The organism is Streptomyces sp. NPDC002144, from assembly GCF_053593695.1.
Map to the genome: position 1 here is coordinate 296,625 of NZ_JBSFDB010000006.1, position 55,316 is coordinate 351,940.

At 72.8% G+C, this 55,316-nt stretch carries 51 protein-coding genes (1 of these 51 only partly in view); 16 read left to right on the plus strand and 35 right to left on the minus strand.

All coding sequences use genetic code 11. The features are described 5' to 3' along the window. Positions 1 to 39: 39 nt before the first annotated feature. From ACWCQ1_RS12040 to ACWCQ1_RS12055, 4 genes are all read left to right on the plus strand, one after another. Positions 40 to 1,248 carry a pyridoxal phosphate-dependent aminotransferase gene (locus ACWCQ1_RS12040; RefSeq protein ID WP_358596584.1) on the plus strand — a complete coding sequence of 403 codons (1,209 nt, stop codon included), beginning with the start codon at positions 40 to 42 and terminating at the stop codon, positions 1,246 to 1,248. Positions 1,249 to 1,323: 75 nt separating this feature from the next. Then, positions 1,324 to 1,923 carry a histidine phosphatase family protein gene (locus ACWCQ1_RS12045; protein WP_451026379.1) on the plus strand — a complete coding sequence of 200 codons (600 nt, stop codon included), beginning with the start codon at positions 1,324 to 1,326 and terminating at the stop codon, positions 1,921 to 1,923. A 120-nt stretch (positions 1,924 to 2,043) separates the two neighbouring features. Then, entirely contained in the window at positions 2,044 to 2,667 is a 624-nt protein-coding gene (locus tag ACWCQ1_RS12050; protein WP_451026380.1) for a hypothetical protein, read from the plus strand. A gap of 65 nt (positions 2,668 to 2,732) precedes the next feature. Continuing rightward, positions 2,733 to 3,155 (plus strand): acyl-CoA thioesterase, encoded by a 423-nt coding sequence (locus ACWCQ1_RS12055; RefSeq protein WP_133041752.1) that lies wholly within the window; start codon positions 2,733 to 2,735, stop codon positions 3,153 to 3,155. A 6-nt stretch (positions 3,156 to 3,161) separates the two neighbouring features. Here ACWCQ1_RS12055 and ACWCQ1_RS12060 read toward each other — a convergent pair whose 3' ends face one another. Together ACWCQ1_RS12060 and ACWCQ1_RS12065 are read right to left on the minus strand one after the other, a co-directional pair. Beyond that, entirely contained in the window at positions 3,162 to 3,740 is a 579-nt protein-coding gene (locus ACWCQ1_RS12060) for a GNAT family N-acetyltransferase (RefSeq protein ID WP_358596590.1), read from the minus strand. Positions 3,741 to 3,806: 66 nt separating this feature from the next. After that, the gene (locus ACWCQ1_RS12065; protein WP_451026381.1) at positions 3,807 to 4,208 is read right to left on the minus strand and encodes a winged helix-turn-helix transcriptional regulator; all 402 of its coding nucleotides are present in this window, start codon (positions 4,206 to 4,208) and stop codon (positions 3,807 to 3,809) included. Between the two features lie 110 nt (positions 4,209 to 4,318). On the opposite strand from ACWCQ1_RS12065, the gene ACWCQ1_RS12070 reads away from it, so the two are divergent. After that, entirely contained in the window at positions 4,319 to 5,746 is a 1,428-nt protein-coding gene (locus ACWCQ1_RS12070; protein ID WP_451026382.1) for an MFS transporter, read from the plus strand. Positions 5,747 to 5,923: 177 nt separating this feature from the next. Here ACWCQ1_RS12070 and ACWCQ1_RS12075 read toward each other — a convergent pair whose 3' ends face one another. From ACWCQ1_RS12075 to polX, 9 genes are all read right to left on the minus strand, one after another. After that, the gene (locus ACWCQ1_RS12075) at positions 5,924 to 6,544 is read right to left on the minus strand and encodes a TMEM175 family protein (protein WP_358596599.1); all 621 of its coding nucleotides are present in this window, start codon (positions 6,542 to 6,544) and stop codon (positions 5,924 to 5,926) included. Beyond that, positions 6,537 to 7,922 (minus strand): nucleobase:cation symporter-2 family protein, encoded by a 1,386-nt coding sequence (locus ACWCQ1_RS12080; protein ID WP_451026383.1) that lies wholly within the window; start codon positions 7,920 to 7,922, stop codon positions 6,537 to 6,539. Before ACWCQ1_RS12080 ends, ACWCQ1_RS12075 begins: the two co-directional genes overlap by 8 nt. Before the next feature lie 284 nt (positions 7,923 to 8,206). Further along, a complete protein-coding gene (locus ACWCQ1_RS12085; RefSeq protein WP_133041748.1) occupies positions 8,207 to 9,586 on the minus strand; it encodes an 8-oxoguanine deaminase in 1,380 nt (459 codons plus the stop codon). A 10-nt stretch (positions 9,587 to 9,596) separates the two neighbouring features. Further along, positions 9,597 to 10,493, minus strand: a complete 897-nt coding sequence (gene pucL / locus ACWCQ1_RS12090; protein ID WP_133041747.1) for a factor-independent urate hydroxylase — start codon at positions 10,491 to 10,493, stop codon at positions 9,597 to 9,599. Positions 10,494 to 10,499: 6 nt separating this feature from the next. Then, complete coding sequence (uraH, locus tag ACWCQ1_RS12095; RefSeq protein ID WP_358596606.1) at positions 10,500 to 10,895, minus strand: hydroxyisourate hydrolase; 396 nt, start codon at positions 10,893 to 10,895, stop codon at positions 10,500 to 10,502. A 3-nt stretch (positions 10,896 to 10,898) separates the two neighbouring features. Then, complete coding sequence (uraD, locus tag ACWCQ1_RS12100; protein ID WP_358596609.1) at positions 10,899 to 11,411, minus strand: 2-oxo-4-hydroxy-4-carboxy-5-ureidoimidazoline decarboxylase; 513 nt, start codon at positions 11,409 to 11,411, stop codon at positions 10,899 to 10,901. Between the two features lie 128 nt (positions 11,412 to 11,539). After that, positions 11,540 to 11,908, minus strand: a complete 369-nt coding sequence (locus ACWCQ1_RS12105) for a helix-turn-helix domain-containing protein (RefSeq protein ID WP_133041744.1) — start codon at positions 11,906 to 11,908, stop codon at positions 11,540 to 11,542. Beyond that, positions 11,905 to 12,156 carry a hypothetical protein gene (locus tag ACWCQ1_RS12110; protein ID WP_133041743.1) on the minus strand — a complete coding sequence of 84 codons (252 nt, stop codon included), beginning with the start codon at positions 12,154 to 12,156 and terminating at the stop codon, positions 11,905 to 11,907. The genes ACWCQ1_RS12105 and ACWCQ1_RS12110 overlap by 4 nt, the downstream gene beginning before the upstream one ends. A 69-nt stretch (positions 12,157 to 12,225) precedes the next feature. Then, the gene (gene polX / locus ACWCQ1_RS12115; RefSeq protein ID WP_451026384.1) at positions 12,226 to 13,968 is read right to left on the minus strand and encodes a DNA polymerase/3'-5' exonuclease PolX; all 1,743 of its coding nucleotides are present in this window, start codon (positions 13,966 to 13,968) and stop codon (positions 12,226 to 12,228) included. A gap of 132 nt (positions 13,969 to 14,100) precedes the next feature. Between polX and ACWCQ1_RS12120 the strand changes: the two genes are divergently transcribed. The 3 genes from ACWCQ1_RS12120 to ACWCQ1_RS12130 all read left to right on the plus strand — a co-directional run bounded on the left by ACWCQ1_RS12120 (position 14,101) and on the right by ACWCQ1_RS12130 (position 16,463). Continuing rightward, positions 14,101 to 14,922 carry a TIM barrel protein gene (locus ACWCQ1_RS12120; protein WP_451026385.1) on the plus strand — a complete coding sequence of 274 codons (822 nt, stop codon included), beginning with the start codon at positions 14,101 to 14,103 and terminating at the stop codon, positions 14,920 to 14,922. A 51-nt stretch (positions 14,923 to 14,973) separates the two neighbouring features. Next, a complete protein-coding gene (locus tag ACWCQ1_RS12125) occupies positions 14,974 to 15,864 on the plus strand; it encodes a 2-hydroxy-3-oxopropionate reductase (protein WP_358596618.1) in 891 nt (296 codons plus the stop codon). Between the two features lie 359 nt (positions 15,865 to 16,223). Continuing rightward, positions 16,224 to 16,463, plus strand: coding sequence for a hypothetical protein (locus ACWCQ1_RS12130; protein WP_165954738.1), 240 nt, complete (start codon positions 16,224 to 16,226; stop codon positions 16,461 to 16,463). 207 nt (positions 16,464 to 16,670) lie between these two features. Here the strand turns inward: ACWCQ1_RS12130 and gcl are convergent, their stop codons facing one another. The 3 genes from gcl to ACWCQ1_RS12145 all read right to left on the minus strand — a co-directional run bounded on the left by gcl (position 16,671) and on the right by ACWCQ1_RS12145 (position 21,915). Further along, positions 16,671 to 18,455, minus strand: a complete 1,785-nt coding sequence (gcl, locus tag ACWCQ1_RS12135; protein ID WP_451026386.1) for a glyoxylate carboligase — start codon at positions 18,453 to 18,455, stop codon at positions 16,671 to 16,673. A 197-nt stretch (positions 18,456 to 18,652) separates the two neighbouring features. After that, positions 18,653 to 20,245: an AMP-binding protein gene (locus ACWCQ1_RS12140; RefSeq protein ID WP_451026387.1), complete on the minus strand. Its 1,593-nt coding sequence runs from the start codon at positions 20,243 to 20,245 to the stop codon at positions 18,653 to 18,655. Further along, positions 20,242 to 21,915 carry an AMP-binding protein gene (locus tag ACWCQ1_RS12145; RefSeq protein ID WP_358596627.1) on the minus strand — a complete coding sequence of 558 codons (1,674 nt, stop codon included), beginning with the start codon at positions 21,913 to 21,915 and terminating at the stop codon, positions 20,242 to 20,244. Before ACWCQ1_RS12145 ends, ACWCQ1_RS12140 begins: the two co-directional genes overlap by 4 nt. 178 nt (positions 21,916 to 22,093) lie before the next feature. Here ACWCQ1_RS12145 and ACWCQ1_RS12150 point away from each other — a divergent pair, with 178 nt between their 5' ends. From ACWCQ1_RS12150 to ACWCQ1_RS12160, 3 genes are all read left to right on the plus strand, one after another. After that, positions 22,094 to 22,930: a helix-turn-helix transcriptional regulator gene (locus ACWCQ1_RS12150; RefSeq protein ID WP_358596630.1), complete on the plus strand. Its 837-nt coding sequence runs from the start codon at positions 22,094 to 22,096 to the stop codon at positions 22,928 to 22,930. A 161-nt stretch (positions 22,931 to 23,091) separates the two neighbouring features. Continuing rightward, a complete protein-coding gene (locus tag ACWCQ1_RS12155; RefSeq protein WP_207929654.1) occupies positions 23,092 to 25,893 on the plus strand; it encodes an AAA family ATPase in 2,802 nt (933 codons plus the stop codon). A 204-nt stretch (positions 25,894 to 26,097) separates the two neighbouring features. After that, entirely contained in the window at positions 26,098 to 26,889 is a 792-nt protein-coding gene (locus tag ACWCQ1_RS12160) for a S1 family peptidase (protein WP_451026388.1), read from the plus strand. Between the two features lie 94 nt (positions 26,890 to 26,983). On the opposite strand, the gene dmpI is transcribed toward ACWCQ1_RS12160, so the two are convergent. The 3 genes from dmpI to ACWCQ1_RS12175 all read right to left on the minus strand — a co-directional run bounded on the left by dmpI (position 26,984) and on the right by ACWCQ1_RS12175 (position 29,356). Beyond that, positions 26,984 to 27,166 carry a 4-oxalocrotonate tautomerase DmpI gene (dmpI, locus tag ACWCQ1_RS12165; protein WP_208784516.1) on the minus strand — a complete coding sequence of 61 codons (183 nt, stop codon included), beginning with the start codon at positions 27,164 to 27,166 and terminating at the stop codon, positions 26,984 to 26,986. Between the two features lie 93 nt (positions 27,167 to 27,259). Further along, complete coding sequence (locus tag ACWCQ1_RS12170; RefSeq protein WP_358596642.1) at positions 27,260 to 28,126, minus strand: LysR family transcriptional regulator; 867 nt, start codon at positions 28,124 to 28,126, stop codon at positions 27,260 to 27,262. Between the two features lie 126 nt (positions 28,127 to 28,252). Further along, positions 28,253 to 29,356, minus strand: coding sequence for a winged helix DNA-binding domain-containing protein (locus ACWCQ1_RS12175; RefSeq protein WP_451026389.1), 1,104 nt, complete (start codon positions 29,354 to 29,356; stop codon positions 28,253 to 28,255). 144 nt (positions 29,357 to 29,500) lie between these two features. Between ACWCQ1_RS12175 and ACWCQ1_RS12180 the strand changes: the two genes are divergently transcribed. Next, on the plus strand, positions 29,501 to 30,670 hold the full coding sequence (locus ACWCQ1_RS12180; protein WP_358596648.1) for a magnesium and cobalt transport protein CorA: 1,170 nt from the start codon (positions 29,501 to 29,503) through the stop codon (positions 30,668 to 30,670). Between the two features lie 4 nt (positions 30,671 to 30,674). Here ACWCQ1_RS12180 and ACWCQ1_RS12185 read toward each other — a convergent pair whose 3' ends face one another. Beyond that, complete coding sequence (locus tag ACWCQ1_RS12185) at positions 30,675 to 32,282, minus strand: purple acid phosphatase family protein (RefSeq protein WP_451026390.1); 1,608 nt, start codon at positions 32,280 to 32,282, stop codon at positions 30,675 to 30,677. Positions 32,283 to 32,528: 246 nt separating this feature from the next. Between ACWCQ1_RS12185 and ACWCQ1_RS12190 the strand changes: the two genes are divergently transcribed. Then, on the plus strand, positions 32,529 to 32,993 hold the full coding sequence (locus ACWCQ1_RS12190) for a MarR family winged helix-turn-helix transcriptional regulator (protein WP_358596654.1): 465 nt from the start codon (positions 32,529 to 32,531) through the stop codon (positions 32,991 to 32,993). Here the strand turns inward: ACWCQ1_RS12190 and ACWCQ1_RS12195 are convergent. Beyond that, positions 32,950 to 34,068, minus strand: coding sequence for a substrate-binding domain-containing protein (locus tag ACWCQ1_RS12195; protein WP_358596657.1), 1,119 nt, complete (start codon positions 34,066 to 34,068; stop codon positions 32,950 to 32,952). The two genes, ACWCQ1_RS12190 and ACWCQ1_RS12195, sit on opposite strands and share 44 nt — an antisense overlap. 169 nt (positions 34,069 to 34,237) lie before the next feature. On the opposite strand from ACWCQ1_RS12195, the gene ACWCQ1_RS12200 reads away from it, so the two are divergent. Further along, positions 34,238 to 34,468: a DUF3040 domain-containing protein gene (locus ACWCQ1_RS12200; RefSeq protein ID WP_451026391.1), complete on the plus strand. Its 231-nt coding sequence runs from the start codon at positions 34,238 to 34,240 to the stop codon at positions 34,466 to 34,468. A gap of 96 nt (positions 34,469 to 34,564) precedes the next feature. Here ACWCQ1_RS12200 and ACWCQ1_RS12205 read toward each other — a convergent pair whose 3' ends face one another. The 13 genes from ACWCQ1_RS12205 to ACWCQ1_RS12265 all read right to left on the minus strand — a co-directional run bounded on the left by ACWCQ1_RS12205 (position 34,565) and on the right by ACWCQ1_RS12265 (position 48,258). Then, positions 34,565 to 35,458 (minus strand): glycosyltransferase family 2 protein, encoded by an 894-nt coding sequence (locus ACWCQ1_RS12205; RefSeq protein ID WP_451026392.1) that lies wholly within the window; start codon positions 35,456 to 35,458, stop codon positions 34,565 to 34,567. Continuing rightward, positions 35,455 to 36,330: a glycosyltransferase family 2 protein gene (locus ACWCQ1_RS12210; protein ID WP_451026393.1), complete on the minus strand. Its 876-nt coding sequence runs from the start codon at positions 36,328 to 36,330 to the stop codon at positions 35,455 to 35,457. Before ACWCQ1_RS12210 ends, ACWCQ1_RS12205 begins: the two co-directional genes overlap by 4 nt. Before the next feature lie 8 nt (positions 36,331 to 36,338). Next, entirely contained in the window at positions 36,339 to 37,331 is a 993-nt protein-coding gene (locus tag ACWCQ1_RS12215) for a glycosyltransferase family 9 protein (RefSeq protein ID WP_451026406.1), read from the minus strand. A gap of 85 nt (positions 37,332 to 37,416) precedes the next feature. Next, complete coding sequence (gene rfaE2 / locus ACWCQ1_RS12220; RefSeq protein ID WP_358596669.1) at positions 37,417 to 38,781, minus strand: D-glycero-beta-D-manno-heptose 1-phosphate adenylyltransferase; 1,365 nt, start codon at positions 38,779 to 38,781, stop codon at positions 37,417 to 37,419. Continuing rightward, positions 38,778 to 39,359, minus strand: coding sequence for a D-sedoheptulose-7-phosphate isomerase (locus tag ACWCQ1_RS12225; RefSeq protein WP_358596672.1), 582 nt, complete (start codon positions 39,357 to 39,359; stop codon positions 38,778 to 38,780). Before ACWCQ1_RS12225 ends, rfaE2 begins: the two co-directional genes overlap by 4 nt. After that, a complete protein-coding gene (locus ACWCQ1_RS12230) occupies positions 39,359 to 40,576 on the minus strand; it encodes a glycosyltransferase (protein WP_451026394.1) in 1,218 nt (405 codons plus the stop codon). Before ACWCQ1_RS12230 ends, ACWCQ1_RS12225 begins: the two co-directional genes overlap by 1 nt. Continuing rightward, entirely contained in the window at positions 40,573 to 41,505 is a 933-nt protein-coding gene (locus ACWCQ1_RS12235; protein WP_451026395.1) for a glycosyltransferase, read from the minus strand. Before ACWCQ1_RS12235 ends, ACWCQ1_RS12230 begins: the two co-directional genes overlap by 4 nt. Next, positions 41,502 to 42,491, minus strand: a complete 990-nt coding sequence (locus ACWCQ1_RS12240; RefSeq protein ID WP_451026396.1) for a glycosyltransferase family 9 protein — start codon at positions 42,489 to 42,491, stop codon at positions 41,502 to 41,504. The genes ACWCQ1_RS12235 and ACWCQ1_RS12240 overlap by 4 nt, the downstream gene beginning before the upstream one ends. Next, complete coding sequence (locus ACWCQ1_RS12245; RefSeq protein WP_358596684.1) at positions 42,488 to 43,138, minus strand: D-glycero-alpha-D-manno-heptose-1,7-bisphosphate 7-phosphatase; 651 nt, start codon at positions 43,136 to 43,138, stop codon at positions 42,488 to 42,490. The genes ACWCQ1_RS12240 and ACWCQ1_RS12245 overlap by 4 nt, the downstream gene beginning before the upstream one ends. Continuing rightward, entirely contained in the window at positions 43,135 to 44,133 is a 999-nt protein-coding gene (locus ACWCQ1_RS12250; RefSeq protein WP_451026397.1) for a glycosyltransferase family 2 protein, read from the minus strand. The genes ACWCQ1_RS12245 and ACWCQ1_RS12250 overlap by 4 nt, the downstream gene beginning before the upstream one ends. After that, a complete protein-coding gene (locus ACWCQ1_RS12255; protein ID WP_451026398.1) occupies positions 44,130 to 45,764 on the minus strand; it encodes a carbamoyltransferase family protein in 1,635 nt (544 codons plus the stop codon). The genes ACWCQ1_RS12250 and ACWCQ1_RS12255 overlap by 4 nt, the downstream gene beginning before the upstream one ends. A gap of 146 nt (positions 45,765 to 45,910) precedes the next feature. Further along, positions 45,911 to 46,873 carry a UDP-glucuronic acid decarboxylase family protein gene (locus ACWCQ1_RS12260; RefSeq protein ID WP_358596693.1) on the minus strand — a complete coding sequence of 321 codons (963 nt, stop codon included), beginning with the start codon at positions 46,871 to 46,873 and terminating at the stop codon, positions 45,911 to 45,913. 170 nt (positions 46,874 to 47,043) lie between these two features. Then, a complete protein-coding gene (locus ACWCQ1_RS12265) occupies positions 47,044 to 48,258 on the minus strand; it encodes a cytochrome P450 (RefSeq protein ID WP_358596696.1) in 1,215 nt (404 codons plus the stop codon). Between the two features lie 204 nt (positions 48,259 to 48,462). On the opposite strand from ACWCQ1_RS12265, the gene ACWCQ1_RS12270 reads away from it, so the two are divergent. Both ACWCQ1_RS12270 and ACWCQ1_RS12275 read left to right on the plus strand, forming a co-directional pair. Next, positions 48,463 to 48,903 carry an SRPBCC family protein gene (locus tag ACWCQ1_RS12270; RefSeq protein ID WP_207929653.1) on the plus strand — a complete coding sequence of 147 codons (441 nt, stop codon included), beginning with the start codon at positions 48,463 to 48,465 and terminating at the stop codon, positions 48,901 to 48,903. A gap of 156 nt (positions 48,904 to 49,059) precedes the next feature. Beyond that, the gene (locus ACWCQ1_RS12275; RefSeq protein WP_358596699.1) at positions 49,060 to 51,399 is read left to right on the plus strand and encodes a protein kinase domain-containing protein; all 2,340 of its coding nucleotides are present in this window, start codon (positions 49,060 to 49,062) and stop codon (positions 51,397 to 51,399) included. A 12-nt stretch (positions 51,400 to 51,411) separates the two neighbouring features. On the opposite strand, the gene ACWCQ1_RS12280 is transcribed toward ACWCQ1_RS12275, so the two are convergent. The 3 genes from ACWCQ1_RS12280 to ACWCQ1_RS12290 form a co-directional block, all read right to left on the minus strand. Next, positions 51,412 to 52,563 (minus strand): XdhC/CoxI family protein, encoded by a 1,152-nt coding sequence (locus ACWCQ1_RS12280; RefSeq protein ID WP_358596702.1) that lies wholly within the window; start codon positions 52,561 to 52,563, stop codon positions 51,412 to 51,414. Positions 52,564 to 52,611: 48 nt separating this feature from the next. Then, positions 52,612 to 54,069 (minus strand): NCS2 family permease, encoded by a 1,458-nt coding sequence (locus ACWCQ1_RS12285; protein ID WP_451026399.1) that lies wholly within the window; start codon positions 54,067 to 54,069, stop codon positions 52,612 to 52,614. A gap of 175 nt (positions 54,070 to 54,244) precedes the next feature. Further along, positions 54,245 to 55,316: the end of a xanthine dehydrogenase family protein molybdopterin-binding subunit gene (locus ACWCQ1_RS12290; protein ID WP_451026400.1), read on the minus strand. Its footprint extends 1,313 nt past the window's final position; the window shows 1,072 of its 2,385 coding nt (coding positions 1,314-2,385); its start codon lies off the right edge, out of view — the gene reads right to left on this strand; the stop codon is at positions 54,245 to 54,247.

Consider the following 55,316-nt stretch of genomic DNA (forward strand, 5'->3'; position numbering starts at 1 on the left):
AAAACCAAGCAACACACGAAAGCGGAGGGGCGAGCGAGCATGGAGTTCCGGCAGTCGAACAAGCTCAGCGAGGTCTGCTATGAGATCCGCGGACCGGTGATCGAGCACGCCAACGCGCTGGAGGAGGCCGGCCACAGCGTGCTGCGCCTGAACACCGGCAACCCCGCGCTCTTCGGCTTCGAGGCGCCGGAGGAGATCCTCCAGGACATGATCCGGATGCTCCCCCAGGCCCACGGCTACACCGACTCCCGCGGCATCCTCTCCGCCCGCCGCGCGGTCGCCCAGCGCTACCAGACCCTCGGCCTGGAGGTAGGCGTCGACGACGTCTTCCTCGGCAACGGCGTCTCCGAGCTGGTCTCCATGGCCGTACAGGCGCTGGTCGAGGACGGCGACGAGATCCTGATCCCCGCCCCCGACTTCCCGCTGTGGACGGCGGTGACAACGCTCGCCGGGGGCAAGGCCGTTCACTACCTCTGCGACGAACAGGCCGACTGGTACCCGGACCTGGCGGACATGGAGTCGAAGATCACGGGCCGCACCAAGGCCGTCGTGATCATCAATCCCAACAACCCCACCGGCGCGGTCTATCCGAAGGAGATCGTCGAGGGCATCCTCGACCTGGCCCGCCGCCACGGTCTGATGGTCTTCGCCGACGAGATCTACGACCAGATCCTCTACGACGACGCAGTGCACCACTCCGCCGCGGCCCTCGCCCCCGACCTGGTCGTGCTCACCTTCTGCGGGCTGTCGAAGACGTACCGGGTGGCCGGCTTCCGCTCGGGCTGGCTGGTGGTCACCGGCCCGAAGCAGCACGCCCGCGACTACCTGGAGGGCCTGACCATGCTGGCCTCCATGCGGCTGTGTGCCAACGCGCCCGCCCAGTACGCCATCCAGGCCGCGCTCGGCGGCCGCCAGTCCATCCGCGAGCTGACCACCCCGGGCGGGCGGCTGTACGAACAGCGCAACGTCGCCTGGGAGAAGCTCAACGAGATCCCCGGCGTGTCCTGCGTGAGGCCCAAGGGCGCCCTGTACGCGTTCCCGCGCATCGATCCGAAGGTGCACAAGATCCACGACGACGAGAAGTTCGTCCTGGACCTGCTGCTGCGGGAGAAGATCCAGGTGGTCCAGGGCACGGGCTTCAACTGGCCGGCCCCCGACCACTTCCGTATCCTCACCCTCCCCCACGCGGAGGACCTGGAGGCGGCGATCGGTCGGATCGGACGGTTCCTCAGCGGGTACCGGCAGTAGCCCACCGGGCGGACACCGGCTCTACCGGCCGTGGCTCACCGGGCGCCCGCGGCGCCGGGCTCCTAGCCTGGTCGCATGGGTGACGTCTTCCTCGTCCGGCACGGTGAGACCGAGTGGTCGCGGTCCGGACGGCACACCGGGTCGAGCGACGTTCCGCTGACCGAGCGGGGGCGGGAGGAGGCGCGGCGACTGCTGCCGCTGATCCGCCCGCACCGCATCGCGGCCGCCTTCGTCAGCCCCCTGCGGCGGGCCCGCGACACGGCCGAGCTGATCGGGCTGCGGGACGTGCGGGTGGACCCGGATCTGCGGGAGTGGGACTACGGCGCCTACGAGGGCGTCACGACCCCCGCCATCCAGCGCGAGCGGCCCGGGTGGTTCCTGTTCACGGACGGGGTCGCGCCCGGGCCGCCGGAGCACCCCGGGGAGACACCCGAGCAGGTCGGGGCGCGCGCGGACCGGGTGCTGGCCAGGGTGGACGCGGCCCTCGAGGACACCGAGGGCGCCGTGGTGCTCGTGGCGCACGGGCACGTCCTGCGGGTCCTGACCGCCCGGCGGCTCGGTCTGCCGCCGTCGGGCGGGGCGCTGTTCCAGCTGGCGACCGGGACACTGTGCCGGCTGGGGACGGAGCACGGGCGGCCGGTGATCGCGGGCTGGAACATCCGGCCGACGCAGTAGCGGCGCCCGGCAGGCACGCCGTTGTCAGTCCCGCGTCGTACTCTTCGAATGGGCCGATCGCACCAGGTGGGGACGGGTGCGGGGCCGTCGAGGACGTTCCGCGCCGGGAGGGAGCACGCCGTGACACGACCGCCGACCGCCGCGCAGCGGCGTGTCATCGACGCCGCCGATCCCGTCACCGGGCGGCTGAGGGGGACGGAGGCGCAGCTCGCGGCCCTGGTGAAGCGCGGGCTCGCCTTCCGGCACCCGCGGCCACCGCACGACCACTTCCTGACCCCGGCCGGCCATCGGATACGGGAGCCGGAGGAACCCCCGGCGCCGGTCGAGGCCGAGGCGCCCGCCACCGGGGTGTTCGCGGCGCGGGTCGGCGGCGAGGAGTCTCCGGCCGACGGGCCCGGCCGCACGCGGGAGGTGCACAGCGCCTGGCAGGGGCTGCTGGAGCTGCGCCGGATGACCAACCGGGACGGGTCGACGCACCGGCCGTGCGGCTGGGAACGGTCGCATCTGGTGCAGGCCGCCGCGCTAGCCCTGGAGGCGGCGGGCCACCGGCCCGCGATGGGGGACGGACCGGGATACCGGGTGCGGGCGACCCCGCAGCCGGAGGCGGTCGCCGTGCACGAGCCGGACACCGGGTCCCTGCGGGCCTGCGCGGGGACGCTGGAGCGGGCCGGCTGGCAGGTCAGCGAGCACAACGACCCACGCGCGGGGGCCCGTTATCTGCTGGCGTCGCCTCGCCGCGCTTAGGAAGGCATGCCAAGATCGGTCGGTCACGTCGTCCAACGGTGCGAGCCGTACGAGGAGAGGCAGCTGTGAGCGAACCGTTTTCCGCCCCGGTGACTGTGCGCGGGTACGAGACCGACGTACAGGGCCACCTCAACCAGGCCGTCTATCTCAACTACGCGGAACACGCACGCTGGTCGTTACTGCGGGCGGCCGGGATCAGCCAGACGGAGCTGCTCCGCAGAGGAGTCGGCCCAGTGGCCCTGGAGACGACCATCCGCTACCGGCGGGAGCTGGTCGCCGGCGACGAGGTCGAGGTGACGTGCGCGTTCGCCTGGTCCGAGGGCAAGACGTTCCGCATCGAGCAGACCATCCGCAAGGCGGACGGCACGGTGGCGGCCGAGATCACGGCGGTCGGCGGAATGATGGACCTGGAGCAGCGCCGGCTGGTCCCCGAACCCCGGAAGATCTTCGAGGAGTTGGCGACGGACCCCGGCCTGTTCGGCTTCTGACCCGGCTCAGCTCTCCCGCGTCCGCACATGCACATGTCCGTCGAGCGGGAAGACGGGCGGTGCGGCGGGCAGCACCGCGCCCAGTCCGTACCGGCACTTCTCGGCGACCCGGCAGGAGGCGGCGTTGTCGACCTGATGCCGGAGTTCGAGACGGACCAGCCCGTCCCCGCCGAACGCCTCGAACGCCCAGTCGGTCAGCGCCCGCACCGCCCGCGGCGCCACCCCGCGGCCACGGGCACGGGCGGCGGTCCAGTAACCGACCTCGGCGGAGGCGGCACCGGGGACGGGCCGCTTGAGCACCACGTGCCCGACGGGGGTGCCGGGAGCCTCGGCGTCCTCGCCGTCGGCCGCTTCCACGACGGCGAAGGCGAATCGGTCACCGGCCTCCCAGCCCCGCCGCTGGGCCCGGACCCAGCGGACGGCACCGGCCTCGTCCCCTACGTCCCAGCTCGTCCAGCGCCGCATCGCCTCGTCACCGATCAGGTCGACCAACGCAGGTACGTCGGCCATCTGCCAGGGGCGCAGCACCAGGGCCGGGGCCGAGGGCGTGGCGGGGGCGGTCAGCCGGCTCACGATCTTCTGCATGCCCCGACCCTATGCAGAGGGCGCACGTCCCATCGGCCCAGCCCGCTCCCGCTCACCGCCGGGGGCCTACGCGTCGGCCGACTCCGGCGAGTGTTCCCTGTCGTAGCTCGCGCGGGACTCGGCGATGTGGACGCGGTTGCGTTCGGCCCAGTCGGTCAGGCGCAACAGCGTCTCGTGCAACTCCCGCGCGACGGGTGTCAGTTCGTACTCGACCTTCGGCGGAACCGTCGGATGAACGGTGCGCGTGACCAGGCCGTCACGCTCCAGGTTACGCAGGGTGAGGGTGAGCATACGGCGGCTGATGCCCTCGATACCGCGCTCCAACTCGGTGAAGCGGATGGGGCCGTGGGCGGCGGCCACCAGGATCTGGACGCTCCACTTGCCGGCCACCCTGTCAAGAACTTCCCGGACCGGGCACGCGTGCGCGTTCACCACCTGGGGGGTAACACCGGTGTTCCTCCGGGACATCCGACTGCCTCCTTACGCCGACTCCCATGGTCACTCACGATGTACCCCGTTACAAGTCGTGCACCAAGGACACGTCCCATGCCCGTGGGCCAAGTGGAGGTCACACCGTCATGTCCACCCTGACCGAGTCATCGACGCGAGCGCCGGTGCGGCGGTACTCCCGCTGGTCGTCCCTGCTCGTCCTGTGCGCCGGGGCGCTGATGACGATCCTGGACGGCTCCATCGTCACCGTGGCGATGCCTGCCGTCCAGAACGACCTCGGTTTCAGCGGGGCGGGGCTGGCCTGGGTGGTGAACGCGTATCTGATCCCGTTCGGCGGGCTGCTTCTGCTCGTGGGACGGCTGGGCGATCTGCTGGGCCGCAAGCGGATGTTCGTGGCCGGGCTGGCCGTCTTCACCGGGGCCTCCGTGCTGTGCGGGACGGCGAACAGCCAGGGCCTGCTGATCGCGGCGCGGGCTGTGCAGGGTGCGGGCGGGGCGATGGCGTCGGCGGTGGTGCTCGGCATGCTGGTGGCACTCTTTCCCGAGCCGCGCGAACAGGCGCGTGCCATCGCGGTGTTCAGCGCCGTCGGCTCGGTGGGGGCGACGCTGGGCACGTTCCTCGGCGGGGCGCTCACCCAACTCCTCAGCTGGCACTGGATCTTCCTGATCAACCTGCCGATCGGCGTCGTCGCCCTGCTCGCGGCCGTGCGGGTACTGGAGCCCGAGCGCGGCTCCGGGCTCCGCGACGGCGCCGACTACCCGGGGGCGGCGCTGGTCACCGGCGCGCTGATGCTCACGGTGTACGTCATCGTGGGCTCCGTCGACCACGGCGTCACCGCGACCCTGCTCCTGGCCGCGCTCGCCCTGGCCCTCTTCGGGGCGTTCGCCGTCCGCCAGGCACGGACCGACCGTCCCCTGCTGCGGCTCCGGCTGTTCCGCTCCCGTCTGCTCACCGGCGCGAACACCGTGCAGATATTGATGATCGCGACGATGTACGGCTTCCAGTTCATCGGCGCGCTCTACATCCAACGCGTGCTGGGGTACGGCGAACTGGCCACCGGCTTCGCCTTTCTGCCGGCGCCCGTCGCGATCGGCTTCCTGATGATGAGCCTGTCCGCGCGGGTGATCAGCCGCTTCGGGGCGTACCGCGTACTGCTGGCCGGACTCGTACTGATCACGGGCGGAATGGCCCTGTTGAGCCGGGCGCCCGCGCACGGTTCGTACCTCACCGACGTGCTGCCTCCGATGCTTGTGCTGGCCGCCGGGTTCGCCGCGGCGATGCCCCCGCTCACCGGGCTCGCGATGGCGGGGGCACGCGAGGAGGACGCCGGGCTGGCATCCGGGCTGTTCAACACCACGCAGATCGTGGGCGGTTCACTGGGCCTCGCGGTTCTGAGCACCCTGGCCGCGACCCGCACCGACGGCCTGCTCGCCCGGAGAGTGGAGCTGATACCCGCCACGGCGGAGGGGTACCGGCTGGCTTTCCGGGTGGCGACGGTGATCGCCGGCGGGGCGCTGACACTGGCGGCAGCCGCCCTCCGAGGGTGCCGGGACTGACCCGCCCTGCGGGTCCCCGCCGGGTGGTCTCAACCTCGCTGCAAGGACGCCGACTTGTGGTCCTCCGCCCATCCCCGACAGGTGCGCGCAGGCCGGCCCAGCCGCCCGCCGCGCACGCCGGTACCCGGGCCGCCGACGGGCTCACCGTGATCGAGCAGGCGGAACTGGCGGCCGGCGTCATGGCGTGGCCGGGTCCTCCCGGGTCGGGACCGGGACCTGGTTGAAGGCGTAGTACAGGGCGATCAGGCCGTGGGCGGCCAGGGTCAGGGGGGCCGAGACGAAGGCCAGGCCCACCGTGACGGGGTAGGCGAGGGTGCCGAGGGCGAAGCGGGCGCGGGTCGCCCGGGCGGCCGGGACGTCGACGCGGGAGTCGAAGAGGTGCCCGGTGCGGGTGAGATGCCACCACAGGGCCTGGAAGGTCAGCGCCATCACCACCATGACCAGGCTGTAGACGGCCGCGGCGACATGCGAGGCCGCGTCCTCGCGCAGATACTCCGCGAGGACCGCCGTCGGCCAGGGCACCGCGGCCACCACCATCAGCACCAGCAGGTTCAGGAACATCAGCGTGCGGTCGACATGGGCGACGTAGCTGAACAGCTGATGGTGGTTGATCCACATGATGCCGATGACCAGGAAGCTCACCACATATGCGGCGTACGAGGGCCACTGCGCGCCCAACGCCTGCCACAGGCCGCCGTGTTCGCCGACCTCGGGGACCTTGATCTCCAGGACGAGCAGGGTGATGGCGATGGCGAACACACCGTCGCTGAAGGCCTCGACACGGCCGGACTCATTCATGGGGGACAGCGTGCACCATCGGCGGGACCACCTCCTGCGTGTCGCGGCCGCCGCCCAGGTGGTTGAAGACCAGGTTCAACGCGACCGCCGCCACGCACCCCGTGGAGATGCCGGAGTCCAGGACGATCCGCGCGGTCTCGGGGAAGGCGTGGTAGAAGCCCGGCGCGGTGATCGGGATGATGCCGACGGCGAGCGAGACGGCGACGACCAGGACGTTGGTGTCCCGGTCCAGGCCCGCCCTGACCAGGGTCTGGATGCCGCTGGCCGCGACCGAGCCGAACAGCACGACGCCCGCGCCGCCGAGCACCGGGCGCGGTACGACGGCGATGAGCGAGGCGGCCGTCGGGCACAGGCCCATCAGGACCAGGAAGCCGCCGCCGGTGGCGACGACGTAACGGCTGCGGATCCGGGTCATCGCGACCAGGCCGATGTTCTGGGCGAAGGCGCTGCACATGAAGCCGTTGAAGAGCGGGCTGAGGGCCGAACCGAGGGTGTCGGCGCGCAGGCCGGCCGTGATCGTCCGCTCGTCGGCGGGACGTTCGACGATCTCGCCCAACGCCAGCATGTCCGCGGTCGATTCGGTCATGGAGACCACCATCACCACGCAGAGGGAGAGGATCGCGGCGAGCTGGAACCGCGGGGCGCCGAAGTGGAAGGGGGTGGGGAAGCCGATCACGTCGGCGTGCGCCACCGGGCCCAGGTCCGTGAGGCCGAAGGGGATCGCGAGGAGCGTGCCGGCGACCATGCCGAGCAGCACGGCGATCTGCTTGACGAAGCCGCGGGTGAAGCGGCGGAGGAGCAGCACGATCAGGAGCGTCGCCGCGGCCAGGCCCAGGTACTTCGCCGAACCGTAGTCACCGGCGGCCGGGTCGGGGCCCTGCGCCCAGCCGAAGGCGACGGGGAGCAGGGAGACGCCGATGAGGGTGATCATCGTGCCCGTGACGACCGGCGGGAAGAAGCGGACCGCCTTGCTGAAGAAGGGGGCCGCCACGAATCCGAGCAGGCCCGCCACCATCACCGCGCCGAAGATGACCGGCAGCGCCTCGGACTTGTCCTTGGTGGAGGCGACGACGGCGGTCATGGGGGCGACGCCCGCGAAGGTGACGCCGTTGACGAAGGGCAGCCGGGCGCCGATCCGCCAGACGCCGAGGGTCTGCAGGAAGGTGGCGAGGCCCGCGGTGAACAGACAGGCACCGGTGAGGAAGGTCAGTTCGCTGCCGGACAGGCCGATGGCCGCGCCCACGATCAGCGGAGGGGCGACGACGCCCGCGTACATGGCGGCCACGTGCTGCAGACCCGTGGTGGCCATCTTCAGGGCGGGGAGTTTCTCGTCGACGGGATGGGTCCCGTCGAGGTCGAGCGGGTCGATGGCGGTCACGGCGGCTCCTCCGGGCGGGTGACACGTCGGCTCTGACGTGGGTTTCAGGGAGGTGGTGCGCGGTCGTGCGGGACCGGTGAGAGCCCCTGCGGGGGGCGGAACGGAAGCGTTCCGGGGCGCACATGGGCAGCGCCACGGAAACCGTTCCGGGGCGCGCACGTCCATGCGCGCCCCGGAGACGGCCGCCATGGACCCGGTCTGGGTCCACGGCCACCGGTCGAGGGCCGTCCCCCTCGACCGGAGATCTCGAACTGGAGGTCTCGACGCGGACAATCGCGAACTGGTCAGCCCTGCGCGGTGATCCGCGCCAGCCGCTGCGCCTCGGCCCGGGTGGAGCGGGCGATCGCGTCCTCGTCGACGTGCAACAGACGTCCCTCCTCGACGATCTGACGGCCGTTCACGAAGGACGCGGTGACCGGCGCCGCCGCGCCGAGGACCAGGGCGGTGACCGGATCGGCGATGGAGGCGTGGGCGAGGGTGTCCAGCCTCCACAGCACCAGGTCGGCCAGCTTGCCCGGCTCCAGTGAGCCGATCTCCCTTGCCCGGCCCAGCACTTGGGCACCGCCGTAGGTGCCCAGGCGCAGTGCCTGGCGGGCGTTCAGCGCAGCCTCCCGGTGGGCGCCGAGACGGTTGACGAGCAGGGCGTTGCGCAGTTCGGTGTGCAGTTCGCCGGACTCGTTGGAGGCGGTGCCGTCGACGCCGAGGCCGACCGGGACGCCGGCCGCGAGCATGTCGGGGACGCGGGCGATCCCGGCGGCGAGACGGGCGTTCGACGAGGGACAGTGGGCGACGCCGGTCCCCGTCCGGGCGAAGGCGGCGATGTCGGAGTCGTTCATGTGGACGCAGTGCGCCATCCACACGTCCTCACCGAGCCAGCCGGTGGACTCGAAGTAGTCGGTCGGGCCCATGCCGAACAACTCGTGGCAGAACTTCTCCTCCTCGACGGTCTCCGAGCCGTGGGTGTGCAGCCGCACACCCAGCCGGCGCGCCAACTCGGCGCCCTCCCGCAGGAGTTCGGTCGAGACGGAGAAGGGGGAACACGGTGCCACGGCCACCTGGGTCATGGCGTCGAAGGAGGAGTCGTGGTGCTCCTTGACGGTCTGCTCGGTCGCGGCGAGGGCGCCCTCGAGCGTCTCGACCGCGAAGTCCGGGGGCAGGCCGCCGTCCTTCTCGCTGCGGTCCATGGAGCCACGGGCGAGGGTGAAGCGGACGCCCGTCTCGCGGGCCGCGCGGACGATGGCGCCGGAGAGGTCGCCGGAGCCGTGCGGGTGGACGTAGTGGTGGTCCATGGCGGTGGTGACACCGCCGCGGGCCATCATCGCCAGGGATCCCTGTGCGGCCGCGTACACCATCGGCTCGTCGATGCGCGCCCAGGTCGGATAGAGGGCGACCAGCCAGTTGAAGAGGTTGTGGTCGGTGGCCAGGCCCCGGGTGATCCACTGGTAGAAGTGGTGGTGGGTGTTGACCAGTCCGGGCGTCACCAGATGACCGGAGGCGTCGATACGGCGTACGACGTTCTCCAGGCCCTCGGGCGCCCGGCCCGCGCCGAGCGACTCGATGCGGTTGCCGGCGATGACGAGGTGGCCGGAGGCGTACTCGGTGTCGTCGGCGTCGACCGTCGCGATCGAACAGTTCTCGATGACGGTGCGCTGGGCTGCTGCCATGGTTCGTCCTTCAGAGATTGGTGAGGTCCGCCGGGATCTTCGCCTCGCGGCCGTCGCGCAGGACGGTGGCCTCTATCAGGCCATAGGGGCGGTCGGCGGCGAAGTAGACCTCGTTGTCGTTCTTGAGCCCGAACGGCTCCAGGTCCACCAGGAAGTGGTGCTTGTTCGGGAGCGAGAAACGCACCTCGTCGATCTCGTCGCGGTGGTCGATGATCCGCGTGCCCATGGCGTACAGGGTCTGCTGCAGCGAGAGGGAGTACGTCTCGGCGAAGGCCTGCAGCATGTGCTTCCTGGCCTGCTCGTAGGACTCGTCCCAGTCGGGCGCCGGCCGGGCGTCGTCGGTCCAGTTGAACCGCCAGCGGCCGGAGACCTCGGTGGCGAGGATGCGGTCGTACGCCTCCGGCAGGGTGGTGTACTTGTCCTTGACGTAGCCCCAGAACTCGGAGTCGGTGGAGTTCAGGACGGTGAGGTCCTTGAGGCCGGAGACGACCTCCCACGCCGAGCCGTCATAGGTGATCTGCGCGAGCCGGGTCTCCTGGCCCTTGCGCACGAAGGAGTGCTTGGCCTCCCCCGGTACCTCGATCCGCTCCCAGGCGTACTCCTCGATGCGGATGCGGGCCCGGTGGATCGGCTCCTGCGAGGTGACGAAGTGCCGGGCGAGGTGGATGCCGAACTGCTCGGCGGAATCGATGCCGTGCTCCTTGGCGAACGCGTACACCGTGTTCTTGGTGGTGTCGGTCGGCAGGACGTTGGCGTTGGAGCCGGAGTAGTGGACCTCGTCCATGTCGCCGGAGAGCGACACCGAGACGTTGAGGTCCTTGATGTGGTGGGTGGCGCCGTCCCGCGTGATCTTGACGACTCGGTTCTCGGCCTTGCCGTACTGGTTCTGTCCCAGAATGGTGGGCATCTGTAGCTAGCTCCCTCGGTATACGGAGTAGCCGAACGGGTTGAGCAGCAGCGGTACGTGGTAGTGCTCGCCCGGCACGACGGCGAACGTGATCGCCACTTCCGGGAAGAACACGCCGGTACCGCTGTCCCGATTCGCGGGGGCGTCCTGCTGCGCATCGGCTTGCTTGTTCTCGAAATACGGTTCGACGGCGAAGTCGAGCCGTACGTGGGTCGTCCCCTCCGGCAGGTCCGGGAGGTCCTTGCACCGGCCGTCGCCGTCGGTCGCCGAACCGCCGAGTGCCTGCCAGTCCGCGCCCCTGTCCCTACGGACGGAGAGGTGGACGGCGACACCCCGGGCGGGGCGGCCGACGCTGGTGTCCAGGATGTGCGTGGACACGGAGGCGGTGGTGCCGGTGCTCATGGTTCAGGCTTCCTCTTCGACGAGCCGGGCGAGGCGGATACGGTTGATCTTCCCCAGCTCGGTGCGGACGATCTCGCGTTCCTGTTCCGGCGCGTTGCCGATCCGCTCCTTGAGCGCGTCGCGCATCTCCTCGGCGCTTCGGCCGGTGGCACAGATGAGGAAGACATGGCCGAACCGGTCCTGGTAGGCCAGGTTCAGTTCGAGCATCTCCGCCTTGAGCTGCTCGGAGGCGCCGGCCATGCCGCGCTGCTCCCGGGCCGAGGCCGGATCGCCCTCCTTGGGGCGGCCGATCGGCGGGTGCCCGGCCATCGCCTCCTCAAGGTCCGCCGTGCTCAGCTCCGTCATGGCTGCGTCGCTGGCGGCGTAGAGGTCCTCGGCGGTGGCGTAGGGGCGGGTGGCGAGCAGGCGCCGTACCCATGCCGTGGAGGCGCACGCCTCGTGGAGCGCGGCGTGGGCCGCCCGCTCCTCCAGGGCGTTGAACCGGGCCAGGCCCGGGGGCGTGGATGTCGACGTCACGGGAGCCTCCGTGGCCGCGAACGGCCGTCGTGCTTCAGCGGGTGCCGTCAGCTAACGCCCCCACGCGACACCACGTCAACACTTTGTTGAAAATTCTGGGTGACGAAACCCGGCGCACCCAGCCCCGCTCAGCTCTCCTTCTCACGGTTGAGGTAGTTGTAGACCGTGAACCGGCTGACGCCGAGCGCGCCGGCGACGGTCTCCACGCCGTGCCGTACGGAGAAGGCGCCGCGCGCCTCGAGCATCCGTACGACCTCCTGCTTGGCCTTGCGGTCCAGCTCGGCCAGGGGTTTGCCCTGCTTGCGCTCCATGGCGGCCAGGATGTGATCGAGGGAGTCCGCGAGCTGCGGGAGGCGTATGGCGACGACGTCGGCGCCCTCCCAGGCGAGTACGACGTCGTCGGGGCCGGCCTCGTCCGGCGGGAGCATCTCCCCGCCCATGGCGTCGACCAGCGGTTTCACGGCCGTGATGAACGGCTCGTCCCCGGTGCCGGTCACGCGCCGCCCTCCCCGATGACGTTGACCTGCAGCGTGATCCGGGTGGCGCCGGCCTCCAGGGTCTTGCGCAGCAGGGCGTCCAGGGCCGTCAGGACGGCGTCGGCACCGCCCTCCGCCGTGTTGCCGAAGGGGCCGACGTCCACCGCGTCCAGCTCGGCCCCCTCGATGACCTCACGGGCGACCAGCGCGTGCGCGGGCGCCTCGTCGAGATCGAAGGGCTCGGTCGTGAACTCCACTCTCAATCGCACGCGCTCAACCTAACGCCCGGTACGGGCCTCCGGGCACCCCTCCCACCGACGGAGACGGCCTGCTCACCGTCACCCCCGCCCCTTGCGCAGGAACGTTCGCAGGTGGCGTTCGGGCCAGGTGTTGATCACGTCGGTCGGGGTGAGCCAGCCGCGCTGGGCCGTGCCGATGCCGTAGCGCATGTTGGCGAGGTGGGGGACGGCGTGGGCGTCGCTGTTCACGGCGAACCTCACCCCGTGGCGGCGGGCCCGCAGGATGTCCTCGTCGCGCAGGTCGAGACGGTCCGGGTGGGCGTTGATCTCCAGGGCGGTGCCGGTGCGGGCGCAGGCGGCGAAGACCGCGTCGAGGTCGGCGTCGATGCCGGGGCGCTTGCCGAGGATCCGGGTCGTGGGGTGGCCGATGATGTTCACGTACGGGTTCTCGCAGGCCCGGACGAGACGCCGGGTCAGGGCGTCGCGGCCCTGGTTGAAGTGCGAGTGGACGGACGCCACGCACAGGTCGAACCCGGCGAGGAAGTCGTCCGGCCAGTCCACCTCGCCGTCGGGGCCGATGTTCAGCTCGGTGCCGTGCAGCAGGCGCAGTCCGCCGCGCCGGCCCCGGGTCGGGTAGGTGCCGTCGAGTTCGCGCACCCGGGCCCGCTGGGCCAGCATCCGCTCGTCGGTCATGCGCTGCATGGCCATGTCGGGCGCGTGGTCGGTGATCGCGTAGTAGGCGTAGCCGCGCGCGGCGGCCGCCTCGGCCATCTCCTCGAGCGGGGCGAGTCCGTCGGTGAGGTCGGTGTGGGTGTGCAGGTCGCCGCGGAGGTCGGACTCGGCGATGAGAGCGGGCAGTTCGTCGCGCAGCCCGGCCTCGATCTCGCCGCGGTCCTCGCGCAGGGTCGGCGGGATCCAGGGCAGTCCGAGGCGGGCGTACACCTCCTCCTCGGTCTCGGAGACGATCTTCTCGCCGGTCTCGACGTCGAAGAGGCCGTACTCGGAGAGCTTCAGCTTGTGGTGGACGGCCCGCTCACGGGTGCGGATGTTGTGCGCCTTGGAGCCGGTGAAGTACTGCAGCGCCGCCCCCCAGGAGTCGGGCGGGACCACGCGCAGATCGACGTTCAGGCCCTTGGTGGTGCGCACGGACGTCTTCTTCTCGCCCGTACCGATCACCTCGGTGACGTACGGCAGCCCGGTGAACGCCCGCATGAGCGGCGCCGGCTTCGTGGAGGCGGCGAGGATGTCGATGTCGCCGATGGTCTCGCGCACCCGCCGCAGCGAGCCGGCGTAGGCGCACCGTTCGCAGCCCGGCACCTCGGTGAGCGCGCCGACGACGTCCTCCGCCAGGCCCATGGCGACGTCGAGCTGGACGCGCCCGCCGGAGGACCGCAGCAGCTCGATGCCGTGCAGGATGTTCTCCTCGGTCTTCGGTCCGAAGCCCTTGAGGTCGCGCAGCCGCTCCTGGTGGATGGCCTCGGCGAGGTCCTCGACCGAGGAGATGCCGAGTTCCTCGTAGACCGTCAGGGCCTTCTTGGGGCCGAGCGTGGGGATGGCCGTCAGCCGGCGTACCCCGGCGGGGATCTTCGCCCGCAGCTCCTCCACCGCCGAGACGCCGCCGGTCTCGAAGTACTCGAGGACCTTCTGGGCGATGGACTTCCCGACGTTCGGGATCTCCTGCAGGCCCTTGAGGTCGAGGGTGGAGACGTCGGCGTGGTGGCCGCCGACCGCGCGCGCCGCCTTCTCGTAGACGCGTGCCCTGAACGCGTCTCCGCCGGTGATCGAGATGAGGTCGGCGTACTCCTGGAGCAGCGCGGCGACCTCGTCGTTGGACCGGGCCACCACCTCAGAGTACTTGACAGCCCCACACCGGCACATGCAGTCTTCCATTAAGCAGAATTACAATTCCGCAATACGGAATATAGACCGTACGGAACACAGAACCATCGCGACACGGAAGGGGCGCCGACCCGCATGGGATTCGCAGACCAGCGCTTCAACGTCAACCTGTCGGTCCTCTTCACGGAGCTCCCGCTGCTTCAGCGCCCCGCGGCCGCCGCCGCGGCCGGCTTCACCGCCGTGGAGCTGTGGTGGCCCTGGGTCGAGACCCCGACGCCCGAGCGGTCCGAGCTGGACGCCCTGCGGAAGGCGATCGAGGACGCCGGCGTCCGGCTCATCGGTCTGAACTTCTACGCCGGCCGGCTGCCCGGCCCCGACCGCGGCGCGCTGTCGGTCCCGGGCGAGGAGTCGGAGCGGTTCCGCGCCAACATCGACGTGGCCGCCGACTTCGCCCACTCACTCGGCGCCACGGCGCTCAACGCCCTCTACGGCAACCGCGTCGACGGCGTCGACCCCGCCGAGCAGGACGCGCTGGCGCTCGAGAACCTGGTCCTCGCGGCCCGGGCGGCCGACCGGATCGGCGCGATCCTGCTGATCGAGGCGCTCAACAAGCCCGAGTCGCCGCTGTATCCGCTGGTGTCTGCCCCGGCCGCGGTCGGGGTCGTCGACAAGGTGAACCGGGCGACGGGCCTGGACAACGCGCGCTTCCTGATGGACCTCTACCACCTGTCCATGAACGGCGAGGACCTGCCGGCGGTGATCGAGGAGTTCGCCGCACGGACCGGCCACGTCCAGATCGCCGACAACCCCGGCCGCGGTGCGCCCGGAACGGGTTCGCTGCCGCTGGAGGACCTCCTCGGCCGGTTGAGGAAGGCCGGCTACGACGGCTGGGTGGGCCTCGAGTACAAGCCGGGCGACCGTCCGAGCGCCGAGACCTTCGACTGGCTGCCCCGCTGATCCCCTGTCGCCGGCCCCCCGCCGCCGACCCCCGCACTGAGAGGCACCCGCATGAGCAACCTCCCCAAGATCGCCTGGATAGGCCTCGGCATCATGGGCTCCCCGATGTCCGAGAACCTGATCAAGGCGGGTTACGACGTCACCGGCTTCACCCTGGAGCAGGACAAGCTGGACCGCCTGACGGCGGCCGGCGGCACCGCGGCGCACTCCGTCGCCGAGGCCGTCCGCGGGGCCGACGTGATCATCACGATGGTGCCCGCGTCACCGCAGGTCGAGGCCGTGTCGTACGGCCCCGACGGCATCCTGGACAACGCCCGCCCCGGCGCCCTGCTGATCGACATGTCCTCGATCACCCCGCAGACCTCCGTCGACCTCGCGAAGGCCGCCCGCGACAAGGGCGTCCGCGTGCTCGACGCCCCCGTCTCCGGCGGTGAGGCCGGCGCCGTGGAGGCCGTGCTGTCCATCATGGTCGGCGGCGAACAGGCGGACTTCGACGAGGCGAAGCCGGTCTTCGAGGCGCTGGGGAAGACCATCGTGCTGTGCGGTCCGCACGGCTCGGGCCAGACGGTGAAGGCCGCCAACCAGCTGATCGTCGCCGTGAACATCCAGGCGTGCGCGGAGGCCGTGGTCTTCCTGGAGAAGTCCGGCGTGGACCTGGGGGCCGCGCTGGACGTCCTCGGCGGCGGCCTCGCCGGGTCGACCGTGCTGGCGCGGAAGAAGGACAACTTCCTCGGCCGCGACTTCAGGCCGGGCTTCCGGATCGACCTGCACCACAAGGACATGGGCATCGTCACGGACGCGGCCCGCACCGTCGGCGCCGCGCTCCCGGTCGGTGCCGTGGTCGCCCAACTCGTCGCGAGCCTGCGGGCCCAGGGCGACGGCGGCCTGGACCACTCGGCCCTGCTGCGGGGCGTGGAGCGCCTCTCCGGTCCCCAGGTCTGACCCCCCGACTTCCGGTCCGCGGCGGCGCCGACATCAGTCCTGTCGCGCCCAGGCGCCGCCGCGGACCGGAAACCCACGCACATCAGGAGAATCACGGACGGCCCGCGACCGTCGGACGGCCCGGACGAGGGGTGGCCGGCCGGCGGCGCGGGCGCGGCGAGGACCGCGGCGGTGTGCGAGCCAGTGCGGTGGTGAAGGGACCGGAACCTCCTTCTACGACCTGAGGGAAGGAGCCCCCGGCCCCGTCGCGGCCACCGCGGTCCCGGCCACCCGAGAGGCGCCGGATGCGGAACGATCCGCATCCGGCGCCTCTCGCCGTTCCGGGTGCGGAGCCCTCGCTTCCGCAGGAGTCTGAAGGCATGGCACATCCGACGGAGCATCCGCATGTCGTGGTCCACGCGCCGGCCCTGGACGGCTCACGGCGGGTCACGGAGGGCGACAGGACGCTCGGCATCGCCACGCACGTGGACGACGTGTCCGAGATCCTGCGGCTGGCCGACCTCTACGTCACGGACGTCGAGGGAAGCGAGCTCATCGAGTGGCAGGGCGGCGGCCCCGAGGACTGGCCGGGGCTGTCCGAACACCACGAACTGACGTGACCGCGCACGTACACCCGGGGACGTAGGACGTCTACGCAAACCTCAAATCCAGCTCTGAACACGGGTCAACAGGCTTCAACCGCCCGTCCCCGAGGGCATATTCACGAAGCCTGGGACCCGCCGACACGGGGGCGGCGGGCCCCGGACACCGCGAAGGGCGGCTCACCCCGCTGGGATGAGCCGCCCTTCGCCGTCTCCGCGGACGCCTCAGACCTGCAGCGTCCTGATCGAGGTCGGCGCGTGCCCCGGCTCGGTCGCGATCTCCTCGAACTCGACGACGTCGCCGATGTCGTTGGTGGTGGACATGGAGATGTTGGTGACCCGCTCCAGTATCGCCTCGACCACCACGGGGACCTGGTACTCCCGGGCGAGCTTCTTGGCCTGCTCGAAGGCCGCGCCCAGCTCCGCCGGGTCGGTCACCCGGATCGCCTTGCAGCCCAGGCCCTCGGCGACCTTGACGTGGTCGACGCCGTAGACGCCCAGTTCGGGCGAGTTGACGTTCTCGAACTCCAGCTTCACCTGGAAGTCGATGTCGAACGCCCGCTGCGCCTGACGGATCAGGCCCAGATAGGAGTTGTTCACCAGGACATGGACGTACGGGATCCGGTGCTGCGCCCCGACCGCCAGCTCCTCGATCATGAACTGGAAGTCGTAGTCGCCGGAGAGGGCCACGACGGGCGTCTCCGGGTCGGCCTTGGCCACCCCGAGCGCCGCCGGGATCGTCCAGCCCAGGGGGCCCGCCTGGCCGCAGTTGATCCAGTGGCAGGGCCTGTAGACGTGGAGCATCTGGGCGCCGGCGATCTGGGAGAGGCCGATCGTGGAGACGTACCGGGTGTCCGGGCCGAAGGCCTTGTTCATCTCCTCGTAGACGCGCTGCGGCTTGATCGGGACGTCGTCGAAGTGCGTACGGCGCTGGAGGGTCGCCTTCCTCTCCTGGGCCGCGGCGGCCCAGGCGCTCCGGTCCGGCAGCATGCCCGCCGCCCTCAACTCCCGTGCCACCTCGACGAACTTCTCCAGCGCGGCCCTGGCGTCGGAGGCGATGCCGTAGTCGGGCGCGAAGATCCTGCCGATCTGCGTCGGCTCGACGTCGACGTGCACGAAGGTGCGGCCTGCCGTGTAGACGTCCAGCCTGCCGGTGTGGCGGTTGGCCCAGCGGTTGCCGATGCCGAGGACGAAGTCGGACTCCAGGAAGGTCGCGTTGCCGTAGCGGTGCGAGGTCTGCAGGCCGACCATGCCCGCGTTCAGCTCGTGGTCGTCGGGCAGCGCGCCCCAGCCCATCAGCGTCGGCACGACCGGGGTTCCGGTCAACTCGGCGAACTCGACGAGCAGTTCGCAGGCGTCCGCGGTGATCACCCCGCCGCCTGCCACGATCAGCGGGCGCTCGGAGGCGTTCAGCAGGCCGATCGCCTTCTCGATCTGGGCGCGGGTGGCGGCCGGCCTGTAGACCGGGAGCGGCTCGTACGTCTCCGGGTCGAACTCGATCTCCGTGAGCTGCACGTCGATCGGCAGGTCGATCAGGACCGGCCCGGGGCGGCCGGAGCGCATGAGGTGGAAGGCCTGCTGGAAGACGCCCGGGACCTGCGCGGCCTCCAGCACGGTGACCGCCATCTTCGTGACCGGCCGCGCGATCGAGGCGATGTCGACGGCCTGGAAGTCCTCCTTGTGGATCACGGCGGTCGGCGCCTGGCCGGTGACGCACAGGATCGGCACGGAGTCGCCGATGGCCGAGTAGAGCCCGGTGATCATGTCGGTGCCGGCCGGACCGGACGTGCCGACGCAGACGCCGATGTTGCCCGGGCGGGTCCTCGTGTAGCCCTCGGCCATGTGGGAGGCACCCTCGACATGGCGGGCGAGGGTGTGGGTGATGCCGCCGGAGGCCTTGAGAGCCGCGTAGAAGGGGTTGATCGCCGCGCCCGGCACCCCGAACGCGTCGCTGACGCCCTCGCGCTTGAGGATCTCAACTGCCGCACGGGCAGCGGTCATACGTGCCATCGAGTACTCCTGCCTCGGCTGTCGGATTCGCACTCCCGTCGCGCCCTGCGGTGAGCTTCTTCCGTATAGCGGAAAGTAACTTCTACTATCTGGAAGCAATGTAGGTGGGTGCGGGAGGGCCGTCAAGAGAGGGCCGGGGCAGGCGAAAGGGGCGCCGCCGGGGCCCGGGTCCCGGCGGCGCCCCTCGGAAGACGTCCTCAGACGCCGTACTTCTCCCGCAGCTCCACCTTCCGCACCTTCCCCGACACCGTCATCGGGAAGGAGTCCAGGATCTGCAGCCTGCTGGGCACCTTGTAGTGCGCCAGCCGGCCCTCGCAGAAGGCGCGTACCTCCTCGAGCGTCGGCGGGTCGGCGGGGTCGCGGGGGATGACGCAGGCCAGGACCTCCTCGCCGTACGTCTCGTGCGGCACGCCGACGACCTGGACGTCCTGGATCTTCGGGTGGCCGTAGAGGAACTCCTCGATCTCGCGCGGGTAGATGTTCTCGCCGCCCCGGATGACCATGTCCTTGATGCGGCCGACGATCTCGACGTAGCCGTCCTCGCGCATCGTCGCCAGGTCGCCGGTGTGCATCCAGCGGCCGGGGTCGACGGCCTCGGCGGTCTTCTCGGGCTCGTTCCAGTAGCCGAGCATCACGCTGTAGCCGCGGGTGCACAACTCGCCCGCGGTGCCACGGGGCCTGGTCACGCCCGTCGCCGGGTCGACGATCTTCACCTCGATGTGCGGCAGGACGCGGCCGACCGTGCCCGTGCGGTGTTCCAGGTCGTCGTCCATCCTGGTCTGCAGCGAGACCGGTGACGTCTCCGTCATGCCGTAGCAGATGGAGACCTGCTCCATGTGCATCTCGGCGACCACCCGCTTCATCACCTCCACCGGGCAGGGCGAGCCCGCCATGATGCCGGTGCGCAGGGAGGTGAGGTCGTAGCCCGCGAAGTCGGGGAGGTTCAGCTCCGCGATGAACATGGTCGGGACGCCGTAGAGGGAGGTGCAGCGCTCCCGCTGAACCGCCTCCAGGGTCGCCCTCGGGTCGAAGGACGGGGCGGGGATGACCATGCAGGCGCCGTGCGAGGTGGCGGCCAGGTTGCCCATCACCATGCCGAAGCAGTGGTAGAAGGGCACCGGGATGCAGATCCGGTCCTCCTCGGTGTAGGCGATCAACTCGCCCACGAAATAGCCGTTGTTGAGGATGTTGTGGTGGGAGAGGGTGGCCCCCTTCGGGAAGCCGGTCGTCCCCGAGGTGTACTGGATGTTGATGGGGTCGTCGCAGGACAGTTCCGCGTACGCGGCCTCGCCGGCCGCCCGCCGCCGGAACGCGTCCCAGCTCGGGTCGCCGATGTAGACCGTCTCCCGCAACTGCGGGCACCTGCCCCGCACTTCCTCGACCATCGCCCGGTAGTCGCTGCTCTTGTGGCTGATCGAGGCGAACAGCAGTGAGACACCGGACTGGCCCAGGACGAACTCCACCTCGTGCGTCCGGTAGGCGGGGTTGATGTTCACCATGACCGCGCCGACGCGGGCGGTGGCGTACTGGACCAGCACCCACTCGGGGCAGTTGACCGCCCAGATGCCCACCCGGTCGCCCTTGACGACCCCGCTCGCCACCAGGGCCCGCGCCAACTCGTCCACGTCGGCGGCGAATTCGGCGTAGGTCCAGCGCCGCCCGGAGGGCACGTCCACCAGCGCCTCGCGGTCCGGCCACTTCGCCACCGCCCGGTCCAGGTTGGCCCCGATGGTGTCACCGAGCAGGGCGGTGGTTCCCGTCCCGTGCGTGTACGACAGCTGCGCGGTCACCGGAAGTCCTCCTCGCGGTACTCGGCGTCCGACCCGGCCGCGGTGGCCTCGCGCAGCTCGATGCGGCGGATCTTGCCGGAGACGGTCTTGGGCAGGGGCGCGAACTCCAGACGGCGGATGCGCTTGTAGGGGGCGAGGACCTCGCGGGAGTGCTCGAAGAGCACCTTCGCGGTGTCGGGGCCCGGCTGCCAGCCCTCGGCGAGCACGACATACGCCTTGGGCACGGCCAGGCGCAGCTCGTCGGGGGCGGGCACGACGGCCGCCTCGGCCACCGCCTCGTGCTCCAGCAGCGCGCTCTCCAGCTCGAAGGGGCTGATCTTGTAGTCGGAGGCCTTGAAGACGTCGTCGCTGCGGCCGATGTAGGTGAGGTATCCCTCCTCGTCGCGCGAGGCGACGTCACCGGTGCGGTAGTAGCCGCCGGCCATCGCCTCGGCCGTGCGGTCCGGGTCGCCGTGGTAGCCGGTCATCAGGCCGACGGGCCGGGCGGACAGGTCCAGGGCGATCTCGCCCTCCGTGGCACCGGGCGCGCCGGTCACCGGGTCCAGGAGTTCGACCTGGTAGCCCGGGCTCGGCCGGCCCATCGAACCGGTCTTCAGCCGCTGGCCGGGGCTGTTGGCGACCTGCACGGCCGTCTCGGTCTGCCCGAAGCCGTCCCGGACGGTGACGCCCCACGAGCGCCGGACCTGCTCGATGACCTCGGGGTTCAGCGGCTCCCCCGCGGCCACGACCTCGCGCGGCCGGGTGCGCAGCTGGGTGAGGTCGGCCTGGATGAGCATGCGCCACACGGTCGGCGGGGCGCAGAAGGTGGTGACGCCCGCGCGGTCCATCTCGGCCATCAGCCGGGCCGGGTCGAAGCGCGTGTAGTTGTGGATGAAGACGGTCGCCTCCGCGTTCCACGGGGCGAACAGGTTGGACCAGGCGTGCTTGGCCCAGCCGGGCGAGGAGATGTTGAGATGCACGTCCCCGGGCCTGAGGCCGATCCAGTACATGGTGGCCAGATGCCCGATCGGGTACGAGGTGTGGGTGTGCTCGACCAGCTTGGGGCGGGCGGTGGTGCCCGAGGTGAAGTACAGCATCAGCGGGTCGTCGGCGAGGGTGGGCCCGTCGGGCAGGAACCCGGCCGGGGCGGCGTACGCGTCCTCGTACGGCTCCCAGCCCTCCTCGGGCAGTCCGCCGACGGAGATGCGGGTGTAGGCGCCGGGCACGTCGTCGAACTTGGCGGTGTCCTCGGCCCGTACGATCACGTGCTTGACCCGGCCCCGGTCCACGCGGTCGCGCAGGTCGGCGGGGCCGAGCAGCGGGGTGGCCGGGATGACCACGGCCCGCAGCTTCATCGCGGCGAGGGCCGTCTCCCACAACTCGGCCTGGTTGCCGAGCATGACGAGGACGCGGTCCTCGGCGGCGACTCCGCGGTCGCGCAGCCAGGTGGCCACCCGGTCCGAGCGGTCGGACATCTCCGCGAAGGAGAGCCGGACCTCGGTGCCGTCCTCCTCGACGATGTGCAGGGCGGGCCGGTCGTTGCCGTCGGCGATGACGTCGAACCAGTCGAGCGCCCAGTTGAAGCGCTCGGGCCGGGGCCAGCCGAACCCCTCGTATGCCTTCGCGTAATCCTCACGGTGCGCGAGCAGGAAGTCCCGCGCCCTCCGGAACTCCTCCGTGGCCGTCGTCATCGTGTTCCTCTCTTTCTCCGGTCGTTCCCCTTCGGGGCGCTCCACCGATGTCGAGGCCCCTACGGCTCACTCCCTCTGACCGGACCATTGCCGGGCGGCTCTCTGCCATCGTGTAATCCGTGATGCAGGTCTCACTACCCCCGTACGGGGGTGTGCGCCGCACAGAAAGGGCGAGCGGGTGACGGCGGAGGCGGGCGGGGCGGTCGAGATACGGAACGCGCTGGTGCGGCTGCGGCGCACGACCGGACTCCCGGTCGCCTTCGGCGGGCTGGTGGAGCCCGGGCGCCGGCATGTGCGCATCAGCGAACTCAGCGGCGCCGCCACGAGCGCGCTGAGCGGCCTGCCGGTGAGTTCCGGCAACGGCCTCGGCGGCCGGGCGGTCGCCCTCGCGCGCCCCTGCGCCGTGACGGACTACTCCTCGTCGCGGCAGATCAGCCACGAGTACGACGTCCCCGTCGCCGCCGAGGGCCTGCGCTCGGTGCTGGCGGTCCCGGTGGTGGTGCGGCGCCGGGTGCGCGGTGTGCTGTACGGCGCCCTGCGCACGGCCCAGCCGCTCGGCGACCGCACGCTGGACGCGGCGATGGAGGCGGCCCGGGACGTGGAGCAGACGCTGGTCGTGCGGGAGGAGGTGCGCGAGCTCGTCGCGGCGGCCGTCGGTGCGCCGCCCGCCGCCGACCCGCCCCCGAGCGCGGCCTGGGAGCAGGTCCGGGAGGCTCACGCGGCGTTGCGCGCCCTGGCCCCGCGGATCGCGGACCCGGTGCTGCGGGAGGAGCTGCTGGAGGCGTGCGCGCTGCTGACGTCGGAGACGTCCGGGCCGGAGGTCCGGCTCGCCCCCCGTGAGCTGGACGTCCTCGCCTGTCTCGCGGCCGGGGTGACGAACGCCGTGGCGTCCGAGCGGCTGGGGCTGCGGCCGGAGACGGTGAAGAGCTATCTGCGCTCGGCGATGCGCAAGCTGGGGGCGCACACCCGGGGGGAGGCGGTCGCGGCGGCCCGCCGGGCGGGACTGCTGCCGTAGCCCGCGGCAACCGTCTCGACAAGCGGTATTCATTACGCGATGCTTTGAATTTCCGTATGCTGCACCCTTGTTATGTCCCTCACCACCAGGTCCGTCCGAATTTCAAAGAGACGTTGCCTAGAATTTGGTCCGGACACGACACCCGGAGGGGAGCGGTAACCGTGCGACGGGACTTCAAGGAGCCTGCCAGAAGCCGCCCCGACCTGGTCATCGGCAGGGAGGAGCCGTTCGGCGCGGCGCGCGAGCAGCTCGCCCGCGGCGGCAGTGTGCTGCTTCACGGCCCCGCCGGAATAGGAAAGTCGACCGTCCTGCGGGCATTGGCATCCGAATATGGGACAGCGGCCACGACCGTGTTGCGCTGCTCGGCGACCGAGTCCGAATCCCATCTCCCCTTCCTGGCCCTCGCGGACCTGCTCGGCCTGGTCCTCGACAAGGTCTCCGACGCACTGCCGCCCGCCCAGCGCACGGCGCTGGAGTCGGCGCTCACCGGCCGCGGCGAGTCCACCCTCCAGCGCGACGGCCTCGCCCTGCGGCTGGCCGTGCTCTCCGCCCTGCGCACCCTGGCCGCCGAGGGACCCGTCCTGATCGTCGCCGACGACCTGCAGTGGCTGGACTCCGCCAGCGCCGAACTCCTCGGCTTCGCCGCCCGCCGCCTCGGCGACACCCCGGTGCGGATGCTGTGCGCGGTGCGCACCGAGGGCCAGGAGTACGACCGCTTCCTGCGCGCCTCGCCGCCGGACACCCTCGCCGTGCGGCTCGGCGCCCTCTCCCGCACCCAGGTCTCCGCCCTGCTCGACCACCGCGGCTACACCGGCCTGCCCCGCTCCACGGTCCGCGACATCCACCGCACCAGCGGCGGCAACCCGCTCTTCGCGCTCGAACTGGGCCGCGCCCTGGCGGAGAACCCCACCCCGCCCCGGCCGGGCGAGCCGCTGCCGGTGCCCACCTCACTGCGCGCGCTGGTCCTCAGCCGTCTGGAGATGCTCTCCGACGACGCCCGCCGCACCCTCCTGGTGGCCAGCGCCGGCGCCCGCCCCACCCTGGCGCTGCTGCACGCGGCCGGCCGGGAGAACGCCGAGGCCGAGACCGCCCAGGCGGCCGAGCTGGGACTGCTGGCGACGGAGCCCGAGGGTCCCGCCGTACGGTTCGCGCACCCGCTGATCTCCGCCGCGCTGTACGCGGAGGCGCCGGCGCAGGAGCGGCGGGCCGCGCACGCCGCGCTGTCGACGGCGGCCTCGGACCCGATCGAGCGGGCCCGGCATCTCGCGCTCGCGACCACCGGCGCGGACCCCGAGGCGGCGGCCCGGCTCGCGGAGGCCGCCGCGCTGGCCCGGGACCGCGGCGCCCCCTCCGCGGCCGCCTCACTGGGTCTGCTGGCCGCCCGGCACACCCCGGCCGACGGCGATCCCGGCCCGGACGAGCGCAGGCTGCAGGCCGCCGAGGACGCGATCATCGCCGGCGAGGTGGATCTCGCCCGGGACATCGCGCGGGACGTGCTGACCCGGGCCACCGCGCCCGCCGACCGGGTACGGGCCTGGATGGTGGTGATCGAGTCGGCCGGGCAGGCGCTCGGCGACGTCGACACCGTCTACCCGCAGGCGCTCGCCGACGCCGGCTCCGACCCCGGGCTGCTCGCCCTGGTCCACTACCAGCTGGCCTGGCGGGGACTGGTCGTGGAGGGCGACTTCGCCACCGGCCGGGAGGAGGCGGCGCACGCGGCGGAGCTGGCCGCGCGGGCCGGGGACCGGCGCACCGAACTGCTCGCGCTCGCCTTCCAGGGCGAGACCGAGACCCTGATGGGCCATCCGGACGCGCCCGCCACCATCCAGCGCGCCATGAAGGAACCCCAGGACCCACAGGTCGCCAGCCACCACAACGGCGCGGGCTCCGCCCGCTTCCGCTGGCTGGTCATGAGCGACCAGGTGCCCGAGGCCCGCTCCACCGTCACCGCGCTGCTGCGCCGGGCACGGCAACGCGGCATGGTCGAGAGCGAGGTGCATTTCGTTCGCATGCTCGCCGAGACCGAGCTGCGCTCCGGGCACTGCGGACGCGCCCTGGACCTGGCCCGGGAGAGCATGCGGCTGGCCCGCGACTCCGGCATCGGCGAGATCCCCTCCGCGGTGCTCAACTCCCTCGCCGAGGCCTCAGGCGGCGACGCCGACCGTGCGCTGGCCCTGGCCCGCGAGGCCCTGGATCAGGCCGAGCAGGCGGGCGACCAGATGTACGTCTCCCGGGGGCTGACCGCGCTCGGGCACGCGCAGCTGGTCGCCGAGGACGCCGAGGGCGCGGTGCGTTCGCTGCGCCGGGTGCGGGAGCTGGAGCACGGGCTCGGCATCACCGACCCGGCCCGCGGCCGCTGGCACGGCGACCTCGCCGAGGCCCTGGTGCGCATCGGCGAGGTGGACGAGGCGCGCGAACTGGTCGCCGGGGCGCGCGAGCACGCGCTGCGGCTCGGCCGGGAGAGCGTCCTGGCGGTCCTGGACCGGGCCGAGGCCCTGGTGCGGGCCGCGCGCGGCGAACACGAGGCCGCGCTCGCCCAGCTGACCCAGGCTCAGGACCGGCTCGCCAAGCTGGGATACGGCCTGGAGGAGGCACGGGCCGCCTTCGCGCTGGCCTCCTTGCGCACCCGCCGCGCGGGACCCACGTCGTACGACGAGGCGGCCCGGCTCTTCCGTCGGTGCCGGGCGCTGCCGTGGCTGCGGCAGGTGGAGGCGGCGGCCGCGGCGAACCCGGTGGAACCGAATCCGCCCGTCGCCGCGTCAGAGGGCCTGGAGGGCCTCGCCTCGATGGAGCGTCAGGTCGCCGCGCTCGTCATGGAGGGCGCGACCAACCGCGAGATCGCCGCGCGTCTGTTCATCAGCGTCAAGACGGTCGAGGCGACCCTCACCCGGGTCTACCGCAAGCTCGGCATCCGCTCTCGGGTGGATATCGTCCGACTGGCGGCGGGGCGCCGTACGAAGTGAGGTTTGTCCGGGTTTACTAGGGGTCGACCGAGGGTTTTCCCTGCCCAACTCCCCTAGGGGGTTCCCTCATTGGGGTGAGGGTGCGCCGGGTCCTAGCGTAAGGGCATGCCGCTCGCCCGGGCATACGGGGGTCGGTCCCGCGACCCCCGTGCACCAACCCCCACACCCGCGCGATCCCCCACCGGCAACCCCCACAGGAGACTCATGTTCGGGCTCACCCGTGCCAGAAAGACCGCCGCGGTCCTCGCGGCGGGCGCCGCGGCGGTCACCACCGCAGTTCTCGGCGCACCTTCGGCGGCAGCCGCGCCCCAGCCGATCGTCGGGGGCACGACGACCACCACCACGGCCTACCCGTTCGTCATGCAGATCACGGACGCCTCGCAGAACCAGTTCTGCGGCGGCACCCTCGTCTCGGCCACCAAGGTCGTGACGGCCGCCCACTGCATGGTGGGCGAGACCACGAGCAGCGTCCGCGTCGTCGGCGGCCGCACCTACCTCAACGGCACCAACGGCACCGTCAGCAAGGTCAGCAAGATCTGGATCAACCCGTCCTACACCGACGCCACCAACGGCGACGACGTGGCGGTGCTGACCCTGTCGACGTCGATGCCGTACACCACGGCGAAGTACGTCTCCTCCTCGGACACGGGCGTGTACGTGGCCGGCACCACCGCGCGCATCCTGGGCTGGGGTACCACCTCGGAGAACGGCAGCTCCTCCAACCAGCTGCGGACCGCGACCGTCCCGATCGTGTCCGACTCCAGCTGCCGGAGCTCCTACGGTTCGGACTACGTCCAGTCCGACATGGTTTGCGCCGGATACACCTCCGGCGGCACAGACACCTGCCAGGGCGACAGCGGCGGTCCCCTGCTCATCGGGGGCGTCCTGGCAGGGATCACTTCTTGGGGCGAGGGCTGCGCGGAAGCGGGGTACCCGGGTGTCTACACCCGGCTGACCACCTTCTCCAGCCTGGTGACCGCACAGGTCAACTCATAGCTCCGAGAGCTTCCTGAGCACCCCTCAGGAGTAAGGCCAGGGGGCGTTGCGAGCTACCACGAGCAGCTCGCAGCGCCCCCTATCCACGTGTGCGCTACTTGTCGGCGGTGAGCTTCCCCGCGGCGCCCCAGCTGTCCGCGGGGACCTCGTGGATCCACACCTGCACGGTCTCGGCCGGGATCCGGTAGGCGTCCACGAAGGCGTCGGTGACGCGCTTGACGAGGTCCCGCTTGAGCTCGGTGTCGCGCGGGCCCTGCTGGATGGTGACGATCGGCATGGCTGAACTCCCTTGTCCCTGTGTCGTTCTCGGGTGAGTCCAGTCCATCGCCTCCGACGTCCGCGACCAAGGAGCAGACCGCGACCGCAGCGATCAGTTCTCGTGATCGCCGCAGGCCAGGAGCAGGGTGTCCAGGTGCGGGGGGCCGGCGGCGGCCCGCACGGCGAGTCCCGTCGACAGGGCGAGGCCGGGCGGGCGGAACGGTACGAAGGCCACGCGCGGGCTGTGCAGCACGCGCGCGTGGGAGGCGTACACGACCGTCCACAACGGGCGGGTGCCGATGGTGGCGAGGGTGTCCTGGAGGGAGCCGCTCGCCGGTCCGGGCAGCGGTGTGAAGCCGGCCTCGTGGCAGGCGCCGACGACCAGGTCGACCAGGGCGGGGTTGTTGCGCCGCTCGGTCAGGCTCAGGGGCAGCTCCGCCAGTTCCTCGACGCCGATCTCCTCGCGCCCGGCGAGCGGATGCGCGGCGGGGAGGGCTGCGACCAGGGGGTCGGGCCACAGCGGCAGCACACGGACGCCCTGCCGGGGCTCGGCGGCCCGGACGAACGCGGCGTCCAGCCGGCCGCGCGCGACCCGCTCCAGGCGTTCGGCGGCCGGGAGGGAGAAGAGCTCGACGGGGACGTCCGGCGCCCGGCGGGCGAAGGCGGCGAGCACGCGGTCGAGGTGCGCGCCCAGGCCCGTGCTGGTGCCGATCCGCAGGCCGGGCGGCGGGGCGACGGCGGCGCGGGCCCTCTCGGCGGCGGCCAGCACCGTGCGCGCCTCGGGCAGCAGCCGCTCCCCCGCCGCCGTGAGCCGCACCCGGCGCGGGGTCCGGTCGAACAGCTCGGCGCCCAGTTCCCGCTCCAGGCGCTGTATCTGCATGCTCACCGCCGACTGCACGATGTGCAGCCGCTCGGCCGCCCGCCCGAAATGCAGCTCCTCGGCGACGGTGACGAAGTAGGTGAGCTGCCGCAGTTCCATGGATCCGACTCTAGAGCGGAGGCCGTGGGGCTTGTTTCCACGTGCGGCGGACGGGAGTGATCTGGGGGATCTGCGCACGGTGCTGGACGGGGCGCTGGTCGGGGAACCGGGCGGGCCGACTGAGGCTCACGCGATCACGGTCCCGAACCGGATGTCGTACGGCGTGGCCGGGTACAGGACGCCGAGCATGCGCTCCGCCTCCGCCGTGAGCTCCGTCCGCTGAGCCCTGGTGAGGCTGCCGAAGGGTTCGATGACGAGGGCGTCCCGCTCCAGCTTCCACACGCCGGCCAGGAAGCCGTCGACGAGGAACGTGCAGTGCACCAGGTTCCCCACCCAGCTGCGGCCCCAGTACTCGGGCGGCACCACCCGGGTGCGGTCGGCGTGGGAGAGGAGCAGGTTGTCGAACTCGGGGAGGAAGCGGGGCGGGGCGGGGGTGTCCTCGTCGGGGCGCGGGGCGTCGGGGAGGTCGAGGAGTTCGACGCCGCTTTCGTCGCGGAAGGCGAGCAGCCGCGGGCGCAGCCGCTCGAAGGGCTCGCGCAGGCGGGTCAGGCCGGCCCAGGTCTGCATGTCCTTCACCGAGGCGGGACCGTAGGCGGCGAGGTAGCGCAGGACGACGTCCTCCGCCGCCGGGGCGGGTGCGGCGGGGCGGCCGAGCCAGTGCTCGGCGGTGGTGAGGGCGACCTGACCGCTCCGTCCCCACAGCCCGCGCGGGGTGACCTGGACCAGCGGCAGCCTGCACCGGGCGGCGATGCCGAGGGCCTGCGGGTCGGCGTCCGGCCACTCGGCGTGCAGGGCCTCGCGCAGCTGCTTCATGGTGCGCGGCGCCTCCTCGACGAGCTCCCGGGCCAGGACCGTGAGGCGGTCGAGGTCGACGCCCTGCAGCCCCTTGCGAAAGGTGGTCAGCTCACGGTCGCGGGCGGGCTGGACCAGGGGGCGCAGGGTGAGACAGTCGTCGGCGGTGTGGGTGTGGATGGTCGAACGCAGGGTGACGATGCGGACGACCTCGCGCTCGGCCATCAGCCGCGAGAGCTCCTCGGGGACGAAGCCTTCCAGGCGGGCGGCGAGGGCGAGGTAGGGCGGCTTGACGTTCTGCGCCTGGAGGCCGACGAGATGCTCGACGGCGGCCCGCGCGGACAGCGGTGAGCGGCGCAGCAGGAGCTGCCGGTCGAGGGTCGCGCGGTTCAGGGCGAGGGTGCCGAGCACGGGAGCGGCGGCTGTCGTCTTCGTCATGTACGGCACGCTCACTGGGCTCGCGGACACCTTCTGTCCGCAACTCTCACCGAATCCCGGTCGCACGGGTCACCCCGGCGTCGTTTGCCCCGTATATCCTGCTCCGGATCACGCAGCCGCAGGTTCGACCCCGGAGGCAGCCGCATGTCCGAGCGACGCGCCCGTCCGGCCGCCAGGAACGCCAGGAACTCCATGAGGTCCGTGTGGCGGCGCGCGCTGACGCCTCCGCAGCCCCCCGCGGCCGACACCACCGCCCCGCCGCCAAAAGAGAGGCCCGCCGAGCAGACGGAGGTGGCCAGCGTCGTCCAGGCCGCCCTGTACCGCGACGGGGTGCGCATCTCCTCCCCCGCCACGCTCGCCGAAACCTTTCGCGAGCTGCGTGAGGAGCCGTCCGGGATGGCCTGGATCGGCCTCGCCCGCCCGACGGACGCCGAGCTGCTCTCCCTGGCCGCCGAGTTCGATCTCCACCCGCTGTCGGTGGAGGACGCGATGGAGGCGCATCAGCGGCCCAAGCTGGAGCGCTACGGCGACACACTGTTCGTCGTGCTGCGCGCCGCCCGCTATCTGGACGCCCCGGAGGAGGTCGACTTCGGCGAGCTGCACGTCTTCGTCGGCCCCGACTTCGTGATCACCGTCCGGCACGGCGCCGCCCCCGACCTCTCGGCGGTCCGGCGCCGCATGGAGGAGACACCGGAGCTGCTGAAGCTGGGCCCGGAGGCGGTCCTGTACGCCATCCTCGACGCGGTGGTGGACGGGTACGCGCCGGTCGTCGCCGGCGTGCAGAACGACATCGACGAGATCGAGACGGAGGTCTTCCGCGGCGACCCGGAGGTCTCCCGCCGTATCTACGAACTCTCCCGGGAGATGGTCGAGTTCCAACGCGCCACCCGCCCGCTGGTGGGCATGCTGCACGGGCTGATCGCCGGCTTCTCCAAGTACGAGACCGACGAGGAGCTCCAGCGCTACCTCCGTGACGTCGCCGACCACGTCACCCACACGAGCGAGCGGGTGGACAGCTTCCGCCAGGCCCTCACCGAGATCCTCACGGTGAACGCGACCCTGGTCACCCAGCAGCAGAACGCGGAGATGCGGGCGCTGGCGGAAGCGGGCTTCGAGCAGAACGAGGAGATCAAGAAGATCTCGTCATGGGCGGCCATTCTGTTCGCCCCGACGCTGGTCGGGACGATCTACGGGATGAACTTCGCGCACATGCCGGAGCTGCACTGGCTGCTCGGCTATCCCTTCGCGATCGGGCTGATGGGAGTGGTCTGCGTCAGCCTGTACGTGATCTTCAAACACCGCGACTGGCTCTAGCGGGTCACTTGGGGCCGTCGGAGCGACGGCGGTGGAGGGTGAAGGTCTCGAAGACCGACAGCTCGCCGTGCGGCTTGTTGACGTTGTAGTACGTCACGTGCATGCGCGTGGTGTCACCGGGGTGCCGGCCGGGGTCCACGGTGAACGCGGCGAAGCCGTAGGGGTGGTCGAGGTCGCGCACGCCGACCCAGACGGCCTGCTCCTTGGTGTACGTGGCGGTGCGCTTGCCGTTGGGGCCGGGGCTCGCGGACACCGCGGTGATGACCTTGGCGGTGCCGTCCTTGAAGAAGTTCTGGTTGGTGGTGCCGGACACGCCTCCGCCGCCCAGGATCATGTGCACGGTGCCCAGGCCCGCGTCGATGTCGTCGGTGGCCTGGGAGACCGGGTCGGGGGTGAGCGTCTCGCTGCCGGAGACGACCCCGCGCACGGCCAGGGAGCGCTCGTAGTTGTGCTCGTGGCCGCACAGCACGAGGTCCACGCCGTACTTGTCGAACAGCGGGCCGTACTTCTGCCGGAGGCCGAGGTCGGCGCCGTTGGCGTCGGAGGAGCTGATCATGATCTGGTGCATGGCGACGACGACCCAGTCGATGTCGCGGGAGGACCGGGCCGCCTTCAACTCCTTTTCCAGGAAGGCGAGCTGACGACCGCCGGAGTAGCCGCTGATGTAGACGTCGCCGCCGTCCTGCAGGCAGTTGTCGTCGTTCTGCAGCACGATGACCCGCACCGAGCCGGCCGTGAAGGCGTACCACAGGCCCGCGAGTTCGGGGTCGGTCTCGGTGGACGGCAGGTCGAAGTAGGTCTGGTAGGCGCCGAGTCCGATCGGGCCGTTGGCCTTCTCGATCTCGTGGTTGCCGGCCGCCGGCATCCAGGGGCGGAAGCGCGCCGAACGGGTGTTGTTGGTGAAGAAGTTGTTCCAGGTCCGCACCCGGTCGACGTCCAGGTTGGCGTAGCACAGGTCGCCGTTGAGGAGGTGGAAGAGCGGGGCGACCTGCTCGACGCCGGTGACGATGTCCTTGGTGGCGGGAGTGGAGTTGGCGTCCAGCGCCACCGTGCCGTTCGCGGCCCAGGTGACCTGCGGCGCGGACTGGTCGCCGAAGCTGGTGAAGGTGAGGGGCCGGCGTCCGCTGGGGGCGGTGCGGAAGGTGCCGCTGTCGGGCGTGGTGCCCTCGTGGGTGGCGAGGTAGAGGTAGTCGGTGTCCGGGCGCAGCTTGGTCAGCGAGGCGTGGTGGACGTAGACGGTGCGGCTGGAGGTGCCGTCGACGTAGGTGACCGTGCGGGCCTTGGCCTTGGAGCCGAAGCCGTGCTCCAGCGTGCCGTAGTGGACCACGGGTCTGGTGACCGGTCTGTCGGTGATCCACGACACCGTCATCTGGGTGCGCGGGTCCGCTCCGAAGGTCAGGTGCAGCCCCTGGACCGGAGGCGCGCCGGCGGAGTCGGCGGTGAGGTGGAGGGACGGGGCGGCGAGCGGCGCGGCCTGGGCCGTGCCGGCCCCCAGCAACGGGGCGGCGGCCGCTCCGGCCCCCGCCGTGCCGAGCAGGCCCAGCGCGTGACGCCGGCTGACCCCCTCGGAAGACTGCGCCGACCCGTCCGGCGTGTTGGCCTCTGTGGTCATGGTCCCCTCCCTGGCGAGCGGTTGAGCTGACAACGACCGCACCCTGGCGCGCTCCGGCGGCACTTGAGTGAACGCCGTGTGGCCAGTGGGTCATCGTGCGCCGCGTGTCGCGCCGCGGGGCACGTTTCTTGCCGCCGTCTTTGCCGGTGCCCGCCCCGCAGTTGACCCGCCCGCCCCCGCGGTCCCTCCGAAGCCGCCCGGTACGCTGGCGCACGTCCCTCGCGGACCCCTGACTCGAGGAGTGCGATGGCGGTGGGCCGGCCCCAGGATCTGCTCCAGCTGCTGACCAGGGCCGAGCGGCTGTCCGCTCGCCGTACGCAGCGCGTGCTGGAGGAGTTCGGCTGCTCGGTGGAGGGGTGGCGGGTGCTGGCGCTGCTGTCCGACGGGCAGGGGCACAACATGACGGCCATCGCCGACTGCGCCTTCCTGCCGCCGCCGAGCCTGACCAAGCTGATGGACCAGCTCGTCGACCGCAACCTCGTCCACCGGCGCACCGACCCGGTCGACCGGCGCCGGATCCTGGCCCGGCTGACCGAGCGCGGGCAGCGGTTCTGGCAGGAGGTCGACGAACGGGTCCGGGCGGAGTGGGCGACGCTGCCGGTTCAGGAGGACGCCGAGCAGTTGCAGACGTTGCTGGCCCGGCTGTCCCAGGCGCTGGCGGACGGGGTCACGCCAGGTCGTGCGGCGCCGGGAGCCGGGCGAGGACGGTGAAGTCCAGCCCGTCGGCCTGCGCGAGGTAGACACGCTGGCGCACGTGCCGGCCGTCGAGTCCGACCAGGCCGCGCGGCCCCTCGTAGGAGACGTTCCGGGCGGCCGCCCCGATCGCCGAGACGTCGAGGGCGCGGGCCCGTTCGACGAGTGCGGCCAGCAGCAGCACGCCCTCGTAGCAGGACTCGCCGAGGCTGCCGGGCACGGGTGCGTCGGGGCCGTAGCGGGCGGCGTAGGCGCCGTGGAAGTCCATGCTGTTGCGGTCGGCGAGCGAGGTGAAGAAGCCGGCCGTGCTGAACAGGTCGGCGGTGGCGTCGGGGCCGCTGCCCAGCAGCATGTTCTCGTCCATGAGGGTGCTGAGCCTCAGGCACCGCTGGTCCAGTCCGGCGGCGGCGAAGGCTCGGTTGAAGCGGACCGCGTCGCTCCCCACCAGCAGCATCAGCACGGCGTCGGCGTCCGCGCGCTCGATCCGCCGCAGTACGGCGGTGAAGTCGTCGGTGCCGAGCGGGAGATACGCCTCGCCGCAGACCCGGCCGCGGCACGCGCGCGCGTACCGGCGGGCCGAACGGGCCGTGCGGCGCGGCCACACGTAGTCGTTGCCGACGACGAACCACCGGCGCACACGACGCGCGTCCGCCAACAGGCGCATGGCGGGGTGCAGTTGCGAGGCCGGGGTCTCGCTGGTGAGGTAGACGCCCTCGGTGCGCTCCCCGCCCTCGTACAGGGCGGTGTAGACGTAGGGCACCCGGTGCGCGATCCGCGGCGCGAGGGCCTGCCGTACGGAGGAGATGTGCCAGCCGGTGACGCCCTGCACCTGGCCCGCCGCCACCAGCGCGTCCACCTGTTCGGCGACCTGCCCCGGCGGCGCGCCCCCGTCCACCTCCATCAGCCGCAGCTCCCGGCCCAGCACCCCGCCCGCCCTGTTGATCTCCTCCGCGGCGAGCCGCGCACAGGCCTCGCAGGCCGGTCCGAAGATCCCGGCGGGCCCCTGCAGCGGATACACGAGCGCGACGTTCAGAGCACAGTCGTCGGCCGTGAACCAGTCGGGGACGCGGGGGCGGGGCGGCGGCCGATGCATGGGCCCATGATGACAGGCCGGTGTGTGCGGGCCGCGGTGCCGGCGTGAGCAGGACTGTCGGCGGCCGATTCGGAGGCGTGTTGGGGGTGTTGGAGGGGCGCGCGGCGGTTAGATCTCGGAAGGCTGGGGGCACTCGACGTGCAGCCCCCGCCGCCGAGGAGGGACGACCGTGTCCACCAGCCGACTCCCCGATCACGAACAGCGTGCCCTCGACGAGATGGAGCGCGCGCTCAGCCGCGACCGCCGTCTGGAGCGGCGGCTGCGCACCTTCCGTCCGGGCCGCCGCCCCGATCTCGCGCGGCTCGTCGCCTACCGCCCGCGGTTGTTGACGGTGGCCTTCCTCCTGCTGGTCTCGATCGGTCTGATGGGCGCCGGGATCGTCACCTCCGAGCCCGCCTGATCTGGGCCTTCGCCGGTGTCTGGCCGGCGGCCCTGTTCGCGTCGTTCCGGCAGCTGTGCCGGCTGACGGAAGGCTGAGCGGCGGGGGCGGGGCGGCTCAGCCGGTGTAGCGGCGCGCGGTCGAGCGGCGCTGGGCGTGTTCCAGGGCCCGCAGCCGTGACTCGACCGCCGCCGGTACCACCCGGCGTTCCCCCAGCACCCACGGCAGCGCGGCGGCCGCCTCGGCGAAGGCGCGCAGGGACGCGGTGTCCCGCGGAACCGTACGGGCCAGGTGCAGGGTGCGGCGCAGCGCGGACCCGACGGGCCGGCGCAGCCAGCTGAACCACAGCGTGTTGCGGATGCCGTGCCGCCGCCGCAGCGTGGAGTCCCGTACCACCGACGGCTGGTGATGAACCGTCAGATGCTCGGCGTACGTCAGCCACCAGCCGTCCGTCGCGAGGTCCACGGCCAGCAACTCCTCCTCCCCGCCGAGCCACAGCCGCGGATGGAAGCCGCCCGCGGCCCGGAAGGCGTCGGCGCGCAGGACGGTCGCGGCGGCCAGGAAGGATCCGAGCGCCGGGCCGGGCAGCCAACCGGGGCCGGGAACGGGCGAGTCGCGTAACTCGTCGTTGATCGGGTCGTCCGCGCCGCCGGGTTCCACGACGATCCGGGCGGTGACGGACACGAGCGCCGGATGCCGGTCCAGCAGGTCGGCGGCCCCGCTCAGCGCGCCGGGCGCCCACCAGGAGTCGTCGTCGCAGAAGGCCACGTACGGCGTGCTGAGGTGGCGCACGGCCATATTGCGGCCGACGGCGCCGAGGTTGCGGCCGGGCCGCAGCAGCCGTACGCCGGGGTGGCGGTGGGCCACCCCGGCGGCGGTGCCGTCGGTGGAGCCATTGTCCGTCACGACGACCGGCTGCTCCGGCAGCTGGGCCAACCGGTCGAGGGTGCGCAGGAGTTCGGGGCGGCGGTTGTGGGTGATGACGACGACGCCGGTGCGCGGGTCGGTCATGGGGTCGCTCCGTCGGCGGGGTCCAGGAGGCGGGCGGCACGTTCCACGTGCGCGGGCAGCGGCCTGCGGTCGCGCAGCGCGGACGGCAGCCGGACCAGGGTCTCGCGCAGGGCGCGGCGCGCGGTGCCGTCGTGGCGGGCGGCGCCGGCCAGTTCGCGGGTGCGGGCGAGGGCGTCCGGGAGGGGGCGGCGCAGCCAGGCGGTGAGGACCGCGTTGCGGCGGACGGTGACCGGGCGGCCGGGGCGGGCCGCCGGGGCGGGGTGGTGGTGGGCGACCACGTCCGGGCAGTGTGCGACGCCCCAGCCCCGGGCGGCCAGGTCGTAGGCGAGCAGGGTCTCCTCCCCGCCGAAGAACAGCACCTGGTGGTAGCCGCCCGCGTCGAGGTAGGCCTCGCGGCGGGCGACGGCGGCGCAGCCGAGGAAGCCGAGGACCTGGGTGCCGGGAAGGTCGGCCGCGGGTCCGAGGGGCGAGTGGGCGAGCACCTCGTCGAGCAGGTCGAGGGCCTCGTCGGGGCCGACGAGCGTGCGCGCGGCGAGCAGGCCGAGCCGGGGGTGCGCCTCGAAGTGGCCGACCGCGCGGTCCAGCGCGCCGGGCGCCCACCAGGAGTCGTCGTCGCTGAAGGCCACGTACGGGGTGCCGAGGGCGCGGACTCCGTGGTTGCGGGTGAGCGCTCCCCGGTTGCGCGGCAGGGCGAGCACGCGCACCTGGGGGAAGTCCCGGGCCAGCATGGCGCGGGTGCCGTCGGTGGAGGCGTTGTCGGCGACGAGGACGGGGGGTCGCTCGGGCAGGGCGAGGAGGTGGCGCAGGGTGCGGGCGAGGGAGGTGCAGCGGTCGCGGGTGACGATGACGATGCCGACGCGGGAGTCAGTCATGGGTGGGGTCACTCGTGGGCCTGTTCCAACTGCCGGTCTGACGCGGCTGGTTGCGTGGCGGGCAGGGCGGTCAGGGCGTGCAGGACGTCGTCGGGGTGGATGCGCAGCAGGGACGGGTCGGGGCGCGGGCCGTGCGGGTCGCCGTCCGGGCCGGGATGCCACAGGGCGCGGTGGCGCGGATCCGGGGGCGGACCCCAGCGGCTCGGCGGTACGGGGCCGAAGAGGGTGACGGAGGGGGTGGCGAGGGCGACGGCGAGGTGCGCGATGCCGGTGTCGCCGCTGACCACGGCACGGGCGTCGGCGACCAGCGCGCACAGGCGGTCGAAGGGGAGGCCGCCGGGGAAGAGAGCGGTGCCGGGAAGGCCTGCCCGGTCGGCGAGTTCGGCGACCAGGTCCTCCTCGCCGGCTCCCCCGGTGACGGCGACCCGCACGCCCTGCCGGCGCAGGGTGCGCGCGACCGTGGCGTAGCGCTGCACGGGCCAGCAGCGGGACGGGGCTCCCGCACCGGGGTGGAGGACGACGGCGCCGGGGGCCGGGGAGGCCTCCGGCGGTCGGGGCAGCCGGAGATCGGCGGGGTCGGCGTCGATGCCGTAGGACTCAAGCAGCCGGCACCAGCGGGCCCGTTCGTGTTCCTCCGCGTACCAGACCGGCCCGTCGATCTCGGGGGTCCCGGGGTGGGCGAAGGCCAACAGCCTGAGCGGGCGCAACTGTAGCAGGAGACGGTGGCTGGGCGGGCCGTTGCCGTGCAGGTCGACGGCGATCTCCGGGGGCGGGCCGGTCCAGTCCAGGGCGCGGGGTACGGCGCGGCCGGGCGCGGAGGCGGGCAGCAGCCGGTCGACGGCGCCGGTCGCGGCCGCGACCGGCGCCAGCTCGGCGGGCGCGGCCAGCACCAGTTCGTGCGCCGGGAACGCCCGGCGCAGCGCGCGCAGCGCGGGGACACCGGCGAGCAGGTCCCCGAGGCCCAGGGCACGCAGGACGAGGACGCGGGGCGGCGCGGTCATGAGGTCCCTGCCGTCCGGGGTGACCGGGGGTGCGGGACGGACGGTGTGCGGGACGACCCGTGCTGCGGGAGCCGGTGTGTCGTCGTCATACGGCACCTGCCGCGCGGGTCATCAGCCGGGTCGAGGAGCGGCCGTCCAGGTACGGCAGGAGGACCGCCTGGCCGCCCCACTCCTGAAGCAGCGCGGCCTCGGGGAGGTCGGCGCCGCTGTAGTCGCCGCCCTTGACCCAGATGTCGGGCCGCAGTTCGGCGAGCAGGCGTTCGGGGGTGTCCTCGTCGAAGACGGCGACGGCGTCCACGCAGCCCAGGGCGAGCAGGACCCGTACCCGGTCGTCCAGCGGGGTGACCGGCCGTCCGGCACCCTTGCGGCGCCGCACGGACGCGTCCGAGTTCACGCACACGACGAGGCAGTCGCCGAGCCGCCGGGCCGCCTCCAGGAGGCCCACGTGCCCGGCGTGCAGCAGGTCGAAGCAGCCGCCGGCGGCCACGACGGTGCCGTGCGCGGCGCGGACGCGGGCGAGGACAGCCCGTACGTCGTCCCCTGATTGCGCGGCCTCGGCGGAATCGTCGGAAAGCCCCATGAGAGCTCCCGCCCCGCCCTCGCCGACGAACGCCGTCGCCGCCGTGACGGCGCCCTCGACGGCCTCGCCGACCAGCGCGCCGTCGGCGAGCAGCCCGGCCGCGGTGGCGGCGAACCGGTCGCCCGCCCCGCACGGGTCCGCGCCGTGGACCCCGGGGGCGGGACACAGCAGCGGCTGATCGCCGTACGACAGCAGGGCGCCCCGGGCGCCGAGCGTGACCGCGACGGCACCGGCCCGCCAGTGACCCACCAGCGCGGCCGCGGCGCGCGCGGCGCTACGCAACTCCCGTACGACGGCGGGGGCCTGGCCCGCGAAGCGGTGGGCCTCCTGCTCCGCCGGCGTGACCAGGCGTGTCCCCGGCACCGGCGGTCCGCCGCGCGGGTGCGGGTCCCACACGAGGGGCGGGTGGTCGGACAGGACGTCGCGGAGGGCGTCGGCGGTGCCGCGGCCGTAGTCGGAGACCAGGACGGCCGGCGCGGAGCGGGTCGCCGCGCGGGCGGCGTCCGTCGCCTCGCGGGTCGTGCCGCTGCCCCGGTCCAGGCGGGTCACGGGACGGCCCCGCGCCAGCACCCGGGTCTTCTCCGAGAGCGGACCGGTCAGCGGGAGCGGGATCAGCTGCAGCCAGGGTTCGAGAAGTCGAGTCAGCTCGCGGCTGGCGGGGTCGTCGCCGACGCCCGCCACCAGCGTCACCTCCCGGCCGTCCCGCGCGGCGAGGTAGGCGGCGAGGGCCGCGCCGCCGGGACGCAGGCGTTCCACGCAGTCGGCGACCACGGGGACCGGCGCGTCGGGGGCGAGCCGGTCGGCGTGGCCGTCGAGATCGCGGTCGAGCAGGGCGTCGCCGACGACGAGGAGCGGGGCTCGGCCCGTCATGCCGTCCTCCTCTCCACTTCCGTGTCGAAGGCCGCGCAGACCATGTGCACCGCCACCAGGTGCAGTTCCTGCACGGTGGCGGCCGAGGTCGCCTCGACGCACAGGGCCTCGTCGCTGCCCGCGGTCAGCGGGTTGGGGGCCGGGCCGGTCAGCGCCCACACGTGCAGGCCGCTCGCGCGGGCCGCGTCGGCGGCGGACAGCAGGTTGGCGCTGGCGCCGCTGGTGGACAGCAGCATCAGGACGTCGCCGGGGCGGCCGTGCGCGCGGACCTGGCGGGCGAACACCTCGTCGACGCCGTAGTCGTTGGCGATGGCGGTGGTGGAGGAGGTGTCGGCGTGCAGGGCGATCGCGGAGAACGGCGGCCGGTCGTCGCGGTAGCGTCCGACGAGCTCGGCGGTCAGGTGCTGGGCCTGGGCCGCGCTGCCGCCGTTGCCCGCGGCCAGCAGCCGTCCGCCGGCGCACAGCACGTCGGCCAGCCGGCTCCCCCACCGTTCGGTGATGTGCGCGGAGGCGCGGAACTGGCCCAGCGCGTCCAGGAGTTCGTCGCAGTGCCCGACGGCGGGCGGGTGGACCGTCATCACGCCACCTCCTCGGACACCCGGTGTCCGCTCAGAGTCCGCTGGTAGACCTGTTCGACACCGTCGGCGACGCGCTGCCAGGTGTAGCGGGCGAGGGCGCGCTCGCGGCCGGCCGCGCCCATGCGGCGGCGCATCGGTTCGTCGGCGAGGAGTTCGCGCACGGCCCCGGCGATCGCCCACGGCTCGCCGGCCGGCACCCGGCGTCCGGTGTGCCCGTCGGCGACGGTGTCGCGGTGGCCGCCGACGTCGGTGGCGACGACGGGCACACCGCAGGCCATCGCCTCCAGCGGCACGATCCCGAACGGCTCGTAGACGGGGGTGCACAGGACGAGGTCGCAGCCGCGCATCAGCCCCGGCATGTGGTCGGGGTCGACGGCGCCGAGCAGCCGTACCCGGTCGCCGAGTCCCGCGCGCTCGGCGAGCCGGCGCAGTCGTGCCGCCTCGGGGTCGGCGTCCAGCCGCCCGGGTTCGGGGCCGCCGGCGATGAGGAGTTCGGCGTCGGGGACGCGGGTCAGGGCGCGGATCGCCTTGTCGTAGCCCTTGCGCGGGACGAGCCGGCCGCAGGCGAGCAGGCGGTGGCGCTCCCGGCGTTCGGGGACGCCGGCGCCGTGCGCGCCGGGGTGGAAGTGCTCGGCGTCCACCCCGCACGGCACCACCGACACCCGCCCCGGCGGCACGCCCATCTCGGCGAGTTCGTGGACCTCGTCGCCGCAGGTGGCCAGGACGCGGGCGCAGCTGCGGCCGATCTGCCGCTCGACGCCAAGGCGTTCGTGCGGGCTGGTGTCCCGGCGGCCCTGGTGGCGGCGCTTGACGGTACCGAGCGCGTGGAAGGTCTGCACGACTGGGACGCCCTGTTCGTGGGCGCCGATCTGCGCGGCCATCCCGGACATCCAGAAGTGCGCGTGGACGACGTCGGGCCGCTCCCGTTCCCAGGCGCGCGCGAGGATGGTGCCGAAGCCGGGCATGTAGGGGAAGAGCTCGTCCTTGGGGACGGGTTCCGCCGGTCCGGCCGACACGTGCTCGACGACGCCCCCGCCCGGCAGCGGCACCCGGTCGGGCAGCCGGGCGGAGTCCCGGCGGGTGTACACGGTCACGTCATGGCCGCGACGCGCCAGTTCCTCGGTGAGGCGGGCGACGTACACGTTCTGCCCGCCGGCGTCCGGCCCCCCGAGAGCGGCGAGCGGGCTCGCGTGCTCGGACACCATGGCGATCCTCATCGGGTGACCTCCTTCAGCAGCCGCTCCCAGTCGTCCAGGAAACGGGACAGCCCGTAGCGGGCGAGAGCCGCCGCGCGGGCCCCCTCGCCGATCAGCCGCGCGTGCAGCGGATCGGCGACGAAGTCCCGTACGGCCTCGGTCAGTACGTCGATCCGGTTGGAGACCACTCCGGCGCCGGGCGGCACGGCCTCGGTGACCTCGGTGGTGGCGAGGGCGACCACGGGCATGCCCAGGTGCATCGCCTCCAGCAGGGACAGCCCGAGGGAGGTCCAGCGGATCGGGTGGACGTAGACGCGCCGCCTGGCCATCGCCGCGTGCAGATCGCGCTGGGCGAGGTCGAAGGTGCGCGCGTTCGGCACCCGGAGCCGGTCGGTGGCCATCCCGAAGACGTCCAGCGGGGCCGCCTCGGCGAAGACGGGCAGCAGGTCGGTGCCGGTGGTGCGGCCACGCCGTACGGGCTCGTTGACGACGACGGCGGCCCGGTCCAGTTCGCCGGTCCACCGCTGGCCGGGGTCGACGATGCCGTGTTCGATCACGGCGGTCGGGGCGCGTCCGCAGTCCCACATCAGGCGGTTGAAGTGCGTGACGTGGACCAGGGTCATGTCCGGCTGGTCGGCCACGGGGTGCCGGGTGTCCGGGACGTCGCCGTGCGGGGCGTTGTGCTCGACGTACACCAGCGGCGGGCGGCGGCCCAGGCAGGCGTCGACGAGGGCGAGTTCGTGCGGGCGCTGGAGCACGACGACGTCGATCTCCTCGTCGCGCAGCCGCTCCAGCGGCACCTCGATCACCGAGTCCGGCCAGTCCCAGGTCTGCGCGCGGCCCCGTCCGTCGGGGCCCCGGTCGGGGGTGACGGGGACGACGTAGGTGTGCGGGCCCTGCACGAAGGCGGTGGTCCACGACCCGTGCACATGCCAGAGCAGGATCCTCATGTCTCCCCCAGGAGTTTCTCCACGGCGGCGGCCACGTCGTGGGCGGTGACGGTGTCAAGGCAGGGATGGCCGGGGACGGGGCACTGCCGGGCCCGGGTGCCGGCGCAGGGCGCCTGCTGGTCGCCGAGCAGCACGTACGGGACGCCGTACGGCCGCCAGCGCTCGGCCGGGACGACCGGCGCGAACAGGGAGACGACCGGGGTGCCGACGGCGGCGGCGAGATGGGCGGGGCCGGTGTTGCCGGTGACGACGGCGTCGGCGCGGGCCAGGACGCCGGCGAGTTCGGGGGCGCCGGTCCGGCCGGCGAGGTCGAGGGCGTGCTCCCCGGCGACGTACGCGGTGAGCTCGCGCTCGCCGCTGCCGCCCGTGACGATCACCCGGTGCCCGGCCTCGGCCAGTTCGCGCACCGCCTCGGCGGCCCGCTCGGGGCTCCAGGTCCGCGCGGGGACGGCGGCTCCCGGATGCATCACGACGTACGGGCCCGGACCGGTCAGCGCGGTCGTGGCGGGCGGCTCCAGCACCCGCAGCCGGCCGTCGTCGGGGCGCGGGAAGCCGGCCGCCTCGGCGAGGTCGAGCATGGCCTCGGCCTCGTGGGCGTGGGGGGCGCGCTGGTGGCGTACGTCGAGCAGCGAGCCGGGGTAGTCCTCGCTGTCCGCGGCGATGTGGGCGACTCCGGCCAGGCGCAGCACCAGGGCGGCGGGGAGCGGGGACTGGTGGAAGGAGGTCAGGATCAGCGCCGTGTCGGCGTCGACGGTGTCGATCAGCTGGTCGACCTGGCCGCGCCCCACCGGCGGGGGGTCGAAGCCGGCCCAGGGCGCGTCCCAGACCAGCACCTCGTCCACTCCGGGCAGCAGGGGAGCGGCGGGCGCGCCGCGCGGTCCGCACAGCAGGGTGACATGGTCGGCGCGGGCGGCGACGGCCCGGATCGCGGGCCCGGCGAGCAGGACGTCCCCGAAGCTGTCGAGACGCGCGACGAGGGCCTTCATCGCGGCCCCCGGCGGGTGTCGTCGGCGGGGTCGGCGCCCGGGCTTCCGTGGCGGCCGGAGTCGGTGGTCCCTGCGGTGTCGTAGGCCGCCTCGATCGGGCGCTCGTCGACCAGGACCCGGCCCCGCGGGGGTCCCGTCAGCAGCGCGCGCACCGCTGTCAGCAGGTCCGGTGCCACGTGGTCGGCGTGGGCCGTCTCCTCGGGGCGGGTCCGCTGGTTGGGGACGAGGATGCCGTGGGCGCCGGCCCGCCGGGCGGCCTCGACGTCCGCGCCGATGTCACCGATCACCACGCAGCGCTCGGGCGCCGCGCACAGGCGTCCGGCGGCCCACAGGACCAGGCCGGGTTCGGGCTTGCGGCAGCGGCAGCCGTCGTCGGGGCCGTGCGGGCAGATGCCGAACACGTCGAAGGGGCCGAGGAGTTCGTCGACGCGCTGGTTGACGTGGCGGACCTCGGTGTCGGTGAGCAGGCCGCGCGCGATGCCGGACTGGTTGGTGACGACACCGGTGCGCACACCGTGGGCGCGCAGCAGGGCGACGGCCTCACGGGCCCCGTCGACCGGGCGGACCTTGTCGGGGTCGCCGTTGTAGGGGACGTCGTGGACGAGGGTGCCGTCGCGGTCGAACAGCACCGCCCTGACCCGGGTCACGGGGCCACCTCCTGCCAGGCGGGGGCGTCGCGGTACCGCCACAGCCCGGACAGCCAGTGCCAGGTGGCAGCGGGCGGGATCAGCACACTGGTGGCGAGCATGGTGGTCACCTCGTCCCGGGTGCGCGGCCCGGGCGCGATCCGGGCCCAGGCGAACTCGCCGGTGCCCAGCGCCCATCCGGCGCCGACGGCCGCGGCGGCCCGGGGCCGTCCGGCGGCGGCGAGGGCGAGCGCGGCGGCGCCGGACGCGGTGATCGCGAGATGGGAGCGGAGCCGGCCGCGCTGGGCGACCGCCTTCTCCCACCAGTCGGGTCCGTGCAGCCGCCGCATCAGCGCGTCGTCGGCGTTGCCGCGCTGGGCGCGCAGGGACACCCAGCGGGAGGCGGGGCGCACGGGGTGGCGGGTGGTGCGGCGGCCCTGGTGGATGCGCCAGCCCGCGCCGAGGACGCGCAGTGCGAGGTCGGCGTCCTCGCGGAAGGCGTGCCGGAAGCGTTCGTCGAAGCCGCCGACCTGCTTGAGGACGTCGGTGCGGTAGGCCATGTCGGCGGTGATCCAGCGGGCGCGGGCCAGCCCCGCCGTGCCGCGTTCCCAGTCGGTCGGCCGCCGCTCGCCGGGCAGCGGTACGGCGATGACGCCCTGGACGCCCGCCGTGTCCGGGGACGCGTCGGCGAGGTCCTGGGCGAGCTGCTCGCACCAGTGCGGGCCGACCTGGACGTCGTCGTCGAGGAAGGCGACCCACGGCGAGGCGACCGCGCGCAGTCCGGTGTTGCGGGCGGCTGCGGGCCCCCGGCCCCGGCTGCGCAGCACGGTCGTACGGCCGCGCAGGTCGCCCAGGACGGCGAGCGGGTGTTCCAGCGGTTCGGAGGTGGCGTCGGGGCGGTCGTCGACCAGGACGATCTCGGCGGGTCGCGGGCCGGTCGCGGCGGCGAGGGCCGCGAGGCAGTCGGCGAGGGTGTCCCGCACGAGGGTGGGGATCACGACGGCGTACTCGGTCATCCGAAGGCCCTCCCGCGGCGGATCGCGAACGGCCCGAGCGCCAGCAGGTCCACGGGCGCCGAGCCGAAGCACTCCAGCGCGTCGCGGGGGTCGTCGACCATGGGCCGGCCGGCGGTGTTGAGGCTGGTGTTGACGACGACGGGCAGCCCGGTGCGCCGTTCGAAGGCGGCCAGCATCCGCGCGACGAGGGGTTCGTCGCGCTCGTCGACCGTCTGGATGCGCGCGGTGCCGTCGACGTGCACGACGGCCGGGATCCGCTCGCGCCACTCGGCCGCGACCTCGTGGACGAAGAGCATGTACGGGCTCGGCAGCGGCCCGGCGAACAGTTCGTGGGCGCGGCCGGCGGCGACCATGGGGGCGACCGGGCGGAACTCCTCGCGGCCCTTGACGTGGTTGAGGCGCTCCAGGTTCTCGGCGCGGCCCGGGTGGGCGAGCAGGGAGCGGTGTCCGAGGGCGCGCGGCCCGTACTCGCTGCGGCCCTGGAACCAGGCGACGACGCCGTCCCGGGCGAGTTCCTCGGCGACCGTCTCGGCGATGTCGTCGGGCCGCTCGTAGGGGACGGCGGCCCGCTCCAGCCAGGCGCGCAGTGCCTCGTCGCTCCAGCCGCGGCCGAGGGCGGGGCCGGGCATGGGCTGGGGGGCGCCCTCGTTCGCCGCGAGGTGCAGGGCGCCGCCGAGGGCGGTTCCGGCGTCACCGGCGGCGGGCTGCACCCAGACGTTCCGGTACGGGCCGCGCGCGGCGATCTTGGAGTTGGCGACGCAGTTCAGGGCGACCCCGCCCGCCATGGTGAGCGTCTCGCCGCCGGCCTCGCCGTGCAGCCAGTGGACGAGTTCGAGGAGGACCTCCTCCAGCACGGCCTGGGCGCTCGCGGCGAGGTCGGCATGGTCGCGGGTCCACGGCTCGTCCTTGGCACGGGGCGGGGCGAGCGAGCCCCAGTCGACGCCGTGGGCGCGGAAGCCGCCGTGGCCGGTGGGGTGGACGTACTGCCTGAGCTGGGGCAGGAAGCGGGGGGTGCCGTAGGAGGCGAGGGCCATCACCTTGTACTCGTCGCTGCTGCGCAGGAAGCCGAGGTGGGCGGTGAGCTCCGCGTAGACCAGGCCGAGGGAGTCGGGCAGGGCCTGGGTGGCGAGGGTGTCGAGCTTGCCGTCGCGGTAGCGGCCGGCCAGGTGGGAGGCGCACTCGCCGCGGCCGTCGAGGACCAGCACGTCATTGTCCGGGTGCGGGGAGGCGGGCCCGGCGGAGGCGGCGTGCGCGACATGGTGCGGGACGAAGACCACCCGGTCGGGGTCGAGGCCGGGCAGGGCCTCGGCGAGGAAGCCGGGGGCGCGGCGGGCGTACTCCAGCCGGAGCGGGTCCCAGGGGTCGTCGAGGCCCATCTGAGCGGCGGGGCGGGCCAGTTTCGGGTCGAAGGAGTAGGCGACGGCGTCCAGGTCCTCGGGCCGGAGGCCCGCCTGCGCCAGGCACCAGCGGGCGGACTGCTCGGGCAGTTCCCAGGCGGAGAAGGGCAGTGGCCGCTTGCCGTGCTTGCGGCGGCTGAATCGCTCCTCCTCGGCGGCGGCGACCGTGCGGCCGTCGACGACGAGGGCTGCTGCCGGGTCGTGGAACAAAGCGTTGATGCCGAGGATGCGCATGGGGAGTGCTCCGTCACGAGGTCCGGGTGGCGTCAGAGGGGGCGGGTCCCGCAGGCCAGTTGGCTCAAACAGTTGGAGCCAACTTGCCCCGTAAAAAGCTGATTTTTCACCATCTGTACGGGACGGTTGACGCTCGGTCGCCCCGGTCAGGCCGCGACGGCCCGGGTGAACCAGCCGATGGTGCGCTCCAGCCCCTCGGCCCAGCCGACCCTCGGCTGCCAGCCGAGCCGTTCCCGGGCCAGCCGGGTGTCGGGGCGGCGCCGGGCGGGGTCGTCGGCGGGGCGCTCGACGAACCGGACGCGGGAGGCGGAACCGGTGAGGTCGATGATCCGGCGGGCGAGGTCGAGCATGGTGATCTCCTCGCCGCCGCCGATGTTGACGGGCCCCCGCTCACCGGAGGCGGCCAGCGCGAGCACGCCGTCGACCGTGTCGTCGACGTAGCACAGGGAGCGGGTCTGGCTGCCGTCCCCGGCGACGGTGAGCGGAGCTCCGTCCAGCGCCTGGGAGACGAAGGCCGGGACGGCGCGGCCGTCGCCGGTGCGCATCCGGGGGCCGTAGGTGTTGAAGATCCGCACGATGGCGGTGTCGGTGCCGTGCACCTTGCGGTGGGCGGTGACCAGGGCCTCGGCGAACCGTTTGGACTCGTCGTAGACGCTGCGCGGGCCGATGGGGTTGACGTTGCCCCAGTACCCCTCGTGCTGCGGGTGCTCCAGCGGGTCGCCGTACACCTCGGAGGTGGAGGCGAGGACGAACCGGGCCCCGTCGGCGCGGGCGCGCTCCAGGGCGTTGCGGGTGCCGCTGCTGCCGACGTCGAGGGTCTCCAGCGGCAGCCGCAGGTAGTCGGCCGGCGAGGCGGGGCAGGCGAAGTGCAGGACGAGGTCGAAGCGGCCGGGCAGGGCGCGTACGGCGGCGGGGTCGGTGGCGTCGGCGCGCACGAAGCGGAAGCCGGGCCGGTGCTCGAGTTCGGCCACGTTGGAGCGTGATCCGGTGCAGAGGTTGTCCAGGCAGACGACGTCGCTGCCGGCCTCCAGCAGCCTGCCGCACAGGTGGGAGCCGACGAACCCGGCTCCACCGGTGACCAGGGCCCGGCGCCACAGGTTTCCGCTCATGGGTCGCTCCTCACTCGCGCCGTCACTTGCGTGTCGGCGCGAGTAACCCTGTGGCGGACTCGCATACCTGGTTCCGGCTGACGATCACCCACTATGCGCGACGTCTATACGCGCCGCGTATAGCCCCGGCAGGGGCGCGGCTGGTAGAGCACCGGCAGCGGCGCCCCCGCTCACCAGGTCAGGTGCAGGGCCTGGGGTGAGCGGTGGATCATCGTGGGTCGCATGACGACCGGACGGTCGGGCGCGAGCCGCAGGCCCGGCAGCCGGCGGGTCAACTCCTCCAGGGTGAGCCTGAGTTGCTCGCGGGCCAGCTGGGCGCCGGGACAGCCGTGCACGCCGAGCCCGAAGGCGAGGTGGCGCACCGGAGGGCGGGTGATGTCGAACGTGTCCGGGTCCGGATGGCGGGCGGCGTCCCGGTTGGCGGCGCCGAAGGCGACGAACAGGGCCGCCCCGGCGGGGAGTTCGGTGCCGGCGAGGGTGAGCGGGCGGGTGGTGATCCGGCGGAAGCCCTGCAGGGCGCTGTCGTGGCGGGCGGCCTCCTCGACGGCGGCGGGGATCCTCTCGGGCTCGGCGCACAGCAGTTCCCACTGGTCCGGGTGGCGGAGCAGGTGGAGGACGGTCGTGCCGATGAGCGCGGTCGTGGTCAGGTGACCGGCGAGCAGCAGGTTCTGCAGATGGGCGACGAGTTCGTGCCGGTGCTCCAGGGTCAGGTCGCCCTCCGGGACGACGGACCTGACCAGCTCCGTGCACAGGTCGTCGCGGGGCTCGGTGTGCCGGGCCCGGACATACCGCTCCAGGGTGCGCTGCATCGCGACCACGTCCTCGGCGGCCGCGATCTGCTCGTCCTCGGCCAGCGGGCGGAACAGCAGCTCCTCGGCGCGGTGTCCGCCGTGCACGACGCCGGGGACGTCGGCGGGGTCGAGACCGACGACCCGCCCTATGACCTCGCCGGGAAGCCTGCCCGCGTACGCCGACATCAGCTCGACGTGCCCCTCCTTCACGAACCCGTCGACCAGGGCGGCGGCGCGCTCGGCGGCGTACGGCAGGACGGCGGCCACCCGGGCCGGCGACAGGCCGCGCACGATCGGGGCGCGCAGTTCCTGGTGCCGGGGGCCGTCGGTGCCGACGACCACGGGCCGGCCGCCGAAGCCGCCTGCGAGGACGGCGAAGGCGGCGGGTGAGGGCATCACGTCGGGGGTGAGGGCGTTGGCCGACGAGAAGTCCTCCGGTCTGCGCAGGACTTCGCGGACGTCGGCGTCCCGGGCGACCAGCCAGGCGTCGAGTTCGGCGAGGTGGGTCAGGCCGTCGGCACGCCGGGCCCGCTCGTAGTGCGGATATGGATCGCGTTGCAACTCGTCTAGTCCTGGGCGCAGTTGACGGTCCATGGGGCGCCTTCCGGGCGGCGGCGGGACGGGCTCTCAGGGTGCCGTACGGGTGTGCGGATGCGGTAGGGGTCGTCCTGCCGGCGCCGTCGGCGGTGTCCCGCGCTCCAGCCGCGTGGGTGCCGTCCGCGCCCCTTCACTGCGCCAAGTGTGTGACGCGCCACGGAAGAGCACGCTGAGCAGCCCGGATTCCCTACGATGCGTCACGTGGTCAACATCCTCCTCGAACGCACCGCGCCGCTCCCCCTCCCCGAGGCCTGGCGCCGCCTCACGGAGTGGCCCCGGCACGGCGAGGTGGTCCCCCTGACCCGCGTCACCGTGCTCACCGCTCCGCCGACCCATGAGGGCACGGTGATCGTCGCCCGTACCGGCCTCGGTCCCCTCGCCTTCGAGGACCGCATGGAGGTCACGGTCTGGCACCCGCCGACGGACGAGGAACCCGGCCTGGTCCGCCTGGAGAAACGCGGCCGGGTGGTGAAGGGCTGGGCGGAGATCGAGGTGCGCCCGGGCCCGGGCGGCCGCAGCCGTGTCATCTGGCGCGAGGAACTCACGGTCCCGCTCCTCCCCGGCCCCGTGGACCCCCTCCTCCACCGCGCGTCCCACACCATGTTCGGCCGCGCAGCCAACCGCCTCCTACGCATGCCGTGACCCGGGCACGCCGGAAACCCCCTCCCTGTAGGCGCTGTTGCCGGTGTCGCCTCACGGGGACGGATTTACGTGGAGTGGTTGGTGGGGTGGGGGGAGCGCCTAGGGTGAGGGGGTGGTCGGGTCGGGTGGGTTCGGGGATGGGGAGGTGGCCGGGGCATGGCGGTGGGTTCCGGGGAAGCCGCGTCCATAGGCGGCTACACGCTGATCGACCGGCTCGGCAGTGGTGGGATGGGCGTCGTGCATCTGGGGCTGTCCGCCTCCGGACGGCAGGTGGCGATCAAGGTCGTGCACGCCCAGTACGCGCTGGACGAGGAGTTCCGCGCCCGCTTCCGGCAGGAGGTCGCGGCGGCGCGGCGGGTGAGCGGGGCGTTCACGGCGCCCGTGGTGGACGCCGACCCCGAGGCCGAGCAGCCGTGGATGGCCACGCTCTACGTGCCCGGCCGCACACTCTCCGACATCGTTGCCGAGGAAGGGCCCCTCACCGGACGGAAGTTGCGCACCCTGGCCCTGGGCCTCGTGGAGGCGCTGCGGGACATCCACCGCGCCGGTGTCGTGCACCGCGACCTCAAGCCGAGCAACGTCCTGATGGCCGAGGACGGCCCCCGGGTCATCGACTTCGGCATCTCCCGCGCCGCCGACAACGAGGACCTGACCGTCACCGGCCGCCTCATCGGCACCCCGCCCTTCATGTCCCCGGAGCAGTTCTCCTCGCCGAAGGACGTGACCCCCGCCTCGGACGTGTTCTCGCTCGGTTCCCTGCTGGCGTACGCGGCCACCGGCAACCGTCCCTTCGACGGCGGCAGCCCGTACCTGACGGGCTATCAGGTGATGTACGAGGCCCCGCACCTGGACGGCGTCCCGGAGCCGCTGCGCGGCATCGCGGCCCGCTGCCTGGACAAGGACCCGCTGGCCCGGCCGCAACTGGCCGAGCTGCACAGCCTGTTGCTGCATCTGCCCACGGAGGCTCCCCCGGCCTTCCCCGACCTCGCGGGCGTCCCGGCCCAGCGCTCCGCGCCCGGCGCGGACACCACCGCCGCGCCGCACGGCCGCCACAGCCGCACCGCCCGCCCGAACGCCCGCCCGGGTCGCCCCGACGGCACGACCGTCACCCCGTCGGCGCCACGCGGCCGTCGGCGCGTACGGCGTGTCCTCATCGGGATCGGCACGGCGATGGCCGTCGCCGTGGTCGGTCTCACGGCTGCCCACATGGCGGCGAGCGGCGGACCGGCCGGTGATCCGTCCGCCGCCGGCGGCGGCTCGGCGAGTGCGGCCGGCGCTCCCGTGGCGGGTCTGCCCTCGGGCTGGAGGCCGTGGCGGGCGAGCCTGCTCACCGCCAAGCAGGGCGACCCGATCGACTTCAGCGAGTCGGGCTGCGTGGCGGGCGGTTCGACGGCCGTGTACTGCGCCGGCACCGGCTTCACCGTCACCCGCCTCGACGCCGCCTCCGGCCGGGTCGACTGGCGCCGGGGTACCGACCCGGAGACCTCGCGCCCGGTCGGCGTACGCGACGGACGCGTCTACACCTACCGCAAGCCCGACCCGACCGGCACCTACCGCACCCGTCGGCTCGCCGTCCTGGACGCGAGGACCGGGGCGGAGCTGTGGGCCCGCCCCGTCGCCGACGAGGAGCCGGCCGTCCTGTTCGACCGGGGCGTCCTCGCGATGGACGAGAACAGGACCACGTTCGTCGCCTACGACGCGGCGGGCCGGCAGCTGTGGACGGCACCGGCGAAGTCGTCGAGCGGGAACGCCTGCACGCCGACCGTCTTCGACGGCGCCCCCTACGGCGTGTGCACTCCGGTGGACGATCCCGGCACGGACAAGGTGGCTCTGCTGCGGCTCGACCCGGACGACGGCACCGCCGCCGAGATCGCCACCCTGCCCACGGGCGCCCGGCCGATGGGCACCGTGGACGGCCAACTGCTGTTCCTGCTCCCGAAACTGGCGGACCAGCAGTTCGCCGCAGCCGGCGACGACCAGCCGTACTCCGCCCTGCTGCGGGTGAACCCGCGCACCGGCGCCGTCACGCGCGCCGCGCTGCCGGGCACCCCGCGCGGCACCGCCACCCTGCTCAAGGGCGTCGTCTGGTTCGTGCGGCCGAACGGCACGGTCACCGCCGTGCGCGGCTTGGACGGCAAGCGGCTGTGGCAGGTGACGACGGACGTGGAGAACCTGTCGGCGCCGGTGGTGTCCACGAAGTTCACCACCCTGTACCTCGTCAACGAGTACGGCCGTGTCCTGGCCCTGAACAGCGCGACGGGCGCGGTGCGCTGGCGCACCTCCGCCCTCGCCGATCCCGGCGAGTCGGCCGGCGAGACCACCCCGTACGTGCTCCTCGTCCAGAACGCCCTGGTGGCCGTCGCGGGCGACACGGCCTTCTCGGTGCGGCCGGACCGGCCCACCCGGCTGCCGTCCAAGAACCCGGCTCCGTCGGCCCCCGACACGGTGGCCCCGTCACTGGCCCCCACACCCTTGCCGACGAAGGCCTCGGACTGACGCCCCCGCCGCTCAGGCCACCGACCCGATCCGCCGCGCCGGCAGGGACGCCGGGTCGTGGTGGATCGGCGTGTGCGCGCCGGTGAGGGAGACGCCGCTGCCGCCGCGCCGGTCGGCGACGATCTCGGCGGCGATGGACAGGGCCGTCTCCTCGGGGGTGCGGGCGCCGAGGTCCAGCCCGATGGGCGAGCGCAGCCGCGCCAACTCCCTTTCGCTCACGCCCACTTCGCGCAGCCGCCGGTTGCGGTCCAGATGGGTGCGGCGCGAGCCCATGGCGCCGACGTACGCCACCGGCAGCCGCAGCGCCAGCCGGAGCAGCGGTACGTCGAACTTGGCGTCGTGGGTGAGGACGCACAGCACGGTACGGCCGTCCACGGCCGTCCGCTCCAGGTAGACGTGGGGCCACTCGACGACGATCTCGTCGGCCTCGGGGAAACGGGTGCGGGTGGCGAACACCGGGCGGGCGTCGCACACCGTCACGTGGTAGCCGAGGAACTTGCCGATCCGGACCAGCGCCGACGCGAAGTCGATCGCGCCGAAGACGATCATCCGGGGCGGGGGGACGGAGGACTCGATGAGGACCGTGAGCGGTGCTCCGCAACGAGAGCCCTGCTCCCCGATCTCCAGGGTGCCGGTGCGGCCGGCGTCCAGGAAGGCCGAGGCCTCGGCGACGACGGTCCGGTCCAGCTCGGGACGGGCGCCGAACCCGCCCTCGTGGGAGCCGTCGGAGCGGACGAGGAGCGCGCGGCCCAGGAGTTCGGCCGGGCCCGACACGATCCGTGCCAGCGCCGCCGCCTCCCCCCGGGCGGCGGCGGCCAGCGCGGACGCCACCACCGGACGGGCCGGGTCGTCGGCCCGTACCGGGGTGACCAGGATGTCGATGACGCCGCCGCAGGTCAGGCCGACGGCGAAGGCGTCGTCGTCGCTGTATCCGAAGCGCTCCAGGACCGTATCGCCGTCCCGCAGCGCCTGCTCGCACAGCTCGTACACGGCGCCCTCCACACAGCCGCCGGAGACCGACCCGATCGCCGTGCCGTCGGCGTCCACCGCGAGGGCGGCGCCCGGCGGACGGGGTGCGCTGCCGCCCACGGCCACCACGGTGGCCACGGCGACGTCACGTCCCTGCTCGACCCACCGGTTGAGCTCCTCGGCGATGTCCAGCATCTGTCGGTCTCCTGACGGGGTTGGTGGGAAGGGCGGTTCGGCGGGCGGCTAGCGCACGCCCAGCCAGCTCTCGACGGGGTTGAGGGCGAAGTAGAGCAGGAAGATCACCGCGAGGCCCCACATGAAGGCGCCGATCTCGCGCGCCTTGCCCTGGGCGGCCTTGATGGCGACGTAGGAGATGACGCCGGCGGAGACACCCGCGGTGATGCTGTAGGTGAACGGCATCACGACGACGGTGAGGAAGACCGGGATCGCCGTGGCGCGGTCGCCCCAGTCCACGTGCCGGGCGTTCATCAGCATCATCGAGCCGATGACGACCAGGGCGGCGGACGCCACCTCCTGCGGGACGATCGCGGTGAGCGGGGTGAAGAACAGACAGGCCGCGAAGAACAGCCCGGTGACGACCGAGGCGAGTCCGGTACGGGCGCCCTCGCCGACGCCGGTGGCCGACTCGATGAACACGGTCTGCCCGCTGCCGCCCGCGACACCGCCGATCGCGCCGCCCGCGCCGTCGATGAACAGCGCCTTGGACAGGCCCGGCATCCGGCCCTTGGCGTCGGCCAGTTCGGCCTCGGTGCCGACGCCGATGATGGTGGCCATGGCGTCGAAGAACCCGGCCAGCACGAGGGTGAAGACGATCATGCCGACCGTCATCGCGCCGACCTTGCCCCAGCCGCCGAACTCGACGTGCCCGAAGAGCGAGAAGTCGGGCATGGAGACCGCGCTGCCGTGCAGTTCGGGGGCGCCGTTCGCCCACTGCCGGGGGTCGATCACACCGGCGGCGTTGAGGACCGCGGCGACGATCGTGCCGCTGACGATGCCGATGAGGATGGCGCCGGGGATGTCGCGGGCCTGCAGCATGAAGATCAGCAGCAGGGTGCCGGCGAACAACAGCACCGGCCAGCCCGCGAGTTCGCCCGCCGGGCCGAGGGTGACCGGGGTGGCCCTGCCCTGGTGCACGAAGCCGGACTTGTAGAAGCCGATGAGGGCGATGAACAGGCCGATGCCCATGGTGATGCCGTGCTTGAGCGCGAGCGGGATGGCGTTCATGATCATCTCGCGCAGTCCGGTGACGACCAGCAGCATGATGACGACGCCGTACATCACGCACATGCCCATCGCCTGCGGCCAGGTCATCTGCGGGGCGACCTGCGAGGACAGCACGCCGGAGACGGACAGGCCGGCGGCGAGCGCGAGCAGCACCTTGCCGACGAAGCCCATCAGCAGCGTGGTGAAGGCCGCGGCGAACGCGGTCGCCGTGATCAGGGCCTTCTGGCCGAGGGTGTCCCCGGCCGCGTCCTTGCCGGACAGGATCAGGGGGTTGAGCAGCAGGATGTACGCCATCGCCATGAAGGTGGTGACGCCACCGCGGACCTCACGGGCGACGCTGGATCCCCGCCGGGATATGTGGAAGTACCGGTCGAGCCACGACCGTCCGGCGGGGACACGGGTTCCCGCGCCCGCCTCCTCGGGGACGGTCTGCGGCTGAAGGGACTGCTGGGTCATGTGGGCCTACTCCCAAGGTTCAAAGGGGCACCCGGGTGAACCGACCCTGCGGCTCACGGGATTTGGGATGGTGCTTCGGCCGCACGACCCGGGGGACGGCCCGAGACGAACGAACTTGCTGCTCCGGGCGGCACGTCGAGGTGTGACGCTCCCCGTGCCGCCCGGAGGGACATGGTTACGCCCGGCCCGTGAGGTGTTCGGGCCGTACCGGCGTCCTGTTCAGCTCCAGGCCGGTCGCGGCGCGGATCGCCGCGAGGACGGCCGGGGTCGAGGACAGGGTGGGTGCCTCGCCGACGCCCCGCAGCCCGTACGGGGCGTGGTCGTCGGCGAGTTCGAGGACGTCGACCGGCATGATCGGCGTGTCCAGGATGGTCGGCAGCAGGTAGTCCGTGAAGGAGGGGTTCCTGACCTTCGCGGTCTTGGGATCGACCATGATCTCCTCCATCACCGCGATGCCCATGCCCTGGAGCGTGCCGCCCTGGATCTGGCCGACCACGGAGAGGGGGTTGAGCGCCTTGCCGACGTCCTGGGCGCAGGCCAGCTCGATCACCTTGACCAGGCCGAGCTCGGTGTCGACCTCGACGACGGCCCGGTGGGCGGCGAAGGAGTACTGAACGTGGCCGTTGCCCTGGCCGGTGCGCAGGTCGAAGGGGACGGTGGGGCGGTGCCGCCACTCGGCCTCGACCTCGACGGCCTCGTCCTCGAGCACGTCCACCAGGTCGGCGAGGACCTCGCCGCCGTCGGTGACGACCTTGCCGCCCTCCAGCAGCAGCTCCGCCGTCGCCCAGGCGGGGTGGTACGTACCGAACTTGCGGCGGCCGATGTCCAGGACCTTCTCCCGGACCAGCTCGCAGGAGTTGCGCACCGCGCCGCCGGTGACGTAGGTCTGCCGGGAGGCCGAGGTCGAACCGGCGCTGCCCACCTGGGTGTCCGCCGGGTGGATGGTCACCTGCGCGACGCCCAGCTCGGTGCGGGCGATCTGCGCGTGGACGGTGACGCCGCCCTGGCCGACCTCCGCCATCGCGGTGTGCACGGTGGCGACGGGCTCGCCGCCCACGACCTCCATGCGCACCTTGGCGGTGGAGTAGTCGTCGAAGCCCTCGGAGAAGCCGACGTTCTTGATGCCGACCGCGTACCCGATGCCGCGTACGACCCCCTCGCCGTGCGTGGTGTTGGACAGGCCGCCCGGCAGCTGCCGTACGTCCGCGCCCTCGCTGGACTCCCACTGACGCTCGGGGGGCAGCGGC

What these genes read in the sequence shown, in the direction of transcription:
- ACWCQ1_RS12040 (WP_358596584.1), top strand. Translation starts at nt 40, where the DNA reads ATGGAGTTCCGGCAGTCGAACAAGCTCAGCGAGGTCTGCTATGAGATC.
- ACWCQ1_RS12045 (WP_451026379.1), top strand. Translation starts at nt 1,324, where the DNA reads ATGGGTGACGTCTTCCTCGTCCGGCACGGTGAGACCGAGTGGTCGCGG.
- ACWCQ1_RS12060 (WP_358596590.1), bottom strand. Translation starts at nt 3,740, where the DNA reads ATGCAGAAGATCGTGAGCCGGCTGACCGCCCCCGCCACGCCCTCGGCC.
- ACWCQ1_RS12065 (WP_451026381.1), bottom strand. Translation starts at nt 4,208, where the DNA reads ATGTCCCGGAGGAACACCGGTGTTACCCCCCAGGTGGTGAACGCGCAC.
- ACWCQ1_RS12070 (WP_451026382.1), top strand. Translation starts at nt 4,319, where the DNA reads ATGTCCACCCTGACCGAGTCATCGACGCGAGCGCCGGTGCGGCGGTAC.
- ACWCQ1_RS12075 (WP_358596599.1), bottom strand. Translation starts at nt 6,544, where the DNA reads ATGAATGAGTCCGGCCGTGTCGAGGCCTTCAGCGACGGTGTGTTCGCC.
- ACWCQ1_RS12085 (WP_133041748.1), bottom strand. Translation starts at nt 9,586, where the DNA reads ATGGCAGCAGCCCAGCGCACCGTCATCGAGAACTGTTCGATCGCGACG.
- pucL (WP_133041747.1), bottom strand. Translation starts at nt 10,493, where the DNA reads ATGCCCACCATTCTGGGACAGAACCAGTACGGCAAGGCCGAGAACCGA.
- uraH (WP_358596606.1), bottom strand. Translation starts at nt 10,895, where the DNA reads ATGAGCACCGGCACCACCGCCTCCGTGTCCACGCACATCCTGGACACC.
- ACWCQ1_RS12120 (WP_451026385.1), top strand. Translation starts at nt 14,101, where the DNA reads ATGGGATTCGCAGACCAGCGCTTCAACGTCAACCTGTCGGTCCTCTTC.
- ACWCQ1_RS12125 (WP_358596618.1), top strand. Translation starts at nt 14,974, where the DNA reads ATGAGCAACCTCCCCAAGATCGCCTGGATAGGCCTCGGCATCATGGGC.
- ACWCQ1_RS12130 (WP_165954738.1), top strand. Translation starts at nt 16,224, where the DNA reads ATGGCACATCCGACGGAGCATCCGCATGTCGTGGTCCACGCGCCGGCC.
- gcl (WP_451026386.1), bottom strand. Translation starts at nt 18,455, where the DNA reads ATGGCACGTATGACCGCTGCCCGTGCGGCAGTTGAGATCCTCAAGCGC.
- ACWCQ1_RS12145 (WP_358596627.1), bottom strand. Translation starts at nt 21,915, where the DNA reads ATGACGACGGCCACGGAGGAGTTCCGGAGGGCGCGGGACTTCCTGCTC.
- ACWCQ1_RS12160 (WP_451026388.1), top strand. Translation starts at nt 26,098, where the DNA reads ATGTTCGGGCTCACCCGTGCCAGAAAGACCGCCGCGGTCCTCGCGGCG.
- dmpI (WP_208784516.1), bottom strand. Translation starts at nt 27,166, where the DNA reads ATGCCGATCGTCACCATCCAGCAGGGCCCGCGCGACACCGAGCTCAAG.
- ACWCQ1_RS12170 (WP_358596642.1), bottom strand. Translation starts at nt 28,126, where the DNA reads ATGGAACTGCGGCAGCTCACCTACTTCGTCACCGTCGCCGAGGAGCTG.
- ACWCQ1_RS12175 (WP_451026389.1), bottom strand. Translation starts at nt 29,356, where the DNA reads ATGACGAAGACGACAGCCGCCGCTCCCGTGCTCGGCACCCTCGCCCTG.
- ACWCQ1_RS12180 (WP_358596648.1), top strand. Translation starts at nt 29,501, where the DNA reads ATGTCCGAGCGACGCGCCCGTCCGGCCGCCAGGAACGCCAGGAACTCC.
- ACWCQ1_RS12185 (WP_451026390.1), bottom strand. Translation starts at nt 32,282, where the DNA reads ATGACCACAGAGGCCAACACGCCGGACGGGTCGGCGCAGTCTTCCGAG.
- ACWCQ1_RS12190 (WP_358596654.1), top strand. Translation starts at nt 32,529, where the DNA reads ATGGCGGTGGGCCGGCCCCAGGATCTGCTCCAGCTGCTGACCAGGGCC.
- ACWCQ1_RS12195 (WP_358596657.1), bottom strand. Translation starts at nt 34,068, where the DNA reads ATGCATCGGCCGCCGCCCCGCCCCCGCGTCCCCGACTGGTTCACGGCC.
- ACWCQ1_RS12205 (WP_451026392.1), bottom strand. Translation starts at nt 35,458, where the DNA reads ATGACCGACCCGCGCACCGGCGTCGTCGTCATCACCCACAACCGCCGC.
- ACWCQ1_RS12210 (WP_451026393.1), bottom strand. Translation starts at nt 36,330, where the DNA reads ATGACTGACTCCCGCGTCGGCATCGTCATCGTCACCCGCGACCGCTGC.
- ACWCQ1_RS12215 (WP_451026406.1), bottom strand. Translation starts at nt 37,331, where the DNA reads ATGACCGCGCCGCCCCGCGTCCTCGTCCTGCGTGCCCTGGGCCTCGGG.
- rfaE2 (WP_358596669.1), bottom strand. Translation starts at nt 38,781, where the DNA reads ATGACGGGCCGAGCCCCGCTCCTCGTCGTCGGCGACGCCCTGCTCGAC.
- ACWCQ1_RS12225 (WP_358596672.1), bottom strand. Translation starts at nt 39,359, where the DNA reads ATGACGGTCCACCCGCCCGCCGTCGGGCACTGCGACGAACTCCTGGAC.
- ACWCQ1_RS12230 (WP_451026394.1), bottom strand. Translation starts at nt 40,576, where the DNA reads ATGAGGATCGCCATGGTGTCCGAGCACGCGAGCCCGCTCGCCGCTCTC.
- ACWCQ1_RS12235 (WP_451026395.1), bottom strand. Translation starts at nt 41,505, where the DNA reads ATGAGGATCCTGCTCTGGCATGTGCACGGGTCGTGGACCACCGCCTTC.
- ACWCQ1_RS12240 (WP_451026396.1), bottom strand. Translation starts at nt 42,491, where the DNA reads ATGAAGGCCCTCGTCGCGCGTCTCGACAGCTTCGGGGACGTCCTGCTC.
- ACWCQ1_RS12250 (WP_451026397.1), bottom strand. Translation starts at nt 44,133, where the DNA reads ATGACCGAGTACGCCGTCGTGATCCCCACCCTCGTGCGGGACACCCTC.
- ACWCQ1_RS12255 (WP_451026398.1), bottom strand. Translation starts at nt 45,764, where the DNA reads ATGCGCATCCTCGGCATCAACGCTTTGTTCCACGACCCGGCAGCAGCC.
- ACWCQ1_RS12260 (WP_358596693.1), bottom strand. Translation starts at nt 46,873, where the DNA reads ATGAGCGGAAACCTGTGGCGCCGGGCCCTGGTCACCGGTGGAGCCGGG.
- ACWCQ1_RS12265 (WP_358596696.1), bottom strand. Translation starts at nt 48,258, where the DNA reads ATGGACCGTCAACTGCGCCCAGGACTAGACGAGTTGCAACGCGATCCA.
- ACWCQ1_RS12275 (WP_358596699.1), top strand. Translation starts at nt 49,060, where the DNA reads ATGGCGGTGGGTTCCGGGGAAGCCGCGTCCATAGGCGGCTACACGCTG.
- ACWCQ1_RS12280 (WP_358596702.1), bottom strand. Translation starts at nt 52,563, where the DNA reads ATGCTGGACATCGCCGAGGAGCTCAACCGGTGGGTCGAGCAGGGACGT.
- ACWCQ1_RS12285 (WP_451026399.1), bottom strand. Translation starts at nt 54,069, where the DNA reads ATGACCCAGCAGTCCCTTCAGCCGCAGACCGTCCCCGAGGAGGCGGGC.